Source organism: Nocardiopsis gilva YIM 90087 (genome assembly GCF_002263495.1).
GTDB lineage: Bacteria > Actinomycetota > Actinomycetes > Streptosporangiales > Streptosporangiaceae > Nocardiopsis_C > Nocardiopsis_C gilva.
In genome coordinates, this window is record NZ_CP022753.1 from 4,220,131 (window position 1) to 4,277,801 (window position 57,671).

Below are 57,671 nucleotides of genomic sequence, written 5' to 3' on the forward strand. Positions count from 1 at the left end.
TCCGGTCCGGGATCCGGTGGTGGATCGGCGCCGCCCTCACCCCGCCGGACTCCTCAGCCGAGGACGGGCACCCCGGTGGGGGCGGTCGGTGCGGTGGGGCGGTCGGGTCCGCCGGCGCCCGCGGCGGCGGGCACGGTGGGTGTGGCCTGCGTCGCGGGCGGGGCCGCTGGGCCCAGCCGCGCTCCCGCGCCCGGCGGTGTTCCTTCTCCAGGTTGTGGAACCGGCACAACGGCTGGGCGTTGGACAGGTCGGATCGGCCCCCGTCCCACCAGGCAACCTTGTGGTCGGCCTGGCACCACGCGATCGGCCGGTCGCACCCGCCCTGCCAGGCACACCTCTGGCGCTGCACCAGCAGCGCGGTGCGCACCGCCGGGGAGAACAGCCGCTGGGCGTATCCCACATCCAGCGGCTGCCCGCTGACCGGATCGGTTACTACCCGCCGCAGCACGCCGTCGGTGGCGTGCGCCCGGGCCGCCGAGGCCGGCCACAGGGTGCCGTACTCACTGACCGCCGGACCCGCCCCCTGCTCACCTTGCAGCAGGTCGAGTCCCACCACCAACGCCACCGGGTTGGCACCGGCCCTGCGGCGCGGCGCCTGCTCGGCGGGCAGCTCCACCACGGTCTGGCACATCTCGACCAACGCGTCATGGGTGCGCTGGTAGGAAGAGCGCTCCTCCCCCTCCTTCTTCGGTGGGGCCAGGAAGGCGTCCAGCGCGTTGCGCAACACATCCCCCGATGCCTCGTCGCCCCAGGCCTCCAGGTGGAAGGAGTCATCCATCCCCCGGGTGAACTTCGCACCCCGGCCCGCGTAGCGGTCCTGGTACTCCTTCTCCTGACGCGCCGGATCCAGGGTGTAGCGCAACCGCCGCCCGACCTGGTCGATCCCCCACACCGTCACCCCGGGCTCACACGCCAGCCCCAACAACGGACCCTCAGCCGTGTGGGCGAACGCCTCGGCCTCCGGCCACCGCTGCACCGACCGGCAGGCCAGGCCCTCGTTGACCCAGTGGGCGATGCGCTCCAGCTTCGCCAGAGAGATCTCGCCGGCTTCATAGGCGTGCTCGGACTCCTCCAGATGCGCCGAGCGGTGGGCCAACGAGGACAGCTGGCGCGCCTCGGCCGGAGACCGGTGCGCGGTGTGCTGCAACCAATGCGACAGCCTGAACTGCCCCGAGCCCACCAGCCCACCACGCGCCTCGAACACCCCCGCCGCATCCGCACACGCCAGCTTCACCTCATCCAGGCCCCGCAGGACCTGGATCAGGTCCTCGCCCACGGTGTGCTCAGCCCCCGGCGGGATGTCGGCCCCAGCCACCTCGCCCAACACCTCAGCAGCACGCCGCAGGCACGCCACCGCCTCGCCCGCACCGCCACCCGGCGGCCGGGAGGAAGAAGGGGTGAAACCCGCGCCATCGCTCATACATCCAAGCTAGAAACCCCACCCCGACGGTGTCGCAACAAATTTCCCGCCTGTGGATAAGTCGCACCCGCCACCCCGGGATCGACACGGCGCCCTCCCTGGGCGCCCCTGCGGCGACGGCGTCTCCCCGGTCGTCGTGCTCCCACAGGTGCGAGCAACCAGCGCCCCCGAAAACGCACCCTAACTCCGCCACCAACGACGCCGACAGGACCGCACCCCCACCTGGGGACCACCACCAGGGCGCCCCACCCCAACCCCGAATTCACATATTCACAATCAAGGGCGACAAAAAGGAGGGAGACCACCCCAACAGGTGATCCCCCTCCCACAAAGAATGCGCGGCGGCGTCCTACTCTCCCACCCCCACCATGGAGGCAGTACCATCGGCGCTGAGGAACTTAACGACCGGGTTCGAAATGAGACCGGGTGTGACCCCTCGCAAAAACCACCGCAACCCTAGAACCACCACCAACAAGGAAAAACCCCGCCAGCGTGGAAAACCACGGGCCGCGCTGACAAGCGCGTAACCATATCAAAAACAAAAACGATTCGTGTGCGAAATTACGCCAACACCCCGGGAACCACCCCGAAGGTGTTGATAGTGTGCGCGAGCACCCAGCCATCTGCGGTGGACAAGCCCTCGGCCGATTAGTACCGGTCAGCTCCACCCTCACAAGGCTTCCACACCCGGCCTATCAACCCAGTCGTCTACTGGGAGCCTTACCCCCTCTTAGGGCAGGAGACCTCATCTCGAAGCAAGCTTCCCACTTAGATGCTTTCAGCGGTTATCCCTCCCGAACGTAGCCAACCAGCCATGCTCCTGGCGGAACAACTGGCACACCAGAGGTTCGTCCGTCCCGGTCCTCTCGTACTAGGGACAGCCCTTCTCAAGTCTCCAACGCGCACAGCGGATAGGGACCGAACTGTCTCACGACGTTCTAAACCCAGCTCGCGTGCCGCTTTAATGGGCGAACAGCCCAACCCTTGGACCAACTCCAGCCCCAGGATGCGACGAGCCGACATCGAGGTGCCAAACCATCCCGTCGATACGGACTCTTGGGAAGATCAGCCTGTTATCCCCGGGGTACCTTTTAGCCGTTGAGCGACACCGCTTCCACACGCCGGTGCCGGATCACTAGTCCCTGCTTTCGCACCTGCTCGACACGTCCGTCTCACAGTCAAGCTCCCTTGTGCACTTACACTCACCACCTGATTGCCAACCAGGCCGAGGGAACCTTTGGGCGCCTCCGTTACCCTTTAGGAGGCAACCGCCCCAGTTAAACTACCCACCAGACACTGTCCCCACCCGGATCACGGGTGCGGGTTAGATGCCCGAAACAGCCAGAGTGGTATTTCACCAACGCCTCCACCACCACTAGCGTGGCGGTTTCACCGGCTCCCACCTATCCTACACAAACCATCCCAAACACCAATGTCAAGCTATAGTGAAGGTCCCGGGTCTTTCCGTCCTGCTGCGCGAAACGAGCATCTTTACTCGTAGTGCAATTTCACCGGGCCCATGGTTGAGACAGCGGGAAGTCGTTACGCCATTCGTGCAGGTCGGAACTTACCCGACAAGGAATTTCGCTACCTTAGGATGGTTATAGTTACCACCGCCGTTTACTGGCGCTTAGATTCCCAGCCTCGCAGGATCACTCCTGCTAACCGGTCCTCTTAACGTTCCAGCACCGGGCAGGCGTCAGTCCGTATACCGCGTCTTACGACTTCGCACGGACCTGTGTTTTTAATAAACAGTCGCTTCCCCTGGTATCTGCGACCCCACCCAGCTCAAGAAGCAAAGTTCCATCACCAGACAGGGCTCCCTTCTCCCAAAGTTACGGGGACAATTTGCCGAGTTCCTTAACCATGGTTCACCCGAACGCCTCGGTATTCTCTACCAGACCACCTGCGTCGGTTTCGGGTACGGGCCGCCCACACACTCGCTAGAGGCTTTTCTCGACAGCACGGGATCACTCACTTCACCACAAACGGCTCGACATCACGCCTCACCCCTGATGGAGCACGGATTTGCCTATGCTCCGGGCTACACGCTTATCCCGGGACAACCACCGCCCGGTAGAGCTACCCTCCTGCGTCACCCCATCACTTACCTACTACCCTCCTGGGTCCCACGCCTCCACGACAGCGCACCCGAAGGCACACCACCGCTTCAGTGGTGGTTAGCATCAAAGGACTCGGTACTGGGCGCGTGTGAACGGGTACGGGAATATCAACCCGTTATCCATCGACTACGCCTGTCGGCCTCGCCTTAGGCCCCGACTCACCCTGGGCGGATTAACCTGCCCCAGGAACCCTTAGTCAATCGGCGCACACGTTTCTCACGTGTGTTTCGCTACTCATGCCTGCATTCTCACTCGCACACCCTCCACCCCTAGGTCACCCCGAGGCTTCACCGGACGCACGACGCTCCCCTACCAACCCGGACCTAAGCCCGGGCTTCACAGCTTCGGCGGTGTGCTTCAGCCCCGCTACATTATCGGCGCAGAATCACTTGACCAGTGAGCTATTACGCACTCTTTAAAGGATGGCTGCTTCTAAGCCAACCTCCTGGTTGTCTCAGCAACTCCACAACCTTTCCCACTTAGCACACGCTTAGGGGCCTTAGCTGATGATCTGGGCTGTTTCCCTCTCGACTACGAAGCTTATCCCCCGCAGTCTCACTGCCGCGCTATAACTTAAACCGGCATTCGGAGTTTAGCTGACCTCAGTAACCTTGTCGGGCCCATCAGCCAACCAGTCGCTCTACCTCCGGCAAGCAACACACGACGCTGCACCTAAATGCATTTCGGGGAGAACCAGCTATCACGGAGTTTGATTGGCCTTTCACCCCTACCCACAGCTCATCCCCCAGGTTTTCAACCCTGGTGGGTTCGGGCCTCCACGACCTCTTACAGCCGCTTCACCCTGGCCATGGGTAGATCACCCCGCTTCGGGTCTACAGCATGCGACTATGTTCGCCCTCTTCAGACTCGCTTTCGCTACGGCTACCCCACCCGGGTTAACCTCGCCACACACCATAACTCGCAGGCTCATTCTTCAAAAGGCACGCCATCACCCCACACACGGCAAGGCTCTGACGGCTTGACAGCACACGGTTTCAGGTACTATTTCACGACCCCTCACCGGGGCACTTTTCACCTTTCCCTCACGGTACTTGTGCACTATCGGTCACCAGGACGTATTCAGGCTTGACAGGTGGTCCTGCCAGATTCACACGGAATTCCTCGGGCTCCGCGCTACTCGGGAAAACACCAACGCCTAGCCGTGGACTTCATCTACGGGACTCTCACCCACTCCGGTACCGCTTCCCAACGGTTTCAACTACCCACGACATCAGCGCGCCCAGTCGGCAGACCAGGCCAGATGCATCCCACAACCCCGCGCACGCAACAACTGCCGTCTCTCACACGCGCACGGTTTAGCCACCATCCCCTTTCGCTCACCACTACTCAGGGAATCACTGTTGTTTTCTCTTCCTACGGGTACTGAGATGTTTCACTTCCCCGCGTCACCACCAACCGCCCTATACATTCAGACGGCGGCAACCCGACACAACTCGGGCTAGGTTCCCCCATTCGGACACCCACGGATCACAGCTCGGTTGACAGCTCCCCGCGGCCTATCGCGGCCTCCCACGTCCTTCATCGGCGCCTGGTGCCAAGGCATCCACCGTATGCCACACTAACTTGGCCACCACAGATACAAGATGCTCGCGCACACTATCCACGAATCAAAACACCAGCCACACACCCGCCTACAACCCACCAGCACGGTCACACCCAACCCCACATACCGAGGAACACCTCAGCCGTGGAGACGGCGGCCCTGCCCGGGTCTTCGTCAGGGTGGCACCCAGGAACACAACCAACGGTTGCATCCTCAGACACCCAACAGCGCGCCCCCCGGCCTTCCAGAACCAGGGGGAAGTTCGTTCTTCTGCTCAGCCATCCCGACACCAACCAACGCCCCCAAAGGAGCATCAGCCACCATGCCGGGTCCACTTTCGAGTCCGCCGACCGCCACCGACCACAACAGCCGATGCCACGACCAGCCAAATAAGACTCCTTAGAAAGGAGGTGATCCAGCCGCACCTTCCGGTACGGCTACCTTGTTACGACTTCGTCCCAATCGCCAGCCCCACCTTCACCCACTCCCCCCAGCAAGCTGGTTAGGCCGCAGGTTTCGGGTGTTGCCGACTTTCATGACGTGACGGGCGGTGTGTACAAGGCCCGGGAACGTATTCACCGCGGCACTGCTGATCCGCGATTACTAGCGACTCCACCTTCATGGGGTCGAGTTGCAGACCCCAATCCGAACTGAGACCGGCTTTTAGGGATTCGCTCCACCTCACGGCATCGCACGCCCACTGTACCGGCCATTGTAGCATGTTTGCAGCCCAAGACATAAGGGGCATGATGACTTGACGTCATCCCCACCTTCCTCCGAGTTGACCCCGGCAGTCTCCCATGAGTCCCCACCATCACGTGCTGGCAACATGGAACAAGGGTTGCGCTCGTTGCGGGACTTAACCCAACATCTCACGACACGAGCTGACGACAGCCATGCACCACCTGTCACCGATCCCAAAAGGACCCACCGTCTCCGATGGTTTACCGGTGATGTCAAACCTTGGTAAGGTTCTTCGCGTTGCGTCGAATTAAGCAACATGCTCCGCCGCTTGTGCGGGCCCCGTCAATTCCTTTGAGTTTTAGCCTTGCGGCCGTACTCCCCAGGCGGGGCGCTTAATGCGTTAGCTACGGCACGGGAACCGTGGAAAGCCCCCACACCTAGCGCCCAACGTTTACGGCGTGGACTACCAGGGTATCTAATCCTGTTCGCTCCCCACGCTTTCGCTCCTCAGCGTCAGGTAAGGCCCAGAGACCCGCCTTCGCCACCGGTGTTCCTCCTGATATCTGCGCATTTCACCGCTACACCAGGAATTCCAGTCTCCCCTACCTACCTCTAGCATGCCCGTATCCACTGCAAAACCAGGGTTAAGCCCCAGCCTTTCACAGCAGACGCGACACACCGCCTACGAGCTCTTTACGCCCAATAATTCCGGACAACGCTCGGACCCTACGTATTACCGCGGCTGCTGGCACGTAGTTAGCCGGTCCTTATTCCCCACCTACCGTCAACCCCAGGAAAACCCGGGGCCTGCGTGAGTGGTAAAAGAGGTTTACAACCCGAAGGCCGTCATCCCCCACGCGGCGTCGCTGCGTCAGGCTTTCGCCCATTGCGCAAGATTCCCCACTGCTGCCTCCCGCAGGAGTCTGGGCCGTGTCTCAGTCCCAGTGTGGCCGGTCGCCCTCTCAGGCCGGCTACCCGTAATCGCCTTGGTAGGCCTTCACCCCACCAACAAGCTGATAGGCCGCGAGCCCATCCCCAACCGACAAGTACTTTCCACACCCCGCCATGCGGCAGGGTGTCGTATCCGGTATTAGACCGCGTTTCCACGGCTTATCCCAGAGTCAGGGGCAGGTTGCTCACGTGTTACTCACCCGTTCGCCGCTCGTGTACCCCCGAAGGGGCCTTACCGCTCGACTTGCATGTGTTAAGCACGCCGCCAGCGTTCGTCCTGAGCCAGGATCAAACTCTCCATCAAAGGCCAAACAACCCAACCATGCCGAAGCATGGCGGGTAAACCTGGAAGAGATAACCCTGACCGACCATGACTCGCATCATGGCCAATCAAAGGAACCCCGAGCACCCCGCAACCACCAAGGGTTCCGTGTGCTCAAAAGGGGCCAAAACAAACTTGGCTGAAAGAAAAACAAACACGCGCTGTTGAGTTCTCAAGAAACAACCGCTCATCCCATACAAACCCGACCGGGTTTTTCTGTTGAGGCGGTGCGTTCCGCTTTGTTATTTCTCCGAATTTACCAGATCAACCAATATCCGCCAAATCGACGAATAAGTCGGAAGTGATCTTGATAAAACGACTCTGAACATCTTCGAACCGGAGAACCGAGAGAAGATGTTACCACCCGAAACAAGCGCTCGGGCCGGGGCCTTCGGAGTCTCGCGCGGTCCGGCTGGAGGACCCTGAGGTCACTGGCCGTCCCGCATCGGCCTGCCAACAGTAGAGTCCGCGCACTGATACGTCAAATTGACCCTCGGATCAACGGCGATCGCCCTCAGAGCCGAGGTTTCGGACCCTGCGCGAGGTCCTCGCATCGATGCTCGCACGGCTGCTGCAGCAGACCCGTGCGGTATGTGTTGTTTTTTGGTCCAAAAATATGCCTTCCCCTGGGACCGTCGGCTTAAACGCCCCTCCGGCACCGATCTCGCCCCACCCACACCGTGGTGGCTCCGCGCATCGGAACGCAGCGTGCCCGTCCCGGGGACTGACCCCAGGACGGGCACGCGACAAGCACCGAGTTAGCGATGACGCTGACCGACGGCACCCCTCGGTCAGGGCAGTGGCTCAGCCTGTCACGATGACGCCGCCGACGTTGCGCTTACCGCGGCGCAGCACGACGTACTGCCCATGGAGCACGTCCGCCTCCGCCACTCTCGCGTCGACGTCAGTGACCTTGGTGTTGTTGAGGTAGGCCCCGCCCTCCTGGATGGCGCGACGGGCCGCTGACTTGCTGGGCACCAGGCCAGTCGCGGCAAACAGGTCCACCAGCGGCGGAAGCTCCGCAACCGGACCCTGGACCTCGGCCTTCGGAACCTCGGACAGAGCGGCGCCGAGCGTCGGGGCATCGAGGTTGCTGAGGTCAGCCTGGCCGAAGAGCGCACGGCTCGCCTCGATGACCTTTTCGCACTCCTCCGCACCGTGCACCAGAGTGGTGAGCTCCTCAGCCAGCGCACGCTGGGCAGCGCGGGCAGCAGGGCGCTCGGCGGTCTGGCGTTCCAGGTCTTCGATCTCCTCCTGGGAGCGGAAGCTGAAGACCTTGAGGTAGCGGACGACGTCGCGGTCGTCGGCGTTGAACCAGAACTGGTAGAAGGCGTACGGAGTGGTCAGCGTGGGGTCGAGCCACACGGTGCCGGTCTCGGTCTTGCCGAACTTGGTGCCGTCGCTCTTGGTCAGCAGGTTGGTCGTCAGGGCGTGCGCCTGGCCGTGCGGATTGTTGCCGTCGATCCGACGGATGAGGTCCAGCCCCGCCGTGATGTTGCCCCACTGGTCGCTGCCACCGATCTGCAACGTGCACCCGAACCGGCGGTACAGCTCGACGTAGTCGTAGGACTGCAGGAGCACGTAGCTGAACTCCGTGTAGCTCATGCCCTCGCCGTCGAGGCGGCTCTTGACGGTCTCGCGCGCGAGCATCTGATTGATGCTGAAGTGCTTGCCGACGTCGCGGAGCAGCTCGATGGCGCTCATGGACCCGAGCCAGTCGGCGTTGTTGCTGAGGACGGCATCTGTGGGCTGCTCCTGCTCCCCCTCGGGGGTGAAGCGCAGGAAGGCGGACAGCTGTTTGCCGAGGACCTGCACCCATTCCCGGATCGTCTCGACCGAGTTCAGTATGCGCTCGGCGGTGGGCTTGGGGTCGCCGATAAGGCCCGTACCGCCGCCAACGAGGGCGATGGGACGGTGCCCCGCCCTCTGGAACCGGGCCAGCGTCAGAATCTGGGTGAGGTGACCGACGTGCAGGCTCCCCGCTGTCGGGTCGAAGCCGCAATAGAGCGTGACCGGACCATCGGCGAGGGCCTTGCGGAGTTCGTCAAGGTCGGTTGTCTGCGCGAGGAGGCCGCGCCACTCGAGTTCGTCGATGATGTCGGTCACTGTGGTCTTTCCATCGAGGTGAGGTGACGGCGGGTGCCCGACGGGGATCGCCGAGTCTCCCGGTCACCTGAACTACGGCTTGGACGCTCTCCACCGTAGCCGCTGCTTCATGAGGACCGCACACCGATATTCGTCCCCACCGATCCGGGATCAGGAGTTCTCCCGAACTCTTCAGGGCTGCCCTCAGTTCTCCGCAGTCCTCCGCGTCTCGCCATGTCGCAGTCGTGGGCCGTGGCATGCGGACGCCCAGGCACACCCCGCGCCGCTGTCCCAACCGTCTGAACTCCAGTCGACCGGCCCGGCCTGGCTCAGTCCAATCCGGGCTCGCCCGACCCGCGGTCAGGGCTACTCGGCTTCGGCTCTATCCGTACGCGCGGCGGATACCGAGGGCGGTGGCGCGCAGCTCCTCTAAACCGAATCGGGCCGGGTCGGCCCGCACCTCCACTGCCACACCGGGCTCAGGCAGCCAGAAGGCCTCGGCGTCGCTGATAAAGCCTCGGGCACGGCCATTCGTGAACTCCCTCAGCTCCCACGTCGCGGCATCGCGCTCGTGGTACTCGGCGAGAAAGTCCAGTAGCTGATCGGGGCTGTCCAATCGCCCACCACGCATCACGAGGACCTGCAGGTCGACGGCGTACCCGCCCTCAGCGGTCTGTCTCTCCCACACACGCGAGGCGAATTTGACGTCCCCCCACTCGTAGTCGAAGTCCGCGACTTCACCGCCGACGCCTTTCGGCAGGTAGCCAATGGTGAATCCGTCCAACTCCCCACCCCCCTGATCGGCCGACGCACCCGTTGCCATCAGTATCGAGCCGACACTGACCAGGAGAACAGCGAGGAATCGCCGCATGAAGTCCATCCAAAACCTCCGTCTCCGACGCCCTCGGGAACTCTTCCCGGGACATTGAGGAGACTCATACTGCGGCCCTCGCTCACCGCGCCGCTACCCACCTTCGACTCCTGTGGACAACCAACAGAAATCACCCTGGACGACACCTTCGTCACCGACCCGGCTGGACACGGCCACAGGGATTTAACCCGCGGTACTGGATGCGGACCCGTTGAACATTCAGGCTCTGAGGTGTTCGCAAGTCCCGCTTGGATTCCTCCCGACCGCAGGAGAAATACATTGCGTACCACCCGCCGCCGCGTATTCGGCTTCCTTTCCACCGCGTCCGCCGCAGTCCTCCTCCTGGTCCTCGTCCCGGCCGCGCCCGCCGCTGCCGCCGTCCCGCCCGGGATTCCGACCAAGGCCACGGCGCAGTCCCAGCTCAACGGATTGACGGTGAAGTCCGAAGGAGCATCCTCCGACTATGACCGCTCACTGTTCCCGCACTGGGTCACCATCTCGGGTAACTGCAACGCCCGCGAGTACGTGCTGCGGCGCGACGGCAGCAACGTGCGTACCGATGACCGGTGCCGCGCCACCTCCGGCAGTTGGTACAGCGAATTCGACGGGGTCTCCACGAACGACTCCTCCACCTTCGACATCGACCACCTGGTGCCGCTCTCCGAGGCCTGGCGCTCCGGGGCCGACAGGTGGAGCACCACGAAGCGCCGCGACTTCGCCAACGACGTCAACTCGCCCGCTCTGTGGGCGGTGAACGCCAGCAGCAACCGCGCCAAGGGCGACCAGGACCCCGCGGACTGGATGCCGCCGCGGACGGCGATCCACTGCAAGTACGTGAAGGCCTGGATCAACGTCAAGCACCGGTACAACCTGGCCGTGAACTCGGCGGAGAAGTCCGCGCTCCAGAGCACTCTCAACAACCGTTGCTGATAAGCGAAGACCCACAGCGGCGGCCGTCGGCACGCACGGGGAGACCTGGCCCCGGGGCGCCGACGGTCGCCGTCGTCCGGCGTCCTTCTGCCGATAGCCAGGTGATCGCCGCCCAGGGTTCCTACCGGACTCCGCCGACCCCCTTCCGGCGGTGCTTCCCGCCCCGTCAGGTCGTGGCCAGCACCTTCTCGCCGAGATACTCGGCGATCGCGGGCGAGGACGTCGCAGCGGGGGAAGGGGCGTTGCGCACGCAGATCACCCGTCCGTGGGTGTCGATGGCGAAGTCGTCGAGAAGCCGCCCATCACGGCCCAGCGCCTGGGCGCGCACACCGGCCGGCGCCGGACGCAGGTCCGCCGCCGTGATCTCCGGGATCAACCGCCGCGCCTCCCGGGCGAAGACCGACGCCGACGCGGCCACCGCCACCTCGCGTGCCCCCATGGCCCAGTGCTCGCGGGCCAGCCGCCAAAAGCCGGGCCAGCCCAGGGTGGCGGCGAGGTCGTCCGGCAGGATGTCGCGGAACCGGTAGCCCTCTCTCGCGGCGGCCAGAACGGCGTTGGGGCCGGCCATCACCTCGCCGTGGACGTGCCGGGTGAGGTGGACGCCGAGGAAGGGGTAGCGGGGGTCGGGCACCGGGTAGACCAGGCCCCGGACCAGGTCACGGCGCTCCGGGATCAGCTCGTGGTACTGGCCGCGGAACGGGACGATGCGCGGGTCGGCCTCGGCTCCGGCCATCCGGGCGAGCCGGTCGCTGTGCAGGCCACCGCAGATGACGACGGTGTCGAACCGCCACCTCACGCGATCGCCCATCGGGTCGCCCGTGAGCACCTCGGCGCCGTCGGTGTCCTGCCGCAGCGCGATAACCGGCGTTCCCAGGTGGATCCGTCCGCCCGACCGGCGGACATCGTCGGCGAACGACTCGGCGATGGCGACGAAATCGGTTATGGCGGTGCGCGGCGAGTGCAGGCCCTCGATCCCCTGAACATGCGGTTCGATGTCGCGCAGCGTGTCCGGCCCGAGCCTGCGCACCCCGTCGACCCCGTTGGCCTTGGCACGGTGCTCGATGTCGTCCAGCCGTGCGGCGTCCTCCCGTGTCCGGGCCACCAGCACCTTGCCGACCTCCTGGTACGGCAGCCCGCGCTCGACGCAGTAGTCGCGCAGCAGCCCCTTGCCGCGATGGCAGAGTTCGGCCTTAAGCGACCCGGGCTTGTAGTACAGCCCCGCGTGTACGACGCCGCTGTTGTGCCCCGTCTGGTGGACGGCGACGCGGTCCTCTTTCTCCAGCACGGTGACACGCACACCGGGGCGATTCAGCGTGATCCATCTGGCCAGCGCCAGCCCGACGATTCCGGCGCCGACGATGCCGATGCGTGTGGTGCTCACGCGCGTCACGCTAGCAAGGGGGTTCCCGACGAGTGCGTGCGGGTCGGTCACGGTCGGGGGCACGCGTGACGGCACCGGTGGGAGGTTCTGGACCGGGCCGCTGGGCTCCTCGACCCGCTTCAGCTCCACACGTAGCGCTGGATGAGGGCGCAGGATGCCCGAGACGACAGGGCGGCCTCCTCGATCCAGGTGAAGCGGGCCATCTGCCGGGCGACGCCGTCGTGATCTCCGAAGAACGCGCTGGCTCCGGACAGCTCGGCGTGGACGACCACCTCCTCCTCGCCTCCCCCGGGCCCGGCTCCGTCGAGTGTGAGAACGCTGAAGCCGCCCGCGTGGCCGGGGTGGTCCTCGGCGGAGAAGGGGACGACGCGCAGGGTCACCGAGGGCAGCCGCGCGGCGTCAAGAAGGAATTCCAGCTGCGCGCGCAGCACGTCCGCCCCGCCAACGGCGTTGTTGAGCACGGCCTCGCCGATGACCACCTCCAAGGGCACCTTGGACTCCCCCAGGACGGCGCTGCGGCGGGCCGACTGGGCGGTGGCCAGCTGCTCCAGGGACCGGCCGTCGAGCGACTGGATCGCGCGAGCGCACGCGCACAGGTAGTCGTCGGTGCGCAGCAGCTCGGGGACGAGTAACGGCTCCCACAGGCGGATGCGGCTCGCGTTCTGTTCCAAGTCGATGAACTCGGGGCGGAGGACATCGGAGAAGCGGCTCCACCAGGAGTTCGCCTTGGTGCGCTCGACGAGTTCGCTCAGAGCCGTGCGCTCCTGCTCGGAGAGGTTGTAGATGTCGGCGAGGTGGCGGATGTCGGCGGCCCGAACGCCGATGGCCCCGGTTTCCAGCCGGACGACATGGGCGGGCGACCACCCGAACCTGCGGGCCACTTCGGTGATGGCGAGTCCGGAGCGCTCACGGAGTCTGCGCAGTTCCGCGGCGAGTCGGCGGCGGCTGACACTGGGGTTGCGGCGTTCCTTGTCTCCCATGGCACGACTGTAGGACCGGGATGTGCCTTGGGACACGGGAATCGGCGATATAGCTCCCCAATGTCCGGTACTCCACCCCGGTCGCAGGGTCCGGTTGTCCCCCGATTTCACGGCCCGCTCCGCCGTGTCCGTCCTACAGCGCGCGTAGCCCTTCCAGGAGGGTGTGGAGAAGCGGCAGACCGGTCAGGGTCTGCTCGGGCTCCGGGACGTGCAGGCGCAGCGCTCCCTCGGCGATCATCCCCGCGGCGAGCAGCTTCACCACGCTGACCGGAAGGTCCAGGTGAGCGGCGAGCTCGACGATGGACTGCGGTTCTCGCGACCGAAGCAGGATCGTCTCGCGCTCTGGACGCAGGCTGTCGGGCGGTCCCGGCGGCCGGGTGGCGGTCACGATGCTCAGCAGGTCGAGGCGGGTCCCGGTGGCGTCGGTGGTGGTTCCACCGATCGTGACGGCGAAGGGGCGGAGCAACCGTTCGGCTCCCTGGCCGGCGCGGATTCCGGCCCGGTTTTCGCCTGCCTGGCGGCTGTCCGATCCGGGAGGCTCGGCTCGTCCGCTGTCCGCCGCGTCGTCGGCCGGCCCGGCGCCCGCTGTGCTGTCCGCTGTTCCGCGGCTCTCTGGGCCGCGGTCGGCCGCTCCGCACTGTGCCGGCGTGCGGATCTCTGCTGTGCTGCTGTCGACTCGGTGGTTGCCTACTCTGCCGTTGTCGTCCCTGTCGCTCATCGCTCTGCCGCCCGCAGTCTCGCTCATCGTGCCGCTCCCTCCCCCGAAGGCCCGGGGGCCGCCTGACGTTGGTCAGGGACCATGACGGGCTCCGTTGGTGCGTCGTTCTCCTCTCCCTCCAGAAGCGCGTCGGGGAGAATGGCGGTCGCGCGGGTCCCGCCGTAGGGCGAGGGGAACAGCCGCACCCGCACGCCGTGCCGGGCGGCCAGCCGGGCCACCACGAACAGGCCCAGGCGGGGTTCGTCCGGCAGCGCCATGACGTCGAACTCGGGGGCCTCGGAGAGGGTGCGCGCCGCCGCCTCGTACCCCTCCTCGGTCATGCCCAGCCCCCGATCCTCCACGTCCACCGCGAGCCCGCCCGCCACCGGCCCGCAGTTGACGTCGACCGGCGCACCGGCCGGGGAGAACTGGGTGGCGTTCTCCACGAGCTCGGCGATGAGGTGCACGACGTCGGCGACGGCGGTGCCGCGCAGCCGCACGCGGGGGGCGGAGGTCAGCCGGACGCGCTCGTAGTCCTCGGTTTCCGAGATCGCGGCGCGGAGCACGTCCACCAGCGAAAGCGGGTTGCGCCACCGGCGGGCCGATTGGGCACCGCCCAGGATGATGAGGTTGTCGGCGTAGCGCCGGGCGCGGGTGGCCAGGTGGTCCAGCCGGAACAGGCGCTGGAGGGTGCGCGGGTCCTCCTCGTCGTACTCGATCTCGTCGAGGAGGTGCAGCTGGCGCTGGACCAGCGCCTGGTTGCGGTAGGCGATGCCGAGGAAGACCCGGTTCACGCCCTCCCTGATCTCGGCCTGCTTCACCGCCGCACCGACGGCGGTGCGCTGCGCGGCGTTGAACGCGTCGGCGACCTGGCCGATCTCGTCCCTCCCGTACGACAGGCGGGGCAGTTCCTCGGAGAGGTTCACCCGTTGCCCGTTCTGCGTGCGGTCGACGATGGCCGGCAGCCGGGTGTCGGTGACCGCGAGGGTCTCGTTGCGCAGCTTGGAGAGCCGACCCACGAGGCGGCGCGACGCGCGCGTCGCGATGACGATGGAGGCCGTTCCGGTCAGCAGGAGGAACACGCACCCGGCCAGGGCGAGGGCGATGCTGTGCACGGCGTCCCCCCAGGCGGTGGCGACGGCGCGCTCCAGCTGGGCCGAGACGAGCTCGTCGAACGGGCGCTCGGCCCCTTGGGAGGCCTCCTCCCATTCGTCAGCGCCGACACCGATGGCGAAGTTCCACTCCGGCGCCTCGCCGGGGGCGTCGGGCTCGCGTACCGGAGGCCGTGTGACGACGGCGCGGCTGAGCCGCTCGGTGGCGGTCCACGGTTCCGCTTCCCGCATGGCCTTGTAGCGGCGCTGGACGTCACCGCGCAGGTCCGGTCCGAGCCGACCGAGGGTGTTGCGGTAGGACGCGGTGAGGTGGGTGAAGTGCGCGGTCTCCTCGTAGTCCATCCTGCCCGCGGCGATCGCTCCGGCCAGGAGCGCGTTGGCCCGGGAGAACTCCTCGTGCGCACCGACCAGGTCCTGGGCCATCTCCGCTTCGGTCAGGCCGGCCCCGTTCTCCAGGGCGTGCAGTCGGGTGGCGCTGCGGGCTCCGAGGTCCTCGATCAGATCGCTGTAGCGGTCGAGTGCCTCGGCCCGGCTGACGGTGCCCCCGTCGACGCCGCTGCGGAGCCGCCCCAGGGCGTCGGTGTCGCCGGGAAGGTCACCGGTGAGGATGTCGGACCCGATCTCCGCCTCGGCCGTACCGCGGGCGGTGTCGGTCGTCTCGCGCTGGTCTGAGAGTCGGTCGTGGATCGGCGTCCGCTCGGGGTCGCCGAGATGAACAAGGGTGAGTCGTCGTTCTTCGCGCAGCTCGGCGGCGAGGGCGTCAAGTACCTCGGCGCTCTCCCGTCCCGCGATGACGGAGAGCATCTGCGTACCGGCCTGGAATGTGCCGGTGGCGGTCATGACCAGCCACAGCGCCAGAAAACTGATACTCGGGATCAGTACGATGCGCGATAGTTCTGTGCGGAGGGTCCGCTCTTTACGGCTCCTTTGCGCCGACGATGCTCCCCGTAATGGTCCCCGTCGTTTTGTGCCCAGTCGTTTTGTGCCCATGGTCTCCCCCAACCTGGACGGACGCGCGCATGCGGGTCACAGGCCGCAGAGGGTGGCCCCTCGGCAGGTGGACAGCTACGCGTCCATAGGGCACCGACGGTATCGAAAAAGCATGGCTCTGTGTTGTTGTTTCATTACATTCGGTCATGGCCTCCGGCGCCGCCGGGTGGGCGGCGCCGGACGGCGACGTGGCGACCGGGACCCGTTCAGCTCTCCGGCCGGTGCCGAGAACCGACCGGGGAGGGCAGCTCGTCGGCGGTGGCGGGCGCCTCGACGCCGACGGAGTTGAGGACCTCCGCGTAGCGCAGCGCCGCGATCTTGGCCAGCGTGCTGCTCGCGCCGAGGGGCGCGCTGTAGCGCGCCTCGTAGCGTTCGGCCAGTGCCTTCAGCCGCTCGGCGTCGAACTCCGGGCCGACGATGCTGGGCGCGATGACCGGGCGCACGCATCCGGCGTCGGCGATCTGGCGGCGCACCTGCTCCAGCGAGGTGTCGTCCTCCAGGTCGGCGGGGAGCACGGTGATCCCCAGCCGCGCGGCGAGCAGCACCGCGGTGACACCGGCCGCGCTGACCGCCTCGGGACCGCCCACGGCCCCCACGATGACGCCGTCGGTCATCGTGGTGCTGGGAGCGACGACGCTGATCAGCCGCATGCGGTCCGCGCGCACGAACCCGGCCTCGGCCAAGCGCAGGTGGAGCACCTCGGCGAGCATGGGATGGGGGCCCAGGCCGTCGGTGACGCGGACGTCGGCGCCGGTGCTCTCGATGGCCTCGCCGATGGCCTGGTTCGTGGCCGGGTGGGGAGCGGTGACCAGGGGGACCACGACGCCGCGGAGGGGGTGCTCCGCCACGGGCTCCAGGTCGGTGAGAGCGTCGGTGAGGCGGTTGTCGGATCCCTCGATACAGCCAGTCCGGATGGTGACCTCGGGCCGGTAGGACCGCAGCAGGTCGACCATCTGAGCGCCGATGCCGTCGACGTCACCGGAGACGCCCGGAACCGCGAGCACGAGCGTCGGCGTGCCGATCCAGCTGTCGAACGACAATGGATTCCGGTGCCGTCCCGATCGACGCCGCGGGAGATCGCGAGGGGGTAGTCTATCCGGATTCTGCATATTGTCAGGATTCACGGGAAAATGCTAACGACTCGGGAGTAAGGATCTTGCCCCCAGGCATGTTCCGATCGTGAAACAACGGATCTGGAAATCGCCCGTTGGGGGTGGGCATGGTGTGGAGGCCGTTCGGCCATGGTAGCGGTCAACCGGACAGCGCTGGGCTCCGCCGCCGCATAACGTGGTCTACCAGGGCGAGAAGGACACGCTTGCTCGAATCCCGATCCCGTGCGTCGGTCATCATCACGGGGACCTCCTCGCCCACGTCAATGGCGTTGCGCACGGCCTCCAACGTGTGCGGATACGCGCCGTCGAACTGGTTCACCGCCACCACGAACGGGACATCCCGGTTCTCGAAGAAGTCCACGGACGGAAAGCAGGTGTCGAGGCGGCGGGTATCCGCCAGCACCACCGCGCCCAGCGCGCCGTCGGCGAGCTCGTCCCACATGAACCAGAACCGGCCCTGCCCGGGCGTGCCGAACAGGTAGAGGACCACGCGCTCGTTGACCGTGATCCGGCCGAAGTCCAGCGCGACCGTGGTCGTGGTCTTGTCCTCCACTCCGCCGAGATCGTCGACGCCCATGCTGGCCTCGGTCATGACCTCCTCGGTACTGAGGGGGGTGATCTCACTGACCGAACCGACCATCGTCGTCTTGCCCGCGCCGAACCCCCCGGCGATGAGGATCTTCACCGCCGTCGGAATGCTGGGGCGGGCCCCACCGTCAGAGTCTGCGGATGCCATCGAGTACCGCCTGAAGTATGTTCAATTCGGGAAGATCGGCCACGGGCATCGGCGCCCGGGCGTGCACGTCGCCCTGTGCGATGAGGTCGCCGAGGAGCACCTTGACCACGGTCATGGGAATGTCGAGCTGCGCGGAGAGCTCGGCGACGGAGATCGGCCTGCGCGACAGCCGGATGATCGCGGCGTGCTCGGGCTCCAGCGCGGCCCAGTCCACGCGGTCGCGCGCCGCCACGACGATGCTGATCATGTCCAACCCGCGCTCCGAGGGACGGGTCCGCCCGCCGGTCATGGTGTAGGGGCGCACCAGTGGCCCGGCCGCGCGATCGATGTGCGCGACTCCGGGAACAGGCCACTCGGCGCGCCGGTGCCCGAGCGTCGGCCCGGTGGCCGCCCCATGTGTCGGCGGTGCTTCGTTCATGATCCCGCGCCGCCGGTCGCCGTGACCGACGCGGGAAAGCGCGGCGCCGAGCTGAGGAACTGGCCCACCCGGCGGATCCGCATGTTCATCTCGTAGGCGACGATGCCGATGTCGGCGTCCTCGGAGGCGAGAACCGCGAGGCAGGCGCCCTCGCCCGCCGCGGTGACGAACAGGTAGGCGTGCTCCATCTCGACCAGGGTCTGGGTGACCGCTCCCCCGCCGAACTGGCGGCCGGTACCGCGCGCGAGGCTCTGGAACGCCGACGCGACTGCGGACAGGTGCTCGCCGTCCTCCATCGTCAGCGCCCGCGATCGGCCGATGAGCAGGCCGTCAGCGGATAGCAGGATGGCATGCTCGACACTGACGACACGATCGACGAGATCGTCGAGGAGCCAGTTCAGATCGCCTGCCGAATTGCCGCTCTTCTGCACCATTTAATCGCTTTCTCCCATGTGGTCGCCGGCCGGACGGCCGACGTGCCCCTCGCGTATCGTTGCCGCCTTGGCGGACCGAACCCGCTCCTCCGAGGTGTCGGAGGTGACGACCGCGTCGTCGCCGTTCGCCGCGCCGGGGGCAGCGTCGGCACTGGGGTTGGGATCGGTCCGGCCGGGCGCACTTCTCGTCCGCCGCAGCGCCGACGCCGGGGTACCGGGACCGCCCCCGGACGTCCGGGGAGCGTCCGGCGCGCCGGTTGCCGCACGGTCCGGCGCGGGCGACGTGCCGTCGCGCGGGGCCGCGGCGGACCCGAGCTCGTCTTCACGTCCGCGCTTCGTTCCCGACTGGAACGCGCTCAGCGCCCTCAGGGCCTCCTCGGAGAGCGCGACGTCTCCGGCCCCGGCGCGTGGGGCGGAGTCTCTGAGCTGCGCCGCGAGGTTGGCCTGCTTGCGGCGTCGGGCAGCGTGGGGTGGTCCGCGGCGCCGGTGTCCTCGGGGGACCGGAGGCGGCGCCCTGCGGGCGCTGCTCGGGTCGGCGGCGGGGCTCGCGGATCGGGAGCCCGTTGGGGCCCGTCGTCCGCGTCGACGGGACCCGGACACCAGACCCGGCGCGGGGGTCTGGCCGTTCACCCGCGGCACCGAGGGCACACCGGAGGTCGCTCCCGTCCCTGCCGACCGGCCGTTCCCCGCCTGCGGCCGTCCGCTCCCGGGCCGCTGGCCGGCGAGCAGATCGCCCGTGCCGCGCTCGCGCCGCCCCGTGGGAGCCGGGATGCCGGAGCTCGGGGTGACACCCGTGGGGGGCGTGACTCCGGCCGGCGGCGTGGATCCGTGCGGAGGCGTGGCCGTATCGGGGGCCGCGCTTGAGGCCGTGGCCTCACCGCCGGGTCGCCTGCGGCCCGCGGCCTCGGCGGAGGAGATCAGGGCCGAGGGGATGAGCACGATCGCGCGGGTTCCGCCGTAGGGCGACGGGCAGAGCTGCACGTGGATGTCGTGCTTGACCGCCAGGCGGGCCACCACGAACAGGCCGAGCCGGGAGTCGGAGTTGATCGCCATCACGTCGAACTCCGGCGCCTTGCTGAGCGTGGCGTTGGCCTCGGACAGGCTCTCCTCGCTCATGCCCAGGCCGCGGTCTTCGATCTCCACCACGACGCCCTTGGGCACGACCTCGCTGTGGATGTGCACGGGCGTGTGCGGCGGGGAGAAGGAGGTGGCGTTCTCCACGAGCTCGGCCACGAGGTGGATGACGTCGGCGACCACCGCGCCCGATAGCGCGAGATCAGGTACCACCCGAAGCTTGACGCGGGCGTACTCCTCGGTCTCCGAGATGGCCCCCCGGAGGATGTCCACCAGCGGGATCGGGTTGCGCCACCGCCGTCCGGGCTGCGCCCCGCCGAGGATGATCAGGTTCTCGGCGTTGCGTCGGCCGCGCGTGGCCAGGTGGTCGAGGTGGAAGAGGTCCTCCAGCAGGTCGGGGTCCTCCTCCTCGCGCTCCACTCGGTCCAGCAGCTGCAGCTGGCGCTGCACCAGCGACTGGTTGCGGTGGGCGATGCCGAGGAAGACCCGGTTCACGCCCTCGCGGATCTCGGCCTGCTTCACGGCCGCGCTGACCGCGGTGCGCTGCGCGGTGTTGAACGCGTCGGCGACCTGCCCGACCTCGTCGGCTCCGTGGTCGAGCTGCTTGAGCTCGGAGTCCAGTTCGACCGGTTCGCCGTTCTCCAGGCGCCGCACGATCCGCGGCAGCTCCTCCCGGGCCAGGCCGAGCGTCTCGGCGCGCAGCCGAGCCAGCCGCGTGGTCAGACGTGCGGCGGACTTCGAGGCCACCCCGTAGGCGATGGTGCCGGCGAACAGGGCCATGATGCCGCCGCCGAGCGCGATCGTGAACATCCATGTGCTCGCGGCGTCGGTGGCGGCGACCACCGTCTGCGTCTGGGCGTCGGTGAGGACGATCAGGTCGGCATTGACGTCGTCGGCGACCGTGCGCCAGTCGTCCAGCCCGGCGGGCGGCGCCTCGTCGGGCTCGGCCTCGTCGTCGCCGGAGTTCTCCCCCTCGGCTCCGGGAACGTGGCGCCTGACCGTCTCCGCCATGGTCTCCAGCTCCTCCCACTGGGAGCTGCCGATGAGCGCCGCGTGCGCGTCGGCGGACTGGCCCCGCAGGACGAGGCCCGCGTTGTCGATCCGCTGTTGGAACGCGGTCATCAGCGCGGCGAAGCGGACCTGCTCGTCGTGGGTCATGCGATCCGCGGCGAGGGCGGCGCTGAGGTCGGCGTCGGCCTTGGAGAAGAGGTCCTGCGCGCGCATGAGGTCGACGACGTCGGCGCTGGCCGCGGCCGATGCACCGTCATCCAGCAGGCGGCCCGACGCGTCGTAGAGCCGGATCCCCCGGTCCACGATGGCCGAGTACTCCGCGACGGACTGCTCCGTGCTGAGTTCCTCGGCGATGACGTGGCCGCGGAGTTCACCGCGTCGGCCGATCGCCGTGAAGAAGCCGCTGGCGGCCTTGGCGACCTCGGGGTCGCCGCGGCCACGCAGCCCCTCCTTGCGATCGTCCATCCGCCGCACCGCCTCGTCGGTGGCGGTGATCTGGTTCCGCAGCTCGTTGAGCGACTCGTCCGACGGCGCGGCGAGGTGTTCGGCGGCCAGCCGACGTTCCTTCTGCAGTTCGGCGACCGCGTAGTAGAGGTAGGCGCCGGTGCGGCCGTCGCCCGTGGCCAGCCGCAGCGAGACGGCCTGCATCAGCATGGCCGTGCTCAGTAGGGCGAACAGCACCAGGAAGGTGATACTGGGGATCAACACGATCCTGTTGAGCTGCGCCTTGATGCTCCGGTCTGCGCCGCCCGGCTGGCCCATTGCGCTCCTCCCGCTGACATGAGCGCGGGCACCCGGCCGGATCAGGGGGTGACCCCAGCCGTGGGAGAGACGACGTCATGGCGACGCCATTGGCGATCTCACGCGGAGGCGCGGGCTGCCGTCTCCCCACATCTTGTACGGGCCACTCCGGACGCGAAACGCGGGAGAGTGCACCCAATGGTGCCCACGACTTCTGGACGCTACAGCACATGTACGGGCAGTGAAGGCCTTTTGCTGAATTCCCTGCGTGAACGGCGGATTGAGCTATGGATTCGCAGGGAAAGGCGGGGTTTTACCGATTTGATCGATGGTGAATAGTGCGTCCAGAACGAGGACACCGGAACCAGGTCAGTCACCCACAGCTTTTATCGGAGTCATCACCGTTGGAGTAGTCGCGGTGGCGGGCGACCTCCCCGCGCAGTCGCTCCAGCTGCTCTTTGACGCGGTCCGGGGCCGTCCCGCCCTTGCTCGCGCGGGAGGCGAGCGACCCGGCGACGGTGAGCACCTCGCGCACACCGGGTGTGAGATGCGGGGAGATCGCGGCGAAGTCCGCGTCGGTGAGGTCGGGCAGATCAATGCCGCGCTCCTCGCAGACCCGCACGCATGCTCCGGCGATCTCGTGGGCCTCGCGGAACGGAACGTGCTGCCGCACCAGCCACTCGGCGATGTCGGTGGCCAACGAGAAGCCCTGCGGTGCCAGCTCCTCCATCCGCTCGCGGTGGAAGGTCAGGGTCGCGACCATTCCGGTGAAGGCGGGAAGCAGGAGGTTGAGTGTGTCGACGGCGTCGAACACCGGCTCCTTGTCCTCCTGCAGGTCCCGGTTGTAGGCCAGCGGCAGCCCCTTGAGGGTGGTGAGGAGCCCGGCCAGGTCCCCGACGAGGCGCCCGGCCTTGCCACGGGCCAGCTCGGCGATGTCGGGGTTCTTCTTCTGCGGCATGATCGACGACCCCGTGGAGAAGGCGTCGTCAAGAGTGACGAAGGAGAACTCCTTGGTCGCCCAGAGGATGATCTCCTCGGAGATCCGGGACAGGTCGACGCCGATCATCGCCGCGACGAAGCCGAACTCCGCGACGACGTCGCGTCCGGCCGTGCCGTCGATGGAGTTCTCCGCGGACGCGGGGAAGCCCAGTTCGGCGGCGACCGCCTCAGGGTCGAGCCCGAGGGAGGAGCCGGCGAGAGCGCCGGATCCGTAGGCCGAGACCGCCGCGCGGCCGTCCCAGTCGCGCAGCCGTTCCACGTCGCGGATCAGCGGCCAGGCGTGGGCCATGAGGTGGTGAGCGAGCAGGATCGGCTGGGCGTGCTGCAGGTGGGTGCGGCCCGGCATGGCGACGTCGATGTGGGCCTGGGCCTGGTCGGCCAGGGCCGAAACGAGGTCCAGCAGCTCGGCGGCGACGCCGCGGGCCTGCTCGCGCAGGTACATGCGGACGAGGGTGGCGATCTGGTCGTTGCGGGACCGTCCGGCGCGCAGGCGTCCGCCCAGGTCCGGCCCGACGCGTTCGATGAACCCGCGCTCCAGCGCCGTGTGCACGTCCTCGTCTTCGAGCACCGGGGTGAAGGCGCCCGAGACCACGTCGGTCTCCAGGCGGTCCAGCCCGGCCAGCATCGCCTCCAGCTCCGCGTCCGTCAGCAGTCCGGCGCGGTGCAGCACGCGGGCGTGCGCCCGGGATCCGGCGATGTCGTGGCGGGCGAGCCGCCAGTCGAAGTGGGTGCTCAGGGAGAGCCGGGCCAGTGCCTCGGAGGGGCCGCCGGCGAAGCGGCCGCCCCACAGCCGGGTGACCTGGGTGTCGGGCTCGTCAGCCACGGTCGGGGTCCTTTACATGTGCGTGGTCGCGCGGTCAGTTTCATGCTCTTCCGTTGATCTCGGGGATATCGACCAAATAACCGCCGAAATTCGGTCGATATCCCCGAGATCAACGGGGGATGGGGTCAACGGGGGATGGGGTCCCGGGCCGCGGGCTCGGCCCGGGACCCGCCGCGTCGGGTGCTGTCCTCAGGAGTGCTTGCGGTCCCGCACGCTGGCGATCTTGGCCGGCATGCTCCAGATGTCGATGAAGCCGCGGGCCAGGCTCTGGTCGAAGGTGTCGCCGGTGTCGTATGTGGCGAGCTCGTAGTTGTACAGGGACGCCTCGCTGCGCCGGCCCGTGACGACCGCGCGGCCACCGTGCAGCTCCATCCGGACGTCACCGGTGACGTGCCGGTTGGCCTCCTCCACGAAGCCGTCGAGGGCGCCCTTGAGCGGGGAGAACCACAGCCCGTCGTAGACGAGCTCGCCCCAGCGCTGGTCGACGCCCCGCTTGAAGCGGGCGAGCTCGCGCTCCACCGTCACGTTCTCCAGCTCCTGGTGGGCGGTGATCAGCGCGATCGCGCCGGGGGCCTCGTAGACCTCGCGGCTCTTGATCCCCACGAGCCGGTCCTCGACCATGTCGATCCGGCCCACGCCCTGGGCGCCGGCCCGACGGTTCATCTCCTCGATGACCTGCAGCGGGGTGAGTTCCTTGCCGTCGATGGCGGTGGGCACGCCGTTCTCGAAGGAGATGACGACCTCGTCGGCCTCGCGCGGCTCGGCCGGGTTGGCGGTGTAGGCGTAGACGTCCTCGATCGGCCCGTTCCAGATGTCCTCCAGGAACCCGGTCTCCACGGCGCGGCCGAAGAGGTTCTGGTCGATGGAGTAGGGCGACTTCTTGGAGACGTCGATCGGCAGGCCCTTCTCCTCCGCGAAGGCGATGGCCTTGTCCCGGGTCATGCCGGAGTCGCGGACCGGGGCGAGCACCTTGAGCTCCGGGAAGAGGGCGGCCAGACCGGCCTCGAATCGGACCTGGTCGTTGCCCTTGCCGGTGCAGCCGTGCGCGACCATGGTGGCGCCGTGGTAGCGGGCGGCGTCGGCCAGGTGCTTGACGATCAGCGGCCGCGACAGCGCCGACACCAGCGGGTAGCGGTCCATGTAGAGGGCGTTGGCCCGCAGGGCGGGCAGGCAGTATTCGTTGGCGAACTCGTCCTTGGCGTCGGCGACGACGGCCTCGACGGCGCCGCAGTCGAGCGCCCGCTGCCGGACGACGTCGAGGTCCTCGCCGCCCTGGCCGCAGTCGATGGCCACGGCCACGACCTCGGCACCGGTCTCCTCGGCGATCCAGCCGATGGCGACGGAGGTGTCGAGCCCCCCGGAGTATGCGAGTACGACCCGCTCAGTCATGGGTTCTCTCCTTGAGTTGCAGGTGCGGCTTGTAGGCGGGTGCTGCGTGTCCGTGGGGCCCGCCCCCTTCAGCCCCGTCGGTGGTCCCGAGCCGTACCGGCGCTTAGGGGCGCCGGTCGGCCAGTCGCAGCAGTGCTGACGCGAGTTCCTCGCCGCCTTGGGGATCGCGGGAGATCACCAGGATGGTGTCGTCCCCGGCGATGGTCCCGAGGATGGCGTGGAAGTCGGTGTGGTCGATCGCCGAGGCCAGGAACTGGGCCGCACCGGGCGGGGTGCGGACGATGACCATGTTCGCCGATGCCTCGGCCGAGACCAGCAGGTCCTCGGCGAGTCGGGTGAGTCGCGCGCTGGAGACCTGCCCCAGCTCGAGGGTGTCCGGCCGCGCCCGTTGCAGGCGCTCGCCGCCCTCTCCGGGCAGCACGTAGACGAGGTTTCCGTCGACGGTGCGGAGCTTGACCGCTCCCAGCTCGTCCAGGTCGCGCGAGAGCGTGGCCTGGGTGACGTGGACGCCGCCGTCAGAGAGCAGACGCGCGAGCTCACTTTGGGACCTGACGTCGTTCCTGGTCAGGACCTCGGTGATGCGCGCGTGCCGGGCGGCTTTGGTCATGGGAGCGGAGCCGGCACCGTCGACCGTCATCGTCTGTCGTCCTCTCCCTGGTCGCCCTCGGCGAGCAGGAACGCCAGCAGGGCCTTCTGGGCGTGCCGACGGTTCTCCGCCTGGTCCCACACGACGCTGTGTGCGCCGTCGATGACCGAGGCGGTGATCTCCTCGCCGCGGTGGGCGGGGAGGCAGTGCAGCACGATGGCGTCGGTGTCGGCCGCGGCGAGCTTGGCGTCGTCCACCTGGTAGGGGCGGAAGGGCGTGGCGCGGTCGGCGGCCTCGCTCTCCTTGCCCATGGAGGTCCACACGTCGGTGGCGAGCACGTCGGCCCCGCGCGCGGCCTCCAGGGGGTCGGTGACGACCTCGACCGACCCGCCCGTGCGCGCGGCGATCGCGCGGGCATCCGCCAGGATCGCGGCGTCGGGGAGGTACCCCTCGGGTGCGGCGATGCGGATGTGCATCCCGGCGGTCGCGCCGCCGAGCAGGTAGGAGTGGGCCATGTTGTTGGCCCCGTCGCCGAAGTAGGTCAGGGTGCGCCCCGCCGTCGCGCCCTTGTGCTCCCGCACGGTCTGCAGGTCGGCGAGGATCTGGCAGGGGTGGAAGACGTCGGTGAGGGCGTTGACGACCGGCACGCTGCTGGCGGCGGCGACGGCCTCAAGCCGCTCCTGCGCGAAGGTCCGCCACACGATGGCGGCGACCTGGCGCTCGAGCACCCGCACGGTGTCCTCCGCGGGCTCGCCGCGGCCCAGCTGGGTGGTCTGCGCGTCGATCACCAGCGGCATCCCGCCGAGGTCGGCGACACCGACGGCGAACGAGATGCGGGTCCGGGTGGAGGGCTTGTCGAACAGCAGCGCGACGGTGCGGGGGCCGTCGAGGGGCCGCTGGGCGAAGCGGTCCTTCTTCATCGCGTCGGCGAGGTCGAGGACCGCGGCCTGCTCGGTCGGGCCGAGGTCGTCGTCGCGCCGGAAGTGGCGGACGGTCGCGGGGCCGGCGCCTGCGGGGGCGGGGGGCGGGGTCATGCCGTACCTCCTGTCTCGCTCGCCGGCGGGGTGGCTGCGGCGAGGATCGCGGGGAACGCTCCGGTGAACTCGAGCACCTCGGAGCGGGAGATCGTCAGCGGCGGGGCGATGCGGATGGTGTCGGGGGTGACCGCGTTGACCAGGAAGCCGTGCGCGGCGGCGTGGTCCTGGACGTCGGCGGCCACGGGCGCGGAGAGCTGGATGCCGAGCCAGAGCCCGGCCCCGCGGACCCCGGTGATCAGCGGGTGGTCGATGGCGGTGAGCTCGGCGGTGAGCAGCGCGCCGAGGTCGGTGGCGTTGGCCAGGAGCCCGTCGGCCTCGATGGTGTCGAGTACGGCCAGGGCCGCCGCGCAGGCCACGGGGTTGCCGCCGAAGGTGGAGCCGTGGTCGCCCTTGGCGAAGGCGGTGGCGTAGCGGCCGAAGCCGACGCAGACGCCGATGGGCAGGCCGCCGCCCAGGCCCTTGGCGAGGGTCAGGACGTCGGGGGTGACACCGGCGCCCTGGTGGGCGAACCAGTGCCCGGTGCGGCCGATGCCGCTCTGGATCTCGTCGAGGATGAACGCGGCGCCGGTGGCGTCGCAGATGGCGCGGATCCGGGCCAGGTAGTCCTCCGGGGCGGGGATCACCCCGGCCTCGCCCTGGGTGGGTTCGACGATCACGGCGGCGCAGGAGTCGTCGACGGCGTCGCGGAGCGCGTCGGCGTCGCCGTACGGCACGAACCGCACGTCCATGCCGAACGGCCCGAACTTCTCGCGGATGGCGGCCTTGCCGGTGAGCGCGAGCGCGCCGGAGGTGCGGCCGTGGAAGGCGTTGCCGGTCGAGACGATATAGCCCGGGCGGGTGGAGCCGGACCTGTCACCGGTACTCAGGCCCCGGGCCGCCGCGTCGGCCTTCACCAGCTTGAGCGCGGCCTCGTTGGCCTCGGTGCCGGAGTTGGCGAAGAAGACGCGGATGTCGTCGGCCGCGGCGCCCGGTTCGCCCTGCCCGCTGCGGCCGCCGGTGGTCGCGCCCCGGAGCAGGCCGATGAGGCGTTCGGCGAGCTCGACCTCGCGCTCGTGGATGAACAGGTTGCTGGTGTGGGCGAGCGTCGCGGTCTGGTCGGTGACGGCCTTGACCAGGGCCGGGTGGCCGTGGCCGAGGGCGGAGACGGCGATCCCGGCGATGAGGTCGAGGTAGCGGGTTCCCTCGACGTCCCACACCGTGCTGCCCTGGCCACGCGCGAGCACGATGCCGGGGGTGCCGTAGGTGGGCATGAGGGCGGCCTGGAACCGGTCGCGCAGCCCGGCCGCGCTCGTGGCCGTGCCCGCGGTGCCGTTCGTCTCCCCCGCGCCGCTCACTGGTTCTCCTCCTGGTCCTGGTAGATGTCCGTGGGCGCGCCGAGTTCGGCGGCCTCCCGGATCTCGTCGACGACCATGGTCCCGACGCCCTGGTTGGTGAAGACCTCCAGCAGCATGGAGTGCGGGACGCGGCCGTCGATGATGTGCGCCTGCGGAACGCCGCCGCGCACCGCGGTCAGGCACGCCTCCATCTTGGGCACCATGCCCGAGGACAGGCGCGGCAGCAGCTCCTCCAGCTCGCCGACGGTGAGGCGGCTGATGAGCTCGGTGTTGTCCGGGTAGTCGGCGTACAGGCCCTCGACGTCGGTCAGCATGATGAGCTTGGCCGCGTCCAGGCCGACGGCGAGCGCGGCCGCCGCGGTGTCGGCGTTGACGTTGTAGACGCCCTCGTCGGACCGGGCGATCCCCGAGACGACGGGGATCCGGCCGTCGGAGATCAGGCACTGCACGGCGCCCGGCTGCACGTCGACGATCTCGCCGACCTGGCCGATGTCCACCTGCTCCCCGTTGACGACCGCGTGCTTGCGCTCGGCGGTGAACAGGTGGGCGTCCTCGCCGGACATACCGACCGCGAACGGCCCGTGCCGGTTGATCAGCCCCACGATCTCGCGGTTGACCTGGCCCATGAGCACCATGCGCACGACGTCCATGGTCTCGGGCGTGGTCACCCGCAGCCCGGCAGTGAAGGTGCTCTCCAGGCCGAGCCGGTCGAGGTGGGCGCTGATCTGCGGTCCGCCGCCGTGCACGACGACGGGGCGCAGGCCCGCGTAGTAGAGGAAGACGACACTCTCGGCGAAGCGGGTGCGCAGTTCCTCGTTGATCATCGCGTTGCCGCCGTACTTGATCACGACGGTCTTGCCGTGGAAGCGACTGAGCCACGGCAGCGCCTCGATGAGGATCGCGGCCTTGTCCTGGGCCCGGTGGTCGGGGATCGATGCGATCATGTGCTGTACGCCGAGTTCTCGTGGACGTATTCGGTGGTCAGGTCGGTGGTCCAGATGGTGGCGGCGGCGCTTCCGGCGGTCAGGTCGACGGTGACGGTGACGTCGCGCGGCGCCAGGTCCACTTTGGAGCGGTCGTCGCCCACCGCCCCCTGGCGGCAGACCCACACGCCGTTGATGGCGACGTTGAGCCGGTCGGGCTCGAACGCGGCGTCGGTGGTGCCCACCGCGCCGAGGACCCGGCCCCAGTTGGGGTCCTCGCCGTACATGGCGCATTTGAAGAGGTTGTTGCGGGCGATGGCGCGGGCGGCGGTGAGCGCGTCGTCCTCGCTGGCGGCGCCGACGACCTCGACGGCGATCGACTTGCTGGCGCCCTCGGCGTCGGCGATGAGCTGGCGGGCCAGGTCGTCGCAGACGTCGGTGAGCAGCGCGCCGAACTCCTGCTCGTCGGGGACCGTGCCGGAGGCGCCCCCGGCCATCAGCACGACGGTGTCGTTGGTGGACAGGCAGCCGTCGGCGTCGACCCGTTCGAAGGTGCGGGCGGTGGCGGCGCGCAGCAGCCGGTCGCACTGCTCGGAGGTGAGCTCGGCGTCGGTGGTGATGACCGAGAGCATGGTGGCCAGGGCGGGCGACAGCATGCCCGCGCCCTTGGCCATGCCGCCGATCGTGTAGCCGGGGCCGCGCCGGAAGGCGATCTTGGCAACGGTGTCGGTGGTGCGGATGGCGTCGGCGGCGTCGATCCCGCCGTCGCGCGCTGCCGAGGCGACCGCGGTGTCGACGCCCGCCAGCAGCTCCGGCATGGGCAGGCGCTCGCCGATGAGGCCGGTGGAGGCGACCACGATCTCCCCGGCGGAGTCCTCCAGGGCGTCGGCTACGCGCTCGGCGGTGGCGTGGGTGTCCTGGAAGCCCGGCGCGCCCGTGCAGGCGTTGGCGCCGCCGGAGTTGAGGATGACGGCGCGCACCCGGCCGCCCTTGACGACCTGCTCCGACCAGAGGACGGGGGCGGCTTTGACGCGGTTCCGGGTGAAGACGGCGGCGGCGGCTCGTGACGGCCCGTCGTTGATGACGATGGCGACGTCGCGTCCGCTGTCGGCCTTGATGCCGGCGCTGACACCGGCGGCCCGGAAGCCGTTGGGTGCTGTGACGCTCACGGTGTGACCTTTCGCAGGGTGGGGGCGCCGGTTAGGGTGCGACGCCCGTCGTGGGAAGTCCGGTGGTCTCGGGAAGTCCGAGCGCGATGTTGGCGCTCTGGACGGCGCCGCCCGCGGTGCCCTTGGTCAGGTTGTCGAGGGCGGCGATCGCGACCATGCGGCCCGCTGCCCGGTCGACCGTCACCTGGACCAGTGCGGTGTTGGCGCCCAGTGTCATCGCTGTGGTGGGCCAGGTCCCCTCGGGCAGCAGGTGCACGAAGGGCTCGGCCGAGAATCGTCGCGCGTAGGCGTCTCTGACCTGCTCTTCGGTGACGCCGGGCGCCAGCGGGGCGGAGCAGGTGGACAGGATGCCGCGGGGCATGGGGGCCAGGATCGGGGTGAAGGACAGGGTGACGTCGGTGCCCGCGACCCCGGAGAGGTTCTGCACGATCTCGGGGTTGTGCCGGTGCACGCCGCCGACGCCGTAGGGGGCGGCCGAGCCCATGGTCTCGCTGCCGATGAGGTGCGGTTTGGGGGACTTGCCCGCGCCGGAGGTGCCGGTGACCGCGACGACGACGAGGTCGGGCGTGACCAGGCCTTCGGCGAGCCCTGGGAAGAGGGCCAGCGTGGCCGTGGTGACGTGGCAGCCGGGAACGGCGATGCGCGCGGCCCCGGCGAGTGCGTCGCGCCCGCCGGGGAGCTCGGGCAGGCCGTAGGGCCAGGTCCCGGCGTGCGGGGAGCCGTAGAAGGCCTCCCAGGCGGCGGCGTCCTTGAGCCGGAAGTCGGCGCCGCAGTCGACGACCAGGACGTCGTCGCCGAGCTGCTCGGCGATCGCGCCGGACTGCCCGTGCGGCAGGGCGAGGAAGACGATGTCGTGCCCGGCGAGGTTCTCCAGCGTGGTCTCGGCCAGCACGCGGTCGGCCAGCGGCACCAGGTGCGGCTGGTGCTCTCCGAGCGTGCTTCCGGCGTTGCCGCCCGCAGTGAGCGTACCGATCTCGATACCGGGATGCGCGAGCAGGAGGCGCAGGAGTTCGCCGCCCGCATAGCCGCTGGCACCCGCGATGGCCGCTGTGTACCCCATTGCGCTGACTCCCCCGCCCTGTGTCCGGGGCGCGTCGCGCCGCCGGTATCGGACCCCTGCCTTCGAACTTACCTGCACCATCATGCATGCCGATGCAATGTTATGCAAGCGACTGTATAGAAAATGACGCGCGTCACACGTGACGGGAGATCGCCCGGGAGACCACCGGGCGCAGGGCGCTGTCCCGCCTGCCGGACGTCGGGCGCCGGGCGCGATGGGAAAGGACGCGGGGAGCCTGTTCGGTCCGCGGCGTCCTCGGCGAACTCGCGCCCGTGATCCGGCGGCTCACCGCCCCGCGATGCGGCTGGCGAGTCCGGCGAAGCGGGAGGTGTGGCCGACGCGGTCGGATTCGCGGCGGTCGGCGGTGCGGTAGAGGCCGTAGACGACCTGGGTGCCCACCCAGCGCAGGGGTTCGGGTTCCCAGCCGCGGACGCGGCGGCCGACCCAGGGGAGGCGGGTCAGATCGGTCGGTGCCCCCAGGACCAGATCGCGCAGGGTGCGTCCGGCGAGGTTGGAGGCGGTGACGCCGCTGCCGACGTATCCTCCGGCCCAGCCCACGCCGGTCTCGGTGTCCAGGTGCACCGTCGGGCACCAGTCGCGCGGCACGCCCAGCACGCCGGACCAGGCGTGGGCGACCGGCACATCCGAGGCGATCGGGAACAGCCGGGCCAGCACCCGCCACAGCTCCGCGATGGCCTGGGGCGGGGTGCGGCCGTGGTCGTCCTGGCGCGACCCGAACCGGTAGGGCACGCCGCGTCCGCCGATGGCGATGCGGCCGTCGGCGGTGCGCTGGGCGTAGAAGTAGGCGTGCGCCGCGTCGCCCAGCACCTCGTGCCCGCCCCAGCCGATGTGCTTCCACATGTCATCGCTGAGCGGCTCGGTCACGATCATGGAGCTGTTCATCGGCAGCCACGCGCGGCGCTCCCCCTGCAACGTGGAGGTGAAGCCTTCGGTGGCGCGGATGACGTAGTCGGCCCGCACCTCGCCGTTCTCGGTGACGGCGGCGGGGCGCTGCTCCCCCTCGCGGGGACGGATCTCGGTGACGGCGGTGTCCTCGAAGATGTCCACACCGAGCCGCTCGACGGCCGCCGCCAGCCCCAGCGCCAGCTTGGCCGGCTGGAGCCGCGCGGCGTGCGGGCTGTGGGAGGCCAGCACCGCGCCGTCCACCTGGAGCCGCGGCTCGTGGCCGTGCTCGATCATGTACAGGTCCTCCGGCCAGTACCCCCACTCCTGGAGGTAGCGGACCTCAGCGTCGAGGCGGGCCCGCTGCGCGGGGTTGGTGGCGACCATGCGCACACCGCCCTTGACGATGTCGGCGTCGATCCCCTCCGCCTCGGCGGTGGAGATGACCTCGTCGACGGAGGCCATCATGGCGCGCTGGAGCGCGATCACCGCGCCCTTGCCGTGCGCGTCGGCCAGCCGCTCCCGGGAGCCGGCGAACTCCGCCGACAGCCAGCCGCCGTTCCGTCCGGACGCGCCGAACCCGGAGAACTCGCGCTCCAGGATCGCGACGCGCAGATCGGGCTGGGCCTTCTTCAGGTAGTAGGCGCTCCACAGGCCGGTGTAGCCGCCGCCGACGACGCACACGTCGTAGTCGGCGGATCCGGGCAGCGCGGGCCGGCGCTCGGGGAGGCCGGGCTCCCGGTACCAGAAGGAGACGCCGCCGTTGCGAAACTCCGCCGACCGTGGAATGGCGCGCATCTCGGCCGCACTGGCGAAGAGTTTCATCTCGGGCCCCCGGACTGCTCGGTGCTGATGGGTCAGCGCTGGTTGGTCGGCATCGGCGAGTGCACGCACCGCACTCCCGACGCACGTGGCCATTGCCTCGTGCGCCGACCCTCCGCACTGCCCTGGGGGTGGAGCGTGCACGCCTGAACGCCGATCAGGGTATCGGTCCACACTTACTCCGGCATGCCAGACGCCGAAGTCCGTAACCCGCCGCCAACACAGCCGTGCCGCCACGGCACGGCGTCGAGGACGCCGGTTTCAGGACGCCAGCGAGGTGTCCCGGAGCGTGCGGGCCAGTTCGGCCATCGTGCGCAGGCCGTCCTCACCGAGCGGGCGGAGCACGTGCTCGCGCAGCAGTACCACGTGCCGCGCCCGGGCCTCGTTGGCCAGCTCCTGCCCGGCCTCGGTGAGCTCGGCGTACACCACGCGCCGGTCCGAGGGACACGACTTGCGCGCCAGGTACCCCTTGCGCTCCAGCCGGTCGGCGAGCTTGGTGAAGCCGCCGCTGCTCAGGCTCACCTCGCGGGCGAGCTTGCTCATGGGCTGGCGGTGGCCGGGCGAGCGCTGGAGCCGGATCAGCACCTCGAACCACGGACCGGACATGTCACCCTCGCTGGGGTCGATGTCGCGCAGCAGCAGCGGCCCCGTGGTGTGCAGTGCCTCGTGGAGCAGTCCCCAGGCGGTGATCAGTTCGTCGTCGCCGATCTCCTGGCCCGCAGCCGCCTCGGTCCGCGTACTCATGGTGCACTCCCCGCAATCGTCACCCGTTCCCCTGATGTTAACAAGAAGCATCTTCCTAGATAAGGAAATGCTCATCCTCGAGGAAGTGATATTCCGGACAGTAGCCAATCCGGTACCGCGCCATCACCCGGGGTTCCCAGTACGCGCCCTCTGCCTCTGTCAGCTCCCTTCGTCAGTCGCCCGCGGCACCCGCCGTGCCGGGCTGCGCGCCGTCGTGCGCGGCCGAGACCGCGTCCAGGGCGGAGCGCAGCGTGCCCACCAGGTGCTCGATCTGCTCCCAGGTGATGATCAGCGGCGGTGAGACCAGCAGGGCGCGCGGCACCGGGCGCAGGATCACCCCGCGCGACCGCGCCTCGAGGAACACCTCGGCCGTGGTGATCCCCCGCTCGTCCAGGGCCTCCGACGACAGTTCCACGGCCGCCATCACGCCGGTGCCCGCCCGGACCTCGCCGACCATCGGGTGGTCGGCGAGCTGGCGCACGGCGGCGTCCAGCTGCGCCTCGATCTCCAGCGAGACCGTGAAGAGGTCCTCGCGCTCGAGGATGTCGAGGTTGGCCATGCCCGCCGCGCAGCACGCCGGGTGCCCCGCGTACGTCGTCCCGTGCAGGAAGGGGTTGCCCGGCCGGTTCCAGAACGGCTCGGCCACCTCCCCGCTGACGATGACCCCGCCCAGCGGGAGGTAGCCGCTGCTGACGCCCTTGGCGAAGACGATCATGTCGGGGCGGACGCCGTAGCGCTCGATCCCGAACCATGTGCCCATGCGGGCGAACCCGCAGATGACACTGTCGACGACGAACAGCACCCCGTGACGGCGGCACACCTCGGCCACGGCACCGAAGTACTCCGGTCCGGGCGGCGGGTAGACCCCGCCGGCGCCGATGACGGGTTCGGCGAAGAACGCGGCGACGTTCTCCGGGCCGACGCGCAGGATCTCGGCTTCCAGGGCCTCGACCGAGTCGTGCGGGATGACGGAGACGTCCTCGATCAGCGGGCCGAACCCGGCACGGAAGCGCTCCATGCCGATGATGCTGCTGCCGAACCCGTGCAGGCCGTGGTAGCCGCCGGTACGGCTGATCAGGTGGGTCTTGCCGGGGTGGCCGGTCACCCCCCAGTAGCGGCGGGCCAGCTTCGCCGCGGTGTCGATGGACTCCCCGCCCCCGCAGGTCAGGATCACCCGGGGGTCGACCACCGGCGCGTGCGCGGTCAGCCGCTCGCCGAGCTCCAGCGCGGGACCGTTGGCGAAGTCGCCGTACACGGTGTAGGCGTCGAGTCGGGTCATCTGCTGGTGGACGGCGTCGGCGATCTCCGTGCGCCCGTGCCCCACGTTGCAGTACCACAGGCTCGCCGTGCCATCGAGGTAGCGATCGCCGCTGTCGTCCCACAGCCACACGCCCTCGGCCCGGGTCACCATGAACTTCTGGGTCCGCGTGACGTCGTGCATATCGCAGAAGGTGTGCCAGAAACGACCTGGCTCCTGCTGCTTGGTCGTAGTACGCGCATACGAAGCCACTGTTGCGCTCATAGAGCGACCTCCGAGCCTTGTTATACGTGCCAACGCCACAGGCAAACACCAAGGAAAACCGCTGTTCCGCGACGGCCCGGGAGCCCTCGATCGCGGCAGATGTCAGCAGGCTAAATTGCGGACTGGGCCGGGTTCAAGAGACGAAACAAGAAATCCTCCCCGGATTTACACGGATCATTCGCGCTACCCCCGAAAGGCATCCGTGAAACTACTCACGACCTGCTAAAACGATCCGGAAAAAAGCGCCCGAAATGTGCTTGATCGCCCACGCGAACGGCCCCGTTGCCCGGTCGTGGACCGGGCAACGGGGCCGTGTTCGTCGGGACGGGCCGTCCAGGTGGACCGACGGTGCGAGGTCAGGCGGCTAACCGCGCAGGACCGCCCCCGTGCGCTCGGTGGCGGCGGCCACGGCGGCGTCGCGCGCGGCCGTGCTCTCCTCCGCCGTCAGCGTCCGGTCGCCGGCGCGCAGGCGCAGCGTGTAGGCGAGCGACTTGCGGCCCGCACCGACCTGCTCGCCGGTGTAGACGTCGAACAGCCGCACGCTCTCCAGCAGTTCGCCGGCGCCGTCGCGCAGCGCGCGCTCGACCTCGCCGGAGGGCACCGCGGCGTCGACCACGAGCGCCACGTCCTGGGTGGCCACCGGGTAGGTGGACACCTCCGGGGCGCGGACCGGGGCCACGACGCGCTCGATGCGGTCGAGCTCGACCTCCATCGCGACGGTGCGCGGCGGCAGGCCGTAGGCCGTGATGACCCGCGGGTGCAGCTCACCGGCGTGCCCCACGAGGATCTCCTTGCCCTCGCTCCCCTCCGCGGCCACGTACAGGGCGGCGCAGCGGCCCGGGTGCCACGGGGCGTGCTGGTCGGCGCGGACGGTCAGCTCCGCACCGGCGGCGCGGCCCACCTCGCGGGCGGCCTCGATGGCGTCGGCCCACGTCGCGGCGCGGCCTTCGCCCCACCAGCCGGAGGGCTCGCGGTCACCGGCCAGGACCGCGCCCACGCGGCGCGGCTGGTCGGGCAGGGCGGCCTCCACGGACGCCAGCTCCTCGGCCGTGGGGCCGCGGTCGACGCGCAGCATCGGTGCCTGCTCCGGCGCGCCGGGCTTGGGCCGGTAGACCAGGCCTGTCTCGAACAGGGCGACGTCGGCGAAGCCGCGGCCAACGTTGCGTGCCAGGGTCTTGAGCAGGCCCGGCAGCAGTGTGGTGCGCAGCAGCGGCTCGTCGTCGTTGAGCGGGTTGGCGAGCTTCAGCGTGCGGCGCCGCGCGTCGTCGGCGTCGAGCTGCAGCCCGTCGAAGTCGCGCTCGCCGACGAACGGGTAGCTCAGTACCTCGGTGAAGCCCGCACCGGCCAGCCCCCGGCCGACGGAGCGGCGCAGGCGCTGGCTCGGGGTGAGCCCGCGCCCGGCCGGGGCCCGCGGCGGGATGGAGGGGATGTTCTCGTAGCCCTCCAGCCGGATGACCTCTTCGGCGAGGTCGTTGGGGTCGGTGAGGTCGGGGCGCCACGACGGCGGGGTGACCCGGAGGGTATCGGCCCGCTCCTGGTGGTCGGCGACCTCGCAGCCCACCTCGACGAGTCGGCGGATGACGCGCTCGCGAGCGTAGGCGACGCCCGCGACCGTGCCGGGATGGTCGGCGCTCAGGGCGATCGGCTCGCGGGGGGTGCTCAGGTCGATGTGGGTGTAGCCGTCCTCGACGCTCGCCCCGCCCAGTTCGCCCAGCAGTCGCGCCGCCCGGGTGGCGGCCGCCAGCTGCAGCTGGGAGTCGATGCCCCGCTCGAAGCGGCGCGAGGACTCCGAGGAGAGCTGGTGCCGCCGGGAGGTGCGGGCGATGTGCCGGTCGTCGAAGTGGGCCGCCTCGACGATCACGTCGGTGGAGGTCATGCTGATCTCGGTGTCGAGACCGCCCATGACGCCGGCGATGTTGATCGGTCCCGACTCGTCGGTGATGAGGATGTCGTCGGGGTCCAGGGTGCGCTTGACGTGGTCGAGCGTCTCCAGCCGCTCGCCGACGCGGGCGAGCCGCACCTCGATGGGGCCGCGCAGCTTGGCGCGGTCCCAGGCGTGCAGGGGCTGGCCCAGCTCCATCATCACGTAGTTGGTGACGTCGACCGCCAGCGAGATCGAGCGCACGCCCGTCAGCGCCAGGCGGCGCTTCATCCACAGCGGCGTGGGGGCGTCGGCGTCGAACCCGGTGGCGCCGCGCAGCACGTAGTTGGCGCAGATGGCCGCGCCGGTGGCGTCCTCCGGCCCGACCACGGAGGCGGGGTAGCCCGCTCCGGGCGTTCCGTCGACGCGGACCTCGGCGGGGTCGTGGAACGGCAGTTCGTAGAGGGCGGCGACGTCGCGCGCCACCCCCCGCATGGACAGGGCGTAGCCGCGGTCGGGGGTGACGGCGATGTCCAGGACGTCCTCGCGCAGCCCGAGCGGGCCGTAGAGGTCGGTACCCGGTGCGCCGAAGTCCTCGGGCAGCACGATGATGCCCTCGTGGTCCTCCCACAGGGCGAGCTCGGCGGCCGAGCAGATCATGCCCTCGGACATCCTGCCGTAGGTCTTACGGGAGCCGATGGTGAAGCCGCCGGGCAGTTCGGCGCCGGGCAGCGCGACGACGACGAGGTCGCCCTCGGAGAAGTTGCGGGCGCCGCAGATGATGTTCTGCTTCTCGCCGGAGCCGTTGGCCGTGCCAACGTCCACGCGGCAGTAGCGGATCGGCTTCTTGAAGCCGGTGAGCTCCTCGATCTCGCGTACGCGGCCGATGACGATCGGGCCGGAGATGTCGGCGCCGACCTCGTCGACGGTCTCGACCTCCAGTCCGGCGGCGATCAGCTTGGCGGCGAGGTCGCGGGGGGTGACGTCGGCCGGCAACTCGACGTACTCCCGCAGCCAGGAAACGGGGACGCGCATCAGATCTCCATCCCGAAGGCCGAGGTGAACCGAACGTCACCCTCGACCATGTCGTGCATGTCCTTCACCCCGTGGGCGAACATCAGGGTCCGCTCCACGCCCAGGCCGAACGCCCAACCGCTGTAGCGGTCGGTGTCGACCCCCGCGGCGACGAGCACCCGCGGGTTCACCACGCCGCAGCCGCCGATCTCGATCCAGCCCTCGGAGCTGCAGGTGCGGCAGGGGGCGTCGGGGTTGCCCACGGAGGCGCCGCGGCACACGAAGCACTCCATGTCGACCTCGGCCGACGGCTCGGTGAAGGGGAAGTAGGACGCGCGGAAGCGGGTGCGCAGGCCCTCGCCGAACATGCCCGCGACGAAGGCGTCGATGGCGCCGCGCAGGTGGGCCATGGTGATGCCCTCGTCGACCACGAGGCCTTCGAGCTGGTGGAAGACGGGGGTGTGGGTGGCGTCCAGCTCGTCGGTGCGGAAGGTCTTGCCGGGGGCGACGACATAGAGCGGGAGCTCGCGTTCGAGCAGCGCGCGGACCTGGACCGGCGAGGTGTGCGTGCGCAGCACCAGCCCCGACTCCGCACCGGAGGCGGACTCCACGAAGAACGTGTCCTGCATGGTGCGGGCCGGGTGGTCGGGCAGGAAGTTGAGCGCGTCGAAGTTGAACCACTCCGCCTCGACCTCGGGGCCCTCGGCCACCTCGAAGCCCATGCCGACGAAGATGTCGGCCATGCGCTCGGCGACGGTGGTCAGCGGGTGCCGGGCGCCGCGGGGGACGCGGTTCCACGGCAGGGTGACGTCGACGGTCTCCTCGACGAGGACGCGGGCGTCGCGCTCCTCCTCCAGGGTGGCCTGGCGGGCCTTGAGGGCCTCGGAGACCTCGCGCCGTGCGCCGCCGACGCGCTTGCCCGCATCGGCGCGGGCCGCCGGGGGCAGCGCGCCGATCTCGCGGTTGGCCAGCGCGAGGGGCGAGCGGTCGCCGGCGTGGGCGATGCGTGCCTCCTTGAGCGCGTCGAGCGAGTCGGCCGCGGCGATCGCGGCCAGAGCTTCGTCGCGCATCCGGGCGACCTCGTCCGGATGCAAGGGGGTCACCTCGACCGGGTCATAGGAACTATTGGGTGCAGACATGGTTGGTTGCCTCACCGCCCTCGCCCGTCCGACGGGCGGAGCGGTCGTCACGGCCCACCGCTCAGGCGGCGGGCTCAAGCCGACAGGAATGCTGGGAAGAACCGCCCGCCGCGGCCCGCTCCGGGAACGCTTAGGCGAACTCGGGCGTACCGGCGGGCATGGTAAATCGGAACTCCGCCCCGCCGCTGGGTGCGCGGCCCACCGTGATCGCGCCGCCGTGCGCCTCGATCAGGCCCTTGACGATGAACAGCCCCAAGCCGGTGCCGCCCCGGCGCCTGCTGCGCCAGAAGCGGCGGAATACGCGCGAAGCGGCCTCGGACGGTATGCCCTTGCCTTCGTCGCGCACCGACACCGCTGCTCCTCCCTCATACGGCTCGATCACTATGGTGACAGTACCAGCGCCGTGCCGCACCGCGTTTTCCACGAGGTTGGACATGATCTGTTCGACCTTGTCGGCGTCGAGCCACATCTCCGGTAGCGGCCCCTGAACCTTCACTCGGAAGCGGTCCTCGGGATCCCCGGCGGCGACGCGCCCGGCGACCACCTTGCGGGCGCGATCGGGCAGGTCGACGACGTGACGTCGCAGCTCCAGGCGGCCGGACTCGATCCGGGAGACGCTGAGCAGCTCGGTGATGAGCCGGGTGACGCGGTCAGCGTCGGCGTTGACCGTCTCCAGCATGAAGATCTTCTGCTTCTCGGTGAGCCGGTCCCATTTGGTGAGCACGGTCGCGGTGAAGCCCTTGACGCTGGTGAGCGGGGAGCGCAGCTCGTGGGCGACCGTGGAGATGAGGTCGGCGCTGCGCCGCTCGTCGCGACTGCGGTGGGCGGCGGACCGCAGGGTGACGACCAGCCGGACCAGGTCGCCGAGGGGACGGTCGCGGACGTAGCGCGCGGCCATGAGGATCTCGCGGCCGTCGTCGAGGAAGAGCAGCCGCTCGGGCTGCCGGTTGCGGATCCCTAGGCCCCCGTAGGGGTCGGTGCACTTCCACCAGTCGCGGCCCTCACCGTCGTGCAGCGGCAGCACGTCGCGGAAGTCGCGGCCCAGTGCCGCGGTCGCGGACACCCCGGAGAGGCGGGCGGCCATGTGGTTGAACGTCGCGACGCGGCCGGTGGCGTCGGCGACGATCAGGCCGTCGGGGAGGTCCTCGGCCGACAGCAGGGGGTCAGCCGCTCCATGCGCGCCGTGAGGTCCCGCGTGACGACGGTCCGTCGAATGGTCGCCATCCACGACCGGCCTCCCCAATGCCCTCATGCGACGCCCTCATGTGACCATCCGCACCGCTGGAACGCGACGCCCTGTAGTCGGCCCTCCCCGGTGACACGTCCGACGACTCCATCGAAGACCATTACCCGCCGGTCACCGTGACTACGCGCCGGATTCCACGCCCGGTCCTCCGACCGCACCGTTCCGAGTCGAGATCCCCGAGCGTAGCGGGAACGACGGGGGCCACAGCAACCCGGCACGGCGGGGAGGTACCGGGGCAAAGCGTTACGCTCCGCAGTCGGAGAAGCGTTCTACCAGGCAGGAAAGCCGGAGTTGGCGGGACGACCCGAATTACGGGTTGTTACGCCTCTGATGCATGAGAACGCATGGACCGGAAACGGTCCCGGAATACCAGCTTGGGCGGGCGGCGTACCGGCACCCAGATGACAGTCCCTCCGTTGATCTCGGAGATACTGGGGTCAAGATCGATCGTGAGACCCCTATATCTCCGAGATCAACGAGAGGGCGAGGCGGAGGCGCGGGCGGCGGCGGAGCGCTGCTCACGCGCCGTGGTGTACAGACAGACCGCGGCGGCGGTCGCCAGGTTCAGGCTCTCGGCCGACCCGAAGATGGGCACGCTGACGGCGGTGTCGGTCAGGGCGACCGTCTCCGCGGGCAGCCCCCAGGCCTCGTTGCCGAAGACCCAGGCGACGCGCTCGTCGAAGGCTCCGGCGTCGGCGGCGGCGTGCAGGTCCCGCGGGCCGGTGCCGTCAGCGGCGAACACGCCGGCACCCAGGGAGCGCAGGTGGTCGATGGCGTCGGCGGTGGGCATACCCACGACCACGGGGAGGTGGAAGAGGCTGCCGGCCGACGCGCGCACGCACTTGCCGTTGTAGGGGTCGACCGACGCGTCGGTGAAGATCACGACGTCGGCGCCGGCCGCGTCAGCCGTGCGCAGCACCGTCCCGGCGTTGCCGGGGTCGCGCACGTGCGACAGGACGACCGCGAGCCGGATATCGCCGACGTCGGCAAGGGGGACGTCCACGAAATCGCAGACGGCGATGACCCCTTGCGGGGTCACCGTCTGCGCGAGCTCCGACATGACCTCCAGGCTCACCCGGTGCACCGGGACGCCGGCGGCGTAGGCGGCGTCGATGAGCTCGCTGTGGCGCTGGACGGCGTCGGCGGTCGCGAACAGCTCCTGGACCCCGCCGGGCGCGGCCAGCGCCTCGCGCACGGCCTGCGGCCCTTCGGCCAGGAACCGCCGCTCACGCTGCCGGAAGGCACGTTTGGCGAGCCGACGAGCCCCCTTGATTCGGGGTGACCGGATACTCGTGAACTCGTGGCTCGCCATGACGTCTCGCTTCTCCTCGTCCGCGGGACTAGGCCGCGGTCGTGGAGGAGGGGGCCGGGATGGCCTTCTTGGCGGTCTCGACCAGGGCGGCGAAGGCCGCCTCGTCGTTGACGGCCAGCTCGGCGAGCATGCGCCGGTCGACCTCGATGCCGGAGGCCTTCAGGCCCTGCATGAACCGGTTGTAGGTCAGGCCGTTGGCCCGGGCACCGGCGTTGATCCGCTGGATCCAGAGCTTGCGGAACTGGCCCTTGCGGTCCTTGCGGTCCCGGTAGGAGTAGGTCATCGAGTGGAGCATCTGCTCCTTGGCCTTGCGGTAAAGGCGCGACCGCTGACCGCGGTAACCGCTGGCGCGCTCGAGGACGACCCGGCGCTTCTTCTTGGCGTTGAGAGCCCGCTTCACGCGTGCCACTGTGACTCCCTCATAGGTTTCCGGTGCGCGCTCACCACGCCACCGGTCGGCCTTATCCGGTGTCGCCGGACGGCCGATGTCGAACGAATGTGCAGGCGGCTCTTAGCCGAGCAGCTTCTTGATCATCTTGGTGTCGGCCTTGGCCAGCGCGACGTCGCCGGTCAGGCGGCGGGTGCGCTTGGTCGGCTTGTGCTCAAGCAGGTGGTTCTTGTTGGCACGGCGGCGCATGATCTTGCCGGAGCCGGTCACCCTGAAGCGCTTGCTGGCTCCGCTGTGCGATTTGTTCTTCGGCATTGTCGCCGTCGTCTCCTACTCACTCGGCACCGCCTCGGATTGGGGTGGTGCTGTCTTGCTTGCACTGGGCACAGGCGAACCCGGCGCACGGCTATCTGCTTGTCCGGCCGGGACACGCGATCATGGAGGACCGCTGTGCCGCCGACCGCGTCCCCAGCCGTGTGCCTCCGGCCGGGTGGTCCGTTGCCGCCGCCCACCCAGGGGGCAGCAGCGGCGACACGGCCTTCACCCTCCCGCCGCCGGATACCTCCAACGGCGGGTGGCACGCTCCGGGTTCGCCCGGGAGGTTGTCAGCCCTCCTGGCCGACCTGCTCCCGCTGCGCCTGCTGGCGGCCCTTGCCGCCACCGGCGGCCGCGCGGGCCTCGGCCTTGTGCTCCGAACGGCGCTTGTGCGGGCCGATCACCATGACCATGTTGCGGCCGTCCTGCTTCGGCTGCGACTCGACCGCGCCGAGGTCCTGGACGTCCTCCGCCAGCCGGGCGAGCAGTCGGCGTCCCAGCTCGGGCCGGGACTGCTCCCGACCGCGGAACATGATCGTCACCTTGACCTTGTCCCCGCCCTTGAGGAACCGCACCACGTGACCCTTCTTGGTCTCGTAGTCGTGCGGGTCGATCTTCGGACGGAGCTTGATCTCCTTGATGATCGTGTTCGACTGGTTCTTGCGCGACTCGCGCGCCTTGACCGCGGACTCGTACTTGTACTTGCCGTAGTCCATCAGCTTGGCGACCGGCGGGCGGGCGGTCGGAGCGACCTCGACAAGATCGAGGTCGGCCTCCTGGGCAAGACGCAGCGCGTCCTGCACCGGGACGATTCCGACCTGCTCGCCATTGGGCCCGACGAGACGGACCTCGGAAACCCGGATGCGGTCATTAATGCGGGGCTCGGCGCTGATGGGACCCCTCCCTAGCTTCGTCGTATTGCTCGTGTCGGGGGTCACCCGGCCCCAGTAGGCCGTGAAAAGCGAAAACCCCGCCAGCGGTCGCAAGCGGGGTAGATCCACCGATGTACGGCGACTGTGGTGAAGCCCGAAAGGACGTGTCCTTCGACGGGCGCCTGTTCACGCGCGTCCGCCGCCCCCCGTTGATCTCGGGTGGCGCCGACGCTACTCGTCGCCGACCGGAACCTGCGTGGGCTCAGGCCCCACAGGTGGGAGGATCAGCCTCCGCTTACGTATCCGGAGCGTCACCGCACCGGATCAGGTCATTTCCAACCCTAGCAAGACTACTACAGGTTTTCGAACGCCCCGGCCGCCGGAACCGTGCTGTACCCCGTCTCACAGAACACCGCCTGGTATGCGGGATATTCCGCATGACCTCCCCCACTACCGGGAGGCGGCCCGACGGCGAAGTTCCGCCTCGCCCGCCGCGCGCATGGCCTCGACCGGGGCCTGCTCCACCCCGGTCATGAGCTCGACCTGGACGGCGGCCTGGTGCAGCAGCATCGGGAACCCGCCGACCACGGTCCTCCCGGCGGCCGGCCCCCCGGTGTCCGTTGGCGCGCCCTCGGCCACCGCCCGCGCGAGTTCGGTCGGCCAGGGGGTGTAGACGACATCGAACAGGGGGGCGCGCCCCGCCGCGACGACCGGGGCCAGGCCATCGGCCGCCCCCGCCGGGAGCGTGGAGACGACGAGGTCGGCATCGACGTGCTTCTCGATCTCGCTCAGCGGCCGCGCATCGATCCGCAGCCCCATCCGCTCCGCGGCCTCCTCGACCCCGGCCGCGCGGGCGGGGTCACGGGCCAGCACGGTGATGGCGCCCGGTGCGCGGGCCCCCAGTCCGCGCAGCGCGGCCACGGCGGAGGCGGCCGTGGCACCGCCGCCGAGCACGGTGGCCGAGCGCACCTCGGCGATCCCCGCCTCCCGCAGCGCCGCCATGATCCCGGCGACATCGGTGTTGTAGGCGTGCACGCGGCCCTCGCGGAACACGAGGGTGTTCGCCCCGCCGACCTCGACGGCGAGGCCGTCGGCCGCGTCCGCCAGCTCCAGCGCCACCTTCTTCAGCGGCATCGTGAGCGACAACCCCGCCCAGGTGGCGTCGCATCCGGCGACGAATCCGGGCAGTCCCGCCTCGTCGCACTCGAAGCGCCCGTAGCTCCACTCGCCCGCCAGGCCGAGCCCGGTATAGGCGGCGGAGTGCAGCACCGGGGAGAGCGAATGCTCGATGGGGGAACCCAGGACGGCCGCGCGCATCAGTTGTTCCTCTGGCTCTCGTTGAACTTCTGCTTGAGCCGCTCGAACTCCGCGTAGGTGTCGGCGAACTCGGTGACGCCGTTCTCCGGGTCGGTGGCCACGAAGTACAGCCAGTCGCCCTTGGCCGGTTGCAGCGCCGCCTTGATGGCGTCCTTGCCCGGCGCGACGAACGGACCAGCTGGCAGGCCCTTGCGCCCGTAGGTGGCGTAGTCGCTGTCCTTCTGCTTGCACTCGGCCACCTGCGCGTTGGTCAGGGCGATGCCGTGCAGGTCGAGCACGTAGAAGCAGGTGCTGTCCATGCCCAGCTCCATGTTCTCGTCGAGCCGGTTGTAGACGACCCGGGAGATTTTGGGCATGTCCGCGACGGACCCGGTCTCGGCCTGGACGATCGAGGCGATGGCCATGATCTCGTTCGGTGTGCGGCCCGCCTTCTTCGCGTTCGCCTCGATATCGACCTTGGGATCCTCCTCCGCCACCGCCTTGTACCGGTCGACCATGCGCTTGAGCACCTTGGGCGCGGTGTCGCTGGGCGAGATCGTGTAGGTGTCGGGGAAGAGGTAGCCCTCCGGCCCCTTCTTGGCGTACGAGGGGAGGCCCAGGGCGTCGGTGTCCGCGTAGGCGGCCTCCAGGTCGTCCTTGGACAGGTCGGTCTCCTTCGCGAGAAGGTCCAGGACCTCCTGGCCCCGCATCCCCTCCTTGAAGGTGACGCGCTCGCCGACGCGGGACTCGGGGTTCAGGAGCAGCGCGACCGCCGCCTCTCCGCTCATCTCCGAGCGGAGCTGGTAGGTGCCCGGCGACAACTTGTTGGCCTGGTCGTCGTTGAGTGCGTTGAGGAACGCGCGCGGGCTGGCTACGACACCGGCGTCCGCCAGGGACTGCGCCACCTGCGATCCGTGCTCGCCCTCGGCGATGACGATCTCGACCTCGCCCTTGCCCTTGCCGCTGTAGTCGGGCGGGAACACGTACGTGCGGGCGCCCCAGGCACCACCGCCCCCGAGCACGACCACGAGAGCCAGCGCCGCCAGCAGCGCGGTCTTCTTCTTCGGGCCGCCGCGGCCCCGGCCCGAACCGCGGGAGGCGCGCCCCGCACGGGCACGCCGACCGCGCCTGCGGGGTCGGGAGTCCTCGTCGTCGTCCGGCAGGTCGGGTGCGTCGTTGTCCAGGCTTCCCTCGGCGGCGAGATCCGCGTCGTCGGCTCGGTCAGCCGAATCGACCCGCGCAGCGGGCGCGGACGACTCCGGCGCCTCGTCAGCGCCGACCGCCTCGAAGCCGCCGGTGGAGTAGGTGGGGTTGGCCGGGTCCTCGTCTTCCTGCGGCGCGGCGCGGCGCCGACGGCGTCGGGAGGGCCGTTCGTCGTCCTCCGGTGCGGCGCGCCGCGAGCGGCGCGGGCGGTCCTGCTCCGGCTCGTCGTCGTCCGGTGCCGGTTTCCGGCCCCGGCGCCTCTTGGCCGCGCCCTTCCGGTCCTCAGGCACGGTGTCAGTGTCAGTGTCGGCGTTTCGTTTCTTCCCGCGACCGCTCTTGCGGCGCACGGGAACGGCGTCGAAGTCGAGGACGCGGGGCGCGACGGGTTCCATGTCGTCGTCCGCGTCGGAGCGAACCTGCTCCAGCCACCCCTCGTCGTCGTTGGGCACGGCGGCATAGCTGCGCCGCCCCGCGGTCTCCTCGCCGCGTGCGCGCCGACCGCGCGGAGCGGGGTCGGTGTCCGCGCGGCGACCGGGGTGGCCGGATGCCGCGTCGTCGGCCACCGCCGGGTGGGCGCCGGTGTCGGCCTCGGCGGCGCGCCGCCTGCGGCGTCCTCGGGGACGGTCGTCAGCACCGGGATCCGGTGCCGGGAGTCCCCGGTGTCGCTTCCCGCGGCCGGGGCCGGACCGGGGGCGCCGGCACGGCGGCGCCCGCCCTGGCCGGGTGCCCCGTCGGCGTCACGGGCGCGCCGGGGCGCGCTCAACGGGTCGGCGTCGGGGTGCCGTAGCCGGGGCGGTACCGACGTCGTCATCGCGCCGGTGGCGTCGGCCGCGTCCGCTCTCACCGGCGCCCGGCTGCTGGATGTGCGGACCCGTCTCGGTGGCTGTGGGAGGGGCGGTCTGCGGGGGTAACCGGTGGGTGCGGGATAGCCGCCGGGCCCACCGTCCTGGTCGGGACCGCGCCGGTGGCGGCGCCCGCGGGACGCTCTGCTCCGGGGTCGAACGGCTGAGGGGAACGGGACCGGCGGGGCCTGGATGGCCGGACGCCGGGTGGGGTGGCCGGAGGTGTCGTGGGGACCGGGCGCGGCGGACCGGGGCGGGGTCTCGCGCGGCAAGGGGTCGGCGAGCGGGTCGGGGGCGGGGTGGCGCTGCGCCCCGGATGTTCCGGGGAGGGGACCGGTCAGCGGATCGGCCGCGTATTCCTGGTCCCGTCGGGCGCGGCGCCCCCGGTAGGGAGGCTGCTCGCCGTACGGCCGCTCGGCGGGCGGCTGGCCGCCCCAGGGATGATCACCGTAGTTGTCGTTGTCGCTCATGCGGGCTCACCGATCACTTCCCCTGGGGGGCGCCCGGTCTGCCGTTCCATGTCGAGCGCGCTCTGCAGCAGTACGGTGGCGGCGGCCTGGTCGATGACCGACCGGCGCGCCTTGCCGCCCTTGGCGCCGCGCTTGCCGTAGGAGGCGCCCGACCGCAGCTGGCCCTGTGCGGTGACCGTGGTCAGTCGCTCATCGACGAGGCGGACCGGAATCGGGGCGAGCTTCGCGGCGAGCGCCTGCGCGAACTGGCGGGCGCCGCGGGCCGCGGGGCCCGCCTGCCCCGACAGCGAGGCGGGGTAGCCGACGATCACCTCGCGTGCCTCGTACTCCAGCACGAGCAGCGCGATTCGGTCCAGGTCACCGCTGCCGCGGGGGATGGTTTCGACGGGGGTGGCCAGCAGGCCGCTCGGGTCGCTGCTCGCGACCCCGATGCGCGCGTTGCCGGGGTCCACCGCGAGACGTACGCCGTGCCTCAACGAGTGGGCTCCCCCTGGTGCGGAGCGGCCGGTGCGGCGACGGCGGTGGCCGAGGCGGTGGTGACCCGAGAATCACACCCGGGGAACACTGCCGAAGGAGCGACCACGGTATGGGTGCGCAGGAATTGAGGAATCAACTCTCGGTTCCTTTCTCCCCCCGCGTGCCTGCGGGCGTATGAGACGGACGGACATAGCCGGTCCGCTCGCACGGGGATGATCGATCGCGGTGGGCGGTCTGGACGCATCCCAACGGGGTGTGCCGATCCCGTTACGACCGACACACCCCATATGAGATCACACCGACTCAGAAATCCTCTGTTCCACCGCGCGCAGGGCCGTGTCGACGGCCGAGGCGTCGGTTCCGCCGCCCTGGGCGACGTCGGGCTTTCCGCCGCCACCGCCACCCAGAACACGGGCCGCGACGCCGACGAGTTCACCGGCCGCCAGGCCGCGCTCCTGTCCGGCCTTGTTCACCGCGACCACGACGACCGGGCGGTCCTTGGGGACGCCCGCCACGGCCACGACCACCGGGCCGTCCTCGCCGAGGCGCCCGCGCACGTCGAGGACGAGCTTGCGCAGGTCATCGCCTGTCACGCCGTCGTCGACCCGGTGCGTCACGACGCGCGCCGCGCCGACCTCGCGCGCGTTGGCCGCCAGGCCGCCGGCGGCCTGCAGGACCTGGGCCGCGCGCAGCTTCTCGATCTCCTTCTCAGCGGCGCGGAGGCGGGCGACCATCGTGTCGATGCGCTGCGGCAGCTCCTCACGCGGCGTCTTGAGCTGGTCGGAGAGCTGGCTGACGAGCATCGACTCCTTGGACAGGCGGCGGAAGGCGTCGATCCCGACGGCGGCCTCGACCCGGCGCACTCCGGACCCCACCGAGGACTCGCCGAGCAGCTTGACGATGCCCAGCTGACCGGTGGCGGGGACGTGCGTGCCGCCGCACAGCTCGCGGGAGTAGTCGCTCATCTCCACGACGCGGACCCGGTCGCCGTACTTCTCGCCGAACATGGCCAGGGCGCCCATGGCCAGCGCCTCGTCCAGCGAGGTCTGGAAGTCGCGCACCTGGATGTCGCCGGAGAGGACGGTGTTGACCTCCTCTTCGACCTCGGCGAGCTCGGTCGGGGTCATCGCCTTGTTGGCGGTGAAGTCGAAGCGCAGCCGTCCCGGCTGGTTCTCCGACCCGGCCTGGCCGGTGCCGGTGCCCAGGGCGTTGCGCAGCGCCGAGTGGATCAGGTGGGTGGCCGAGTGCGAGCGGGAGACGGACGCGCGCCGGTCGCCGTCGATCGCGGCGTGGACGTGGTCGTCCACGGCGAGCTCGCCCGAGCGCACGGTGCCGCGGTGCACGAACAGCCCGGGGACGGGCTTCTGCACGTCGTCGACGTCGACGAGGCCGCGGCCGTCGCTGGCGACGGTGCCCTTGTCGGCGAGCTGGCCGCCGCTTTCGGCGTAGAACGGGGTGCGGTCGAGCACCAGCTCGACGCGGTCGCCCGCGCGGGCCACGGTGACGGGCTGGCCGTCCACGATCAGGCCCAGGACGCGGGACTCGCTCTCGTGGTCGGTGTAGCCGAGGAAGTCGGTCGCGCCGGAGCCGTCGAGCAGCCGGGCGTAGACCCCGATGTCGGCGTTGCCGAGCTTCTTGGACTTCGCGTCGCGCTTGGCGGTGTCCTTCTGCTCCTGCATCAGCGAGCGGAAGGTCCCCTCGTCGACGCTGAGCCCCTGCTCGGCGGCCATCTCCAGGGTCAGGTCGATGGGGAAGCCGTAGGTGTCGTGGAGCTGGAAGGCGTCGGCGCCGGAGAACTGGGTGTGCCCGCCGACCTTGGTGCGCTCCGCGGCGCGGTTGAACAGGGCCGTGCCGGAGCGCAGCGTGTCGGAGAAGTTCTTCTCCTCGGCGTCGATCACGCTGTGGATCGCCTCGGCGTTGGTGCGCAGCTCGGGGTAGAGCTCGCTCATCACCCGGATGGCGGTCGCGGTGAGGTCGTGCATGTAGTGGCGGTCCTCGGCCGCACCGGCGAGCAGCCGCATGTTGCGGATGGAGCGGCGCAGGATGCGGCGGAGCACGTAGCCGCGCTTCTCGTTGCCGGGCTTGACGCCGTCGGCCACGAGCATGGTGGCGGTGCGCACGTGGTCGGCGACGACGCGCAGGCTGACGTCCACATTCTCGTTCTCGCCGTACTTGGTGCCGGAGAGCTCCGCGGCGCGCTTGAGGATGGTGCCCAGCGTGTCGGTCTCGTAGATGTTGTCGACACCCTGCAGGATGGCGGCCATGCGCTCCAGGCCCATGCCGGTGTCGATGTTCTTCTTGGGCAGGTCGCCGAGGATCTCGAAGTCGGTCTTGCTTTCACCGGCACCGCGCTCGAACTGCATGAAGACGAGGTTCCACACCTCGAGGTAGCGGTTCTCGTCGGCGACCGGGCCGCCTTCGACGCCGTAGGCGGGGCCGCGGTCGTAGTAGATCTCCGAGCAGGGGCCGCAGGGGCCGGGCACGCCCATCGACCAGAAGTTGTCCTCCATGCCGCGGCGCTGGATGCGCTCGCTGGGCAGGCCGACCTTGTCGCGCCAGATGGACTCGGCCTCGTCGTCGTCGAAGAAGACGGTGACCCACAGCCGCTCGGGGTCGAGGCCGAAGCCGCCCTGCTCGACGGGGTCGGTGAGCAGCTTCCAGGCGAAGGGGATGACCTCGGCCTTGAAGTAGTCACCGAAGGAGAAGTTGCCCAGCATCTGGAAGAAGGACGCGTGCCGCGAGGTCTTGCCCACCTCGTCGATGTCAACGGTGCGCACGCACTTCTGTGCGCTGGCGGCGCGGGTGTAGGGGGCCGTCCGCTGGCCGAGGAAATACGGCTTGAACGGGACCATGCCTGCGTTCACCAGCAGCAGCGTGGGGTCCTCGGCGACGAGACTTGCCGAGGGGACCACGGTGTGCCCGTTGTTCTCGAAGAAAGTGAGGAAGCGGCGAGCGATTTCTGCCGTCTCCATCAGCGGCCGTCCTTCAGGTAGGGGGCGTCGGTTGCGCCATGCGATTCGTTTGCTCTTCCAGGCGGGAGCGCGGGGCGGCCGGGCGATATTCCCTTTCCGCTGTGCTCGCCGCGTTGCCCGTCACCATAGAGGCGCCGCAGCTCGGCCTCGCGGTGTTCCATGGCGTCCAGGACGTCCTCGTTGAACTCGCGGAGGGCGGCGCGGTGATCTGCTACGTGGCCCTCAACGCGGTCGGCGATACCGCCCGGGCTCCACGCACGTACCGTGCGGTTGAGCCTGTGCACAACATACCCGCCGATGGCCGCGCCCGCGACAAGATAAAAGAGACGCCCGATCATCGGCGTTCCTTCCTGCGACGACTTCGTACCAGGGCCACGGCCCGGCGCTGACCGACCACCCGGCGGACGGCGTAGGAGAAGGACGCCAGCTTCACCAGCGGCCCGGTGAACACCGAGCGCGTCAGGGCGGTCATGGTGGAGACGTCCTCGGTGGTGTTTGCGACGTTGGCGGTGATCTCCTCGACGCGGTCGAGGGACGTACCGGTGCGCTCCACGGTGGAGGCGACGTCGTCCAGCAGGGGCCGGGCGCGTTCGCCGAGGTCCGACACGACCTTGGTCATCTCCGACAACAGCCGTGTGAGCTTGACGAGGGTCACGCAGAGGAACGCGACCAGAACCGTCCACACCACGGCGGCGATGAGGGCGGCCAGCTCTCCTCCGGTCAGCATGAGGGCTCCGTTTGACGATCGGGGTCGTTCGGTCTCCGGGCAGGACGTGGCGGGGAATGGCCCCGCACCGCTCCCGGCACCGTGGCGTGCGCACGGTGCCCGTGCGCCCCGGAGTCTCAGCGACCCAGGCGGCTGCTCTTGGGTGGGGGCCGGAAGATCCGAATAGGGCAGACCCTATCGCGTCCCATGCGGCGGTTATCCGCTTCCCCGCTGCGTGCCCCGAAAGAGGGGCCCAGCGGAGAGAGACATCCGCGACATCGGTCGCGGAACGCGGCACGCACGGCCGCCGGCACCCGCCATCGGCCGGAACGCCTGCGGATTCCTCCGCTATCGGACGCCGTCCGGACATCGACGAACGCGGGCAGATGGCGGAGAATCTGAGCAGAGCACGCGATTTGGCTACGATTGCGCCGCCGGACTCCCATCCCCCCGGGGCACGACGGATAGAACGACAGGACCCCCATGAGCCGACGCTCTCAGCGCGAGATCTCCGTTCTGGTACCAGCGAACCTCCTTCCCCTCACCCGCGGTGAACCCCGCCGGTTGGGCCCCTACCTGGTGATCGGCAGAATCGGCTCGGGCGGCACCGGGAGCGTCTACGCGGCGGTCAACCCCGCGGTCACCGACGACCCCCTCGTCGCCGTCAAAGCGCTGACCTCGCCCCACCTCAAGGACGACGCCACCCGCGAGCTGCTGCACCGGCGCCTGGAGGCGCTGTCGCACGTCGACGGCCGCTGCTACGTCCCGCCGATCGCCTTCGACGCCTTCGCGTCGCCACCGTGGCTGGCCATGGGATACGTGTCGGGAATCCCACTGGCCCAGTACGTCCGCAGACGCGGCGGGCTGGGGCCGGGGCGGATCGTCGCACTTGCGGCCGGCCTGGCGGAGGGCATCGCCGCCCTGCACACCGCGAATGTCGCGCACGGCGACCTCAAGCCCAGCAACGTCCTGCTCGGAACGGGCGGGCCGCGCATCCTCGACTGCGCGCTGCCCGGAGACGACGAGCACCTGCGCTCGTCCGCGGCCACCTGGCTGAGCCCCGAGCGGCACGCGGGCGAACCGCCCGGCCCGGCCGCCGACGTCTTCGCCTGGGGCGGCGTGATGACCTTCGCCGCGACCGGGCGGCTCCCCTTCGGGCTGGCCGAGCCACACATCGTGGCCGCGCGTGTGGCCAACGAGCAGCCGGACCTGACCGGTGTTCCCGCCTCCCTGCTGCCGCTGGTCAGCCGTGCCCTGGCCAAGGACCCGGCCGAGCGGCCCACGGTCCGCGAGCTCATCGGCGGCTCGATCGCCGCGTGGGAGCAGACCGAGACGCACGCGGAGGAGGACGAGCGCCCGGTTCCCGGGACGGCGGTCACCCGCGTGCTGACCCGGGAGTGGCAGGGCGTCATCGAGCCCGCGCGGCTGCCGCGGGTGATCACCCTCTACGAGGGTCCGGACCTGCGGATCCGCAAGACCGTATTCGCGGCAGTGGGCGCGGCCCTGGCGCTGGCCGTCATCGGCGGGGGCGCGTGGGCGGCCTACGGCGCGCTGGGCGGGGGCGGTCGGCAGGAGGCCGCCCCGGCGACCGCCTCGCCCTCGCCGGCGAAGGAGAAGGGCACCACGGTGGTGAAGTTCGACCCCACCCTGCAGGAGAACCCGGACGACGGCCCGTGGGTCTATGTCGAGGTCGAGCACGAGGAGGAATTCGAGGGCGACGCCGGGTTCCTGACGCAGCGGGACTGGGCGGCGATGTGGGACGAGACGACGAGCGAGCGGCTGACGGCCGTCATCGACCCCGAGGCAGAGGTGCGGTGCGCCCGGTTCTGCCAGCCCGGGCCGGGCCATATCGAGGACGGCCGCGGTACCTACGAGATGACCGGCCAGGAGTTCATCGACTACCTGGGGTGGGGCGACCTCGTCATCGCCGAGGTGAAGTTCGCCGAGGAGCGGGACGAGGACGGACAGCGGCGGATCGTCGAGATCACCGAGCTGTTCCCGCAGCCTCTGGAGTGACCGCGGTCAGCGGCGCCCGATGTCGCACGCGGCTCACTGCCCGCGCAGCACCTGACGCAGCCGCTGCAGGATCTCGCCGAAACGGCGCTCGGCGCCGTGTGAGGTGGGGGTGTAGTACTCGCGGTCGGCGACGGCGTCGGGGGCGTGCTGCTGGGGCGCGACGCCGCCGGGGTAGTCATGGGCGTACTTGTAGCCCTTTCCGTGGCCGAGCTCCTTGGCCCCCTTGTAGTGGCCGTCGCGCAGGTGCGGGGGGACCGGCCCGCCCAGTCCCTTGCGCACATCGCCCATGGCAGCGTTGATCGCGCCGATGACGGCGTTGGACTTGGGCGCCAGCGAGATGTGGATGACGGCCTGGGCCAGGTTGATCCGTGCCTCGGGCAGGCCGATGAGGTCCACCGCCTGGGCGGCGGCGACCGCCACCTGCAGGGCGGTGGGGTCGGCCATGCCGACGTCCTCGCTCGCGTGGACGACGAGGCGCCGCGCGATGAAGCGCGGGTCCTCCCCCGCCTCGATCATCCGGGCCAGGTAGTGCAGGGCCGCGTCCGGGTCGCTGCCGCGCATGCTCTTGATGAACGCGCTGATGACGTCGTAGTGCTGGTCGCCGGAGCGGTCGTAGCGGACGGCATGGCGGTCGACCGCGCGCTCGACGTCGTCGACCGTGATCTCCGAGCGCTCCCCGGCGACCAGCGCGGCCGCCTCGAGGTAGGTCAGCGAGCGCCGCGCGTCGCCGCCCGCGAGGCGCACCACATGCTCGGTCGCCTCCTCGGTGAGGGCGTAGCGGCCCGTGAGACCGCGCTCGTCGGTGAGGGCGCGCTCCAGGAGCGACCGGATGTCGTCGTCGCCCAGCGATTCGAGGGTGAGCAGGAGCGAGCGGGACAGCAGCGGGCTCACTACGGAGAAGAACGGGTTCTCGGTGGTCGCGCCGATGAAGCTCACCCACCGGTTCTCCACGGCGGGCAGCAGCGCGTCCTGCTGGGTCTTGTTGAACCGGTGCACCTCGTCGACGAAGAGCAGGGTGCGGGTGCCGCGCATGCCCATCTGGCGCCGGGCGTCGTCGATGACGGCGCGGACGTCCTTCACCCCGGCGGTCACGGCGGACAGCTCGACGAACCGGCGGTTGGTCACCCTGCTGACGACGGAGGCGAGTGTGGTCTTCCCGGTGCCGGGAGGCCCCCACAGGAACAGCGACATGGGGGCGTCGTCCTCGACGAGCCGACGCAGTGGGCTGCCGTCCCCCAGCAGGTGCCGCTGCCCCGCGACCTCGTCGAGGGTCCGCGGACGCATCCGCACGGCGAGGGGCTCCTGGCTGCGCTGCGCTTCGGCGCCAGCGTCGTCGAACAGTGTTTCGGACACGTGGTCCAGCCTAATAGCGCTGCGGAGCTCCCCGTTGCGCGTCCTCATTGCCGGATCCGTGCATGCGGATGGCGAGGATCGCGATGTCGTCGCCGCGTCCCGCCGGGACCAGCTCGGTCAGGGCGGTGGCGATGGACTGGACGCCCTGGTCGTGGCGGTCGCGGACGATCGTGCCGACCTGCTGCAGGCCGGCGTCCATGGTGAACTCGGAGCTTTCCAGCAGCCCGTCGGAGCACATGAGCAGGCTCTCGCCGGGCCGCAGGCGCCGGGTGGAGACGGGGTACTTGGCGTCGGCGTCGACGCCCACGGGCGGGCCGGTCTCCGGCTCCCACAGTTCGAAGGCCTCCGAGGTGCCGACCACGGCCGGAGGCTGGCCGGCCCAGGCGGCCTGCATTTCGCCGCTGTCGAGGTCGAGGACGAGGTAGCCGCAGGTGGCGAAGACGATCTCGCCGGTCTCGCCGAGGAGGCGGTTGGTTTCGGCCAGTACGGTTCCGGGGTCGCCCTGGTTGGTGGCGTAGGCCCGGAACGCCACGCGGATCTGCCCCATGGCGGCCGCGGCCTCCACTCCGTGGCCCTGGACGTCGCCGACGACGAGGCCGACCTTGCTGTCGGGGAGCTGGATGACGTCGTAGAAGTCGCCGCAGACGCGCCACCCGGCGCGGGCGGGCAGGTAGCGGACGGCGATGTCGAGGGCGTCGAAGCCGGGGATCAGGGGCGGGAGCATGCGCCGCTGCATGGCGTCGGCCAGTTCCAGCTCGGCCTGCTGGCGGCTGACGCGCTGCAGGGCCTGGCCGGCCAGCCCGGCGAGGGTCAGCATGAGGGCGCGCTCGTCGGGGGTGGCGTGGTGCGGCTGGTTCCAGGCGACCTGCCAGACGCCGAGGGCGACCCTGCGGTCGCCGAAGATGGGGACCGTGGCCCAGGACTGCGCGCTGGTGTGGTGCAGGATCTCGGCGGCGGCGGGGAAGCGTTCGAGCGCCTCGGCCCGGCTCTCGAAGAAGCGCGGTTGCCGGTCCTGGACGACCGCGCCCATGGGGTAGGCGGTGTCGGCGGCGTCGCGGCCGTCGATCATGGCGATGGCGTCGGTCTTGCGGATCGACGCGGGGGACGCGCGGAGCACACCGTCGACGACGAGCATGACGTGTGCGGTGGTTCCGCCGAAGATCGGCACGAACTCCTCGGTGAGGAGGCCGGTGACCTCGTCGATGGTGGTGGCCGAGACAAGTTTCGCCGCCAGTTCGGTGACTTGGCGCCCTTGCGCGGCCTCGATTCTGCGCCGGTCGGCGAGGCGGCGGACCAGCTGCACGTGCTCGGTGACGTCGTCGATGATGCCGATCAGCCGGGGCTGGTCCCCGTCGACGAAGCGGGCGCGGGCGTGCAGCGCGTGCTCGTCGCCGGACTGGTCGAACATGCGGAAGCGCTGCTCGTAGTCGCGGCCCTGGTGGGAGGCCTCCAGTGCGTCGCGGACGCGGGCGATGTCGTCGCGGTGGACCTGGGCCAGGCAGTCCTCGAGGTCGCGGGCGTCGCCGGCCAGCATGCGGCCCAGGGGTGAGGGGCCGAAGAGCTCGCTGAGCCGCCCCGTCCGCAGGTCGAGGGTCCACAGGACGGCGCCGGAGTTCTCGGTGCGCAGCTCGGTGAGGATGCGCAGGGTCTCTTCGTCGGGCAGCGGTTCGCGGAAGAGGATCGCCGCACAGGAGGGGCCGCGGCGGGCGCCGTCACCGTTGTCGGCGTCGCTGGGTCTGGCGGAGGGGATCGCGTTGACGGCCTCGGCCGGGTCGGCCGCGCCGGTGCCGTTGCTGGTGTCCGGCTCGGCGGCGCTGGCGGCCTCGGGCAGTGTGCGGAGTTCGACGACCATCCGCAGGGGCTCGTTGCCGGGGACGGTCAGCCGCAGGATCCGGGATCCGCCGCCGCCAGCGGCGGACATCCCGGCACGGTGCAGGTCCCAGCCGGTGCCGCGGTCGCTTTCGGCCAGGAGCTCGGGCCAGAATCGGCCGCGCAGCGAGGACGGCGCTCGGTCCGCGAGGGCGCCGAACGCCTCGTTCGCCTCCAGGATGTGTCCCCCGCTGTCGGCGACGAGCATGGCGATCGGGGCATGCCGGAACGCCATGCCGACGTGATCTCCCAGCGTGGCCGGGTCAACGCCGGGCACTGCGGAGGAACCGGCGAAGCCACCGGTTGAGCCGGTTGTGCCGTTCACGTAATCGATCATCCCTGTGTCGTCCCGGAGGTCTCTACCCGCGCCCGTGCACGCTCTCCCCAGAGACATCCGATTCGGCTTAGTTTAGCGACAGGACCGCCGGTCCGGGCAGGTGGAGAGCGCCTCCCACATTGCGCCCGCGGTGCGTCGATTCCCTCTCCGACCGTGCAGGACATTTTATCCCGACTGTACGAAAATCAGTCATAAGGGAAAAACCCCATCGAATCAACACTTGGCGGAGGGGGCATTTTTCCGTAATCGTTACTACGGCGTGACCGCTTCCCCAGTGGCCCCGCATTGAGCAGGACCCAGGTTACGCCACAGAGCCGCCGATCATGACCCCGCACCCCGCGGGTCCCAACGAGAGATCGCGCGATTGGCGCCGATTCCCAACGGTCCCGGCCGCACCACGCACTTCGCCCCTGAAACATGCCGCAACCGGACAGCTTGCACCAAGCTTTAAGAAGGTACAAGCCTCTACAATTCACCCATGTGCGAATCAACGCCCCGCCCCCAGGGAATCTGTCGAGCGCACCTGATCGTCCGCAACTGGACCTGCCGCCTGTGCAGCTATAGCAACCCCGATAGTGAGACCATCTGCTGCCTGCAATGCGGCGCGGCAAAGAAGTAAATCCCGCACCACCCCCTCATCCGCCCCCACTGTACGCCTCTGCGCATGGCCGGACAGGGACTCCAGACGATACTTCCCCGCCTTATGGCCCAATGGCCCAGGAATTCTCGTTCCGCACCGGCAGCGCTCACGCCGTCAGCCACGCCGCGCGACCGATGTCCGGCATCGGGCGACGCGATTCCCCGCTACTCCGCTCAACTCCCTCCCCCCAGAACAGCACCAGGGGCGTGCGTCGCGACGCACGCCCCTGGTGGTGATCTCGCCGGTGGACCCGCCGTCTCGGCGGTATCCGTGCTCTCGGTCTACGCGCTCGTCCCCGGCTTCTCCGCCTTCTCGGCCTTCTCGCCCTTGCCCGCCTCCGGGTCCGCGTCGATTCCGGCCTCGCGCCGCTGGAAGACGGTGATCGGCGTCGGCGCA

The 57,671-nt window shown here is 69.7% G+C and carries 41 protein-coding genes and 3 rRNA genes (2 of these 44 only partly in view); 2 read left to right on the plus strand and 42 right to left on the minus strand.

Annotated features, from left to right (window positions below; translation table 11 throughout):
- The 6 genes from CDO52_RS19030 to CDO52_RS19055 form a co-directional block, all read right to left on the minus strand.
- Positions 1-1,420 carry the 5' portion of an HNH endonuclease gene (locus CDO52_RS19030; protein ID WP_094932586.1) on the minus strand. It extends 497 nt beyond the left edge of the window, so the window shows 1,420 of its 1,917 coding nt (coding positions 1-1,420); it begins with the start codon at positions 1,418-1,420; its stop codon lies off the left edge, out of view.
- Between the two features lie 336 nt (positions 1,421-1,756).
- Positions 1,757-1,873 (minus strand): 5S ribosomal RNA (rrf, locus tag CDO52_RS19035).
- Positions 1,874-2,047: 174 nt separating this feature from the next.
- Positions 2,048-5,134, minus strand: a 23S ribosomal RNA gene (locus tag CDO52_RS19040).
- 376 nt (positions 5,135-5,510) lie between these two features.
- A 16S ribosomal RNA gene (locus CDO52_RS19045) occupies positions 5,511-7,046 on the minus strand.
- Together the 16S, 23S and 5S rRNA genes form the textbook arrangement of a ribosomal RNA operon.
- Positions 7,047-7,868: 822 nt before the next feature.
- Positions 7,869-9,170 carry a tyrosine--tRNA ligase gene (gene tyrS, locus CDO52_RS19050; protein ID WP_017619130.1) on the minus strand — a complete coding sequence of 434 codons (1,302 nt, stop codon included), beginning with the start codon at positions 9,168-9,170 and terminating at the stop codon, positions 7,869-7,871.
- A gap of 361 nt (positions 9,171-9,531) precedes the next feature.
- Positions 9,532-10,029: a hypothetical protein gene (locus CDO52_RS19055; protein WP_017619131.1), complete on the minus strand. Its 498-nt coding sequence runs from the start codon at positions 10,027-10,029 to the stop codon at positions 9,532-9,534.
- A gap of 270 nt (positions 10,030-10,299) precedes the next feature.
- Here CDO52_RS19055 and CDO52_RS19060 point away from each other — a divergent pair, with 270 nt between their 5' ends.
- A complete protein-coding gene (locus CDO52_RS19060; protein ID WP_017619132.1) occupies positions 10,300-10,950 on the plus strand; it encodes an HNH endonuclease family protein in 651 nt (216 codons plus the stop codon).
- Between the two features lie 166 nt (positions 10,951-11,116).
- Here CDO52_RS19060 and lhgO read toward each other — a convergent pair whose 3' ends face one another.
- The 33 genes from lhgO to CDO52_RS19225 all read right to left on the minus strand — a co-directional run bounded on the left by lhgO (position 11,117) and on the right by CDO52_RS19225 (position 51,081).
- Positions 11,117-12,331, minus strand: a complete 1,215-nt coding sequence (gene lhgO, locus CDO52_RS19065) for an L-2-hydroxyglutarate oxidase (RefSeq protein ID WP_026125880.1) — start codon at positions 12,329-12,331, stop codon at positions 11,117-11,119.
- A gap of 119 nt (positions 12,332-12,450) precedes the next feature.
- Complete coding sequence (locus tag CDO52_RS19070; RefSeq protein WP_017619134.1) at positions 12,451-13,311, minus strand: helix-turn-helix domain-containing protein; 861 nt, start codon at positions 13,309-13,311, stop codon at positions 12,451-12,453.
- A 133-nt stretch (positions 13,312-13,444) separates the two neighbouring features.
- Entirely contained in the window at positions 13,445-14,056 is a 612-nt protein-coding gene (locus CDO52_RS19075) for a DUF742 domain-containing protein (protein ID WP_083919905.1), read from the minus strand.
- Positions 14,053-15,960 (minus strand): sensor histidine kinase, encoded by a 1,908-nt coding sequence (locus CDO52_RS19080; protein ID WP_017619136.1) that lies wholly within the window; start codon positions 15,958-15,960, stop codon positions 14,053-14,055. Before CDO52_RS19080 ends, CDO52_RS19075 begins: the two co-directional genes overlap by 4 nt.
- Positions 15,961-16,316: 356 nt before the next feature.
- Positions 16,317-17,219, minus strand: coding sequence for a sirohydrochlorin chelatase (locus CDO52_RS19085; RefSeq protein ID WP_026125882.1), 903 nt, complete (start codon positions 17,217-17,219; stop codon positions 16,317-16,319).
- 142 nt (positions 17,220-17,361) lie between these two features.
- Positions 17,362-17,958 (minus strand): GTP-binding protein, encoded by a 597-nt coding sequence (locus CDO52_RS19090; protein ID WP_026125883.1) that lies wholly within the window; start codon positions 17,956-17,958, stop codon positions 17,362-17,364.
- A complete protein-coding gene (locus CDO52_RS19095) occupies positions 17,939-18,376 on the minus strand; it encodes a DUF742 domain-containing protein (RefSeq protein WP_017619139.1) in 438 nt (145 codons plus the stop codon). Before CDO52_RS19095 ends, CDO52_RS19090 begins: the two co-directional genes overlap by 20 nt.
- Positions 18,373-18,810 carry a roadblock/LC7 domain-containing protein gene (locus tag CDO52_RS19100; protein WP_017619140.1) on the minus strand — a complete coding sequence of 146 codons (438 nt, stop codon included), beginning with the start codon at positions 18,808-18,810 and terminating at the stop codon, positions 18,373-18,375. Before CDO52_RS19100 ends, CDO52_RS19095 begins: the two co-directional genes overlap by 4 nt.
- Positions 18,811-21,657 (minus strand): sensor histidine kinase, encoded by a 2,847-nt coding sequence (locus CDO52_RS19105; protein WP_094932587.1) that lies wholly within the window; start codon positions 21,655-21,657, stop codon positions 18,811-18,813. It abuts the gene before it with no gap.
- 352 nt (positions 21,658-22,009) lie between these two features.
- Positions 22,010-23,458: an argininosuccinate lyase gene (gene argH, locus CDO52_RS19110; protein WP_094932588.1), complete on the minus strand. Its 1,449-nt coding sequence runs from the start codon at positions 23,456-23,458 to the stop codon at positions 22,010-22,012.
- Between the two features lie 189 nt (positions 23,459-23,647).
- Entirely contained in the window at positions 23,648-24,847 is a 1,200-nt protein-coding gene (locus CDO52_RS19115) for an argininosuccinate synthase (RefSeq protein ID WP_017619143.1), read from the minus strand.
- A 103-nt stretch (positions 24,848-24,950) separates the two neighbouring features.
- The gene (locus CDO52_RS19120) at positions 24,951-25,484 is read right to left on the minus strand and encodes an arginine repressor (RefSeq protein WP_017619144.1); all 534 of its coding nucleotides are present in this window, start codon (positions 25,482-25,484) and stop codon (positions 24,951-24,953) included.
- A complete protein-coding gene (gene argF, locus CDO52_RS19125; RefSeq protein WP_017619145.1) occupies positions 25,481-26,467 on the minus strand; it encodes an ornithine carbamoyltransferase in 987 nt (328 codons plus the stop codon). The genes CDO52_RS19120 and argF overlap by 4 nt, the downstream gene beginning before the upstream one ends.
- The gene (locus CDO52_RS19130) at positions 26,464-27,804 is read right to left on the minus strand and encodes an acetylornithine transaminase (protein ID WP_017619146.1); all 1,341 of its coding nucleotides are present in this window, start codon (positions 27,802-27,804) and stop codon (positions 26,464-26,466) included. Before CDO52_RS19130 ends, argF begins: the two co-directional genes overlap by 4 nt.
- Positions 27,801-28,748, minus strand: coding sequence for an acetylglutamate kinase (gene argB / locus CDO52_RS19135; protein WP_017619147.1), 948 nt, complete (start codon positions 28,746-28,748; stop codon positions 27,801-27,803). The genes CDO52_RS19130 and argB overlap by 4 nt, the downstream gene beginning before the upstream one ends.
- Positions 28,745-29,896 (minus strand): bifunctional glutamate N-acetyltransferase/amino-acid acetyltransferase ArgJ, encoded by a 1,152-nt coding sequence (gene argJ / locus CDO52_RS19140; protein ID WP_017619148.1) that lies wholly within the window; start codon positions 29,894-29,896, stop codon positions 28,745-28,747. Before argJ ends, argB begins: the two co-directional genes overlap by 4 nt.
- A 31-nt stretch (positions 29,897-29,927) precedes the next feature.
- Entirely contained in the window at positions 29,928-30,956 is a 1,029-nt protein-coding gene (gene argC / locus CDO52_RS19145) for an N-acetyl-gamma-glutamyl-phosphate reductase (RefSeq protein ID WP_017619149.1), read from the minus strand.
- Between the two features lie 285 nt (positions 30,957-31,241).
- On the minus strand, positions 31,242-32,684 hold the full coding sequence (locus CDO52_RS19150; protein ID WP_017619150.1) for an NAD(P)/FAD-dependent oxidoreductase: 1,443 nt from the start codon (positions 32,682-32,684) through the stop codon (positions 31,242-31,244).
- A gap of 258 nt (positions 32,685-32,942) precedes the next feature.
- The gene (locus CDO52_RS19155; protein WP_017619151.1) at positions 32,943-33,425 is read right to left on the minus strand and encodes a MarR family winged helix-turn-helix transcriptional regulator; all 483 of its coding nucleotides are present in this window, start codon (positions 33,423-33,425) and stop codon (positions 32,943-32,945) included.
- 172 nt (positions 33,426-33,597) lie between these two features.
- Complete coding sequence (locus tag CDO52_RS19160; protein ID WP_017619152.1) at positions 33,598-34,866, minus strand: aminotransferase family protein; 1,269 nt, start codon at positions 34,864-34,866, stop codon at positions 33,598-33,600.
- A 445-nt stretch (positions 34,867-35,311) separates the two neighbouring features.
- Positions 35,312-37,843, minus strand: a complete 2,532-nt coding sequence (pheT, locus tag CDO52_RS19165; RefSeq protein WP_017619153.1) for a phenylalanine--tRNA ligase subunit beta — start codon at positions 37,841-37,843, stop codon at positions 35,312-35,314.
- Positions 37,843-38,961 (minus strand): phenylalanine--tRNA ligase subunit alpha, encoded by a 1,119-nt coding sequence (gene pheS / locus CDO52_RS19170; RefSeq protein WP_026125886.1) that lies wholly within the window; start codon positions 38,959-38,961, stop codon positions 37,843-37,845. Before pheS ends, pheT begins: the two co-directional genes overlap by 1 nt.
- A gap of 130 nt (positions 38,962-39,091) precedes the next feature.
- Entirely contained in the window at positions 39,092-40,213 is a 1,122-nt protein-coding gene (locus tag CDO52_RS19175) for a sensor histidine kinase (RefSeq protein WP_033300516.1), read from the minus strand.
- Between the two features lie 466 nt (positions 40,214-40,679).
- Entirely contained in the window at positions 40,680-41,519 is an 840-nt protein-coding gene (locus tag CDO52_RS19180) for a TrmH family RNA methyltransferase (protein ID WP_017619156.1), read from the minus strand.
- Between the two features lie 28 nt (positions 41,520-41,547).
- The gene (gene rplT, locus CDO52_RS19185) at positions 41,548-41,928 is read right to left on the minus strand and encodes a 50S ribosomal protein L20 (RefSeq protein WP_017619157.1); all 381 of its coding nucleotides are present in this window, start codon (positions 41,926-41,928) and stop codon (positions 41,548-41,550) included.
- Positions 41,929-42,030: 102 nt separating this feature from the next.
- On the minus strand, positions 42,031-42,222 hold the full coding sequence (gene rpmI / locus CDO52_RS19190; protein WP_017619158.1) for a 50S ribosomal protein L35: 192 nt from the start codon (positions 42,220-42,222) through the stop codon (positions 42,031-42,033).
- Positions 42,223-42,512: 290 nt separating this feature from the next.
- Positions 42,513-43,160, minus strand: coding sequence for a translation initiation factor IF-3 (gene infC, locus CDO52_RS19195; protein WP_033300525.1), 648 nt, complete (start codon positions 43,158-43,160; stop codon positions 42,513-42,515).
- 384 nt (positions 43,161-43,544) lie between these two features.
- Complete coding sequence (locus CDO52_RS19200; protein WP_017619160.1) at positions 43,545-44,411, minus strand: shikimate dehydrogenase; 867 nt, start codon at positions 44,409-44,411, stop codon at positions 43,545-43,547.
- The gene (mltG, locus tag CDO52_RS19205) at positions 44,411-46,156 is read right to left on the minus strand and encodes an endolytic transglycosylase MltG (protein ID WP_094932589.1); all 1,746 of its coding nucleotides are present in this window, start codon (positions 46,154-46,156) and stop codon (positions 44,411-44,413) included. The genes CDO52_RS19200 and mltG overlap by 1 nt, the downstream gene beginning before the upstream one ends.
- 745 nt (positions 46,157-46,901) lie before the next feature.
- On the minus strand, positions 46,902-47,381 hold the full coding sequence (gene ruvX / locus CDO52_RS19210; RefSeq protein ID WP_094932590.1) for a Holliday junction resolvase RuvX: 480 nt from the start codon (positions 47,379-47,381) through the stop codon (positions 46,902-46,904).
- A 294-nt stretch (positions 47,382-47,675) separates the two neighbouring features.
- On the minus strand, positions 47,676-50,354 hold the full coding sequence (gene alaS, locus CDO52_RS19215) for an alanine--tRNA ligase (protein ID WP_017619164.1): 2,679 nt from the start codon (positions 50,352-50,354) through the stop codon (positions 47,676-47,678).
- Entirely contained in the window at positions 50,354-50,692 is a 339-nt protein-coding gene (locus tag CDO52_RS19220) for a hypothetical protein (protein ID WP_017619165.1), read from the minus strand. Before CDO52_RS19220 ends, alaS begins: the two co-directional genes overlap by 1 nt.
- Positions 50,689-51,081 (minus strand): DUF948 domain-containing protein, encoded by a 393-nt coding sequence (locus tag CDO52_RS19225; RefSeq protein WP_017619166.1) that lies wholly within the window; start codon positions 51,079-51,081, stop codon positions 50,689-50,691. The genes CDO52_RS19220 and CDO52_RS19225 overlap by 4 nt, the downstream gene beginning before the upstream one ends.
- Positions 51,082-51,543: 462 nt before the next feature.
- Here CDO52_RS19225 and CDO52_RS19230 point away from each other — a divergent pair, with 462 nt between their 5' ends.
- Entirely contained in the window at positions 51,544-53,076 is a 1,533-nt protein-coding gene (locus CDO52_RS19230; protein WP_017619167.1) for a serine/threonine-protein kinase, read from the plus strand.
- Between the two features lie 33 nt (positions 53,077-53,109).
- Here the strand turns inward: CDO52_RS19230 and CDO52_RS19235 are convergent, their stop codons facing one another.
- From CDO52_RS19235 to aspS, 3 genes are all read right to left on the minus strand, one after another.
- Positions 53,110-54,429, minus strand: coding sequence for a replication-associated recombination protein A (locus CDO52_RS19235; RefSeq protein WP_017619168.1), 1,320 nt, complete (start codon positions 54,427-54,429; stop codon positions 53,110-53,112).
- Between the two features lie 10 nt (positions 54,430-54,439).
- Positions 54,440-56,635, minus strand: coding sequence for a SpoIIE family protein phosphatase (locus CDO52_RS19240; RefSeq protein WP_017619169.1), 2,196 nt, complete (start codon positions 56,633-56,635; stop codon positions 54,440-54,442).
- 921 nt (positions 56,636-57,556) lie between these two features.
- Positions 57,557-57,671 carry the 3' portion of an aspartate--tRNA ligase gene (gene aspS, locus CDO52_RS19245; protein ID WP_094932591.1) on the minus strand. Its footprint extends 1,664 nt past the window's final position, so the window shows 115 of its 1,779 coding nt (coding positions 1,665-1,779); its start codon lies beyond the right edge, outside the window — the gene reads right to left on this strand; the stop codon is at positions 57,557-57,559.

Excerpts from the sequence above, each read along its gene's own strand:
- CDO52_RS19055 (WP_017619131.1), bottom strand. The coding sequence starts at position 10,029 with ATGGACTTCATGCGGCGATTCCTCGCTGTTCTCCTGGTCAGTGTCGGC.
- CDO52_RS19070 (WP_017619134.1), bottom strand. The coding sequence starts at position 13,311 with ATGGGAGACAAGGAACGCCGCAACCCCAGTGTCAGCCGCCGCCGACTC.
- CDO52_RS19075 (WP_083919905.1), bottom strand. The coding sequence starts at position 14,056 with ATGAGCGAGACTGCGGGCGGCAGAGCGATGAGCGACAGGGACGACAAC.
- CDO52_RS19080 (WP_017619136.1), bottom strand. The coding sequence starts at position 15,960 with ATGACCGCCACCGGCACATTCCAGGCCGGTACGCAGATGCTCTCCGTC.
- CDO52_RS19085 (WP_026125882.1), bottom strand. The coding sequence starts at position 17,219 with ATGCAGAATCCGGATAGACTACCCCCTCGCGATCTCCCGCGGCGTCGA.
- CDO52_RS19090 (WP_026125883.1), bottom strand. The coding sequence starts at position 17,958 with ATGGCATCCGCAGACTCTGACGGTGGGGCCCGCCCCAGCATTCCGACG.
- CDO52_RS19095 (WP_017619139.1), bottom strand. The coding sequence starts at position 18,376 with ATGAACGAAGCACCGCCGACACATGGGGCGGCCACCGGGCCGACGCTC.
- CDO52_RS19100 (WP_017619140.1), bottom strand. The coding sequence starts at position 18,810 with ATGGTGCAGAAGAGCGGCAATTCGGCAGGCGATCTGAACTGGCTCCTC.
- CDO52_RS19105 (WP_094932587.1), bottom strand. The coding sequence starts at position 21,657 with ATGGGCCAGCCGGGCGGCGCAGACCGGAGCATCAAGGCGCAGCTCAAC.
- CDO52_RS19115 (WP_017619143.1), bottom strand. The coding sequence starts at position 24,847 with ATGACTGAGCGGGTCGTACTCGCATACTCCGGGGGGCTCGACACCTCC.
- CDO52_RS19120 (WP_017619144.1), bottom strand. The coding sequence starts at position 25,484 with ATGACGGTCGACGGTGCCGGCTCCGCTCCCATGACCAAAGCCGCCCGG.
- argF (WP_017619145.1), bottom strand. The coding sequence starts at position 26,467 with ATGACCCCGCCCCCCGCCCCCGCAGGCGCCGGCCCCGCGACCGTCCGC.
- argB (WP_017619147.1), bottom strand. The coding sequence starts at position 28,748 with ATGATCGCATCGATCCCCGACCACCGGGCCCAGGACAAGGCCGCGATC.
- argC (WP_017619149.1), bottom strand. The coding sequence starts at position 30,956 with ATGGGGTACACAGCGGCCATCGCGGGTGCCAGCGGCTATGCGGGCGGC.
- CDO52_RS19150 (WP_017619150.1), bottom strand. The coding sequence starts at position 32,684 with ATGAAACTCTTCGCCAGTGCGGCCGAGATGCGCGCCATTCCACGGTCG.
- CDO52_RS19155 (WP_017619151.1), bottom strand. The coding sequence starts at position 33,425 with ATGAGTACGCGGACCGAGGCGGCTGCGGGCCAGGAGATCGGCGACGAC.
- CDO52_RS19160 (WP_017619152.1), bottom strand. The coding sequence starts at position 34,866 with ATGCACGACGTCACGCGGACCCAGAAGTTCATGGTGACCCGGGCCGAG.
- pheT (WP_017619153.1), bottom strand. The coding sequence starts at position 37,843 with ATGCGCGTCCCCGTTTCCTGGCTGCGGGAGTACGTCGAGTTGCCGGCC.
- pheS (WP_026125886.1), bottom strand. The coding sequence starts at position 38,961 with ATGTCTGCACCCAATAGTTCCTATGACCCGGTCGAGGTGACCCCCTTG.
- CDO52_RS19175 (WP_033300516.1), bottom strand. The coding sequence starts at position 40,213 with ATGAGGGCATTGGGGAGGCCGGTCGTGGATGGCGACCATTCGACGGAC.
- CDO52_RS19180 (WP_017619156.1), bottom strand. The coding sequence starts at position 41,519 with ATGGCGAGCCACGAGTTCACGAGTATCCGGTCACCCCGAATCAAGGGG.
- rpmI (WP_017619158.1), bottom strand. The coding sequence starts at position 42,222 with ATGCCGAAGAACAAATCGCACAGCGGAGCCAGCAAGCGCTTCAGGGTG.
- CDO52_RS19200 (WP_017619160.1), bottom strand. The coding sequence starts at position 44,411 with ATGCGCGCGGCCGTCCTGGGTTCCCCCATCGAGCATTCGCTCTCCCCG.
- alaS (WP_017619164.1), bottom strand. The coding sequence starts at position 50,354 with ATGGAGACGGCAGAAATCGCTCGCCGCTTCCTCACTTTCTTCGAGAAC.
- CDO52_RS19220 (WP_017619165.1), bottom strand. The coding sequence starts at position 50,692 with ATGATCGGGCGTCTCTTTTATCTTGTCGCGGGCGCGGCCATCGGCGGG.
- CDO52_RS19225 (WP_017619166.1), bottom strand. The coding sequence starts at position 51,081 with ATGCTGACCGGAGGAGAGCTGGCCGCCCTCATCGCCGCCGTGGTGTGG.
- CDO52_RS19230 (WP_017619167.1), top strand. The coding sequence starts at position 51,544 with ATGAGCCGACGCTCTCAGCGCGAGATCTCCGTTCTGGTACCAGCGAAC.
- CDO52_RS19240 (WP_017619169.1), bottom strand. The coding sequence starts at position 56,635 with ATGATCGATTACGTGAACGGCACAACCGGCTCAACCGGTGGCTTCGCC.